Genomic DNA, 57671 nt, shown 5'->3' with positions numbered 1-57671 from the left:
ACTCTTTCTCGACATCCCCTCGCCCGAAATGATTGCGCGCTTCAAGGACTGCAAGGCGATCGGTCTTGCCGGGACGAGCCGCAGCCAGACGCCGGAATGGATGCAGTCGCACCTCACCACCGCCTTCGAATGGCTGAAGTCGCTTCGGGCGAATTTCTGCCACTACAAGGTCTGCTCGACGTTCGACTCCAGTCCCGAGACGGGGAGCATCGGAAAAGCCATCGACATTGGACGCGAAACGTTCGGGCAGACCGTCGTGCCGGTCGTTGTCGGTGCACCGCAACTGAAGCGGTACACGGCGTTCGGCAATCTTTTTGCCGCCTACCAGGGCAGCGTCTATCGGATAGATCGTCACCCGGTCATGAGCCGCCATCCGGTCACCCCGATGGGTGAGGCCGATCTGGCTGTTCATTTGTCCAAGCAGACCCGACTGCCCGTTGCCTTGGCGGACCTTGCAACGATCGCGTCGGCCGATGCCGACCTGCGCATTGACCGATTGGCCGCGGAGGCAGGCGGAATTCTTCTCATCGACGTGGATTCGGAGGCGACGCAAGCTGCCGCGGGTCGCCAGCTCGTTCGCCTGGCAGGTCAGTTCGGGAGCTTCCTCGCTGGGTCGTCCGGAATAGAGTACGCGCTTCTCAATGCCTGGCGACAAAGCGGCGCAATTGCCGGAACTTGGGATTTTCCCGACGTTGGCCCGGTCGACCGCCTCGCGGTTGTTTCCGGAAGTGTGTCGCCCACGACTGAACGTCAGATCAGACAGGCGAAGGAAGACGGCTTCGCAGACATTGCGCTCGATCCTCTGGCACTCGTATCGGAGTACGGCGAAAGCGCGATCGACGCGGCCGTCCAAAATGGCGTCGAGAGGCTCAAGGAGGGACGGAGCGTCATTCTCCATACAGCCCTCGGCCCTGCGGCTGATGTCGGCGGCGATATCGACAGGATATCCGGTGCCCGCCACACCCTTGGGCGGGCGCTAGGTACGATACTGCGCCAGATGGTCGAGCGCGAAGGACTTTCTCGCGCGGTCATCGCCGGCGGCGATACGTCAAGCCACGCCCTAAGGCAACTGAAGGTAGAGGCGCTGACCACCCTCCTGCCCCTTCCTCAGACACCCGGTTCACCACTTTGCCTGGCGCACGGAAGCTACCCGCCGACGGACGGGCTCCAGATCGCGCTCAAGGGCGGCCAGATCGGAACGGACGGCTACTTCGCGCAGATCCGCGACGGAAGGACGAGCTGAAATGGCTTTTTGGGTCGGTACAAGCTTCAAGATGAACAAGACCCTGGCGGAAGCACTCGCTTTTGCCAGCCGCCTGGCGGAGGCTGATCGCGACAGCGATCCCCTGATACAGCGGTTCGTCATCCCAGCCTTCACAGCGGTGCGCGAAGTCAAGCGAACTCTTTCGGGCACCTCCGTCAAAGTTGGCGCGCAGAACATGCACTGGGAGGATGCGGGTGCTTGGACTGGCGAGGTTTCCGCGCCAATGCTCAAGGACTGCGAACTTGACCTGGTGGAGCTTGGCCACTCGGAACGCCGGGAACACTTCGGAGAAACCGACGAAACCGTGGGCTTCAAGGTGGCTGCCGCCGTTCGCCATGGCCTGACGCCCCTGATTTGCATCGGCGAGACATTGCACCAGCGCCAATCCGGGCAGGCCGACGTCGTCTTGCGAAAGCAGGTTGAGGCGGCCCTGGGACCTGTCGCCGACATGGCTGACGCGCAAGTCCTGCTTGCCTACGAGCCCGTCTGGGCGATCGGCGTCAATGGCATTCCGGCTACGGCAGACTACGCATCTGAGCGCCACGGCAAAATCGCCGATGTTGCCATGGGGGTTCTGGGCCGCCAGGTGCCTGTCCTCTACGGCGGCAGCGTCAATCCGCAAAACTGCGAGGAACTGATCGCACAGGCGCATATCGATGGCCTGTTCATAGGCCGGTCGGCTTGGTCCGTTGACGGTTATCTCGACATTCTGCGCCGCGTCGCCGCGGCGATCGAACGCTGATCCATATGCCCCACGGCTAGTGAAAGGAAACTGCCATGAAGATCGCAATTGGCGCCGATAGCGCCGGCAAGCCGCTGCTCGACGTTATCGCCGCTCACCTTGCCAGCAAGGCCGACCTGGAAGTTCACGACCTGAGCCAGTCGGGCTTCTACGCTGACCTGTCGCAGAAGCTCGCACAGACGATCGTCGACGGTGAGCATCACCGCGGTATCCTGATCTGCGGCACCGGCATCGGGGTTTGCATCTCCGCAAACAAGGTCCCGGGGATCCGTGCCGCCCTTACTCATGACACCTACTCGGCTGAACGCGCGGCCAAGTCGAACAACGCCCAGATCATCACCATGGGTGCGCGCGTCATCGGACCCGAACTCGCCAAGTCGATCGTCGATGTCTGGCTTGCGGCCGAGTTCGACCCCAAGGGCGCTTCGGCGGGGAATGTCGAGGCCATCGATCGGCTCGATGCCCAGAAAGCGCCTCACAACTAATGTTACGCTGATATGGTGATTGACTCATCATACCAGATTATGCTCCTATCCAGATCACAGAAAAGGTGAGGAAACATGACCACAATTGCCCTCTTCGGCGCCGGTGGCAAAATGGGCTACCGTCTTGCAAAAAACCTGAAAGGTTCGCGCTTCGACGTCCGCCATATCGAGGTTAGCGACGCCGGCAAGGCGCGGTTGAAAGACGATCTCGGCGTCGATTGCGTCGCTCCCGATGCTGGTCTCGAAGGGGCAGAGGTCGTCATCCTGGCTGTCCCCGATACGGCGATTGGCAAGGTGGCTTCGGGCATCGTCGACAAGCTGAAGCCGGGGACCATGGTCGTAGCCCTCGACGCGGCGGCTCCCTTCGCGGGCCATCTGCCGAAGCGGGACGACCTTACTTACTTCGTCACCCATCCCTGCCATCCGCCGATCTTCAACGACGAAACGGAGATGCAGGCCAAGAAGGACCACTTTGGTGGCCTCTTTGCAAAGCAGCACATTGTTTCGGCCCTGATGCAGGGACCGGAAAGTGCCTATGGCCTTGGAGAAGAAATCGCCAAGGTCATCTGGGCTCCGGTCATGCGGTCGCACCGGGTCACCGTCGACCAGTTGGCGATGCTGGAGCCTGGCCTTTCCGAGACCGTCTGCGCCTCGCTCCTCGTCGTCATGAAGCAGGCCATGGACGAATGCGTTGCGCGCGGCGTGCCTGAAGAAGCTGCCCGCGACTTCCTGCTTGGACACATGAACGTTCTCGGCGCGGTGATCTTCGGTGAGGTCCAGGGCGTGTTTTCGGATGCCTGCAACAAGGCCATCGAATTCGGAATCCCTGCCCTGATGCGCGACGATTGGAAAAAAGTCTTCGAACCAAAGGAGATCGCCGAAAGCATCCGGCGCATCACCTGACGCAAATTGGGGAGGCAGCAGCCTCCCCTTCAACCGCCCCATGGGAGTTGGGGTCCATTCATACTCGGGAGGACAACCATGAGACTGACACGCAGACTGACACTTGCCGCCTTTGCTGGTGCGCTGGCGCTCGGAACGGCCATTCCGGCCTTCTCCGCGGACTTGATCGCCATCATCACGCCCGCCCATGACAACCCCTTCTTCAAGGCGGAAGCCGTGGGGGCTGAAGCCAAGGCCAAGGAGCTTGGCTACGAAGCTCTCGTCATGACCCATGACGATGATGCCAACAAGCAGTCCGAAATGATTGACACGGCGATCGGTCGTGGCGCCAAGGCGATCATCCTCGACAACGCGGGCGCGGATGCATCGGTCGCTGCCGTCAAGAAGGCCAAGGATGCAGGCATCCCCTCCTTCCTGATCGACCGCGAAATCAATGCCACTGGCGTGGCTGTCGCCCAGATCGTCTCCAACAACTACCAGGGTGCCCAGCTTGGCGCTCAGGAATTCGTCAAGCTGATGGGCGAGAAGGGCAACTATGTCGAGCTGGTCGGCAAGGAGTCCGATACGAACGCCGGTATCCGCTCCCAGGGCTATCACGACGTCATCGACGACTATCCGGATCTGAAGTCGGTTGCCAAGCAGTCGGCGAACTGGAGCCAGACAGAAGCCTATTCGAAGATGGAAACCATCCTTCAAGCCAACCCTGACATCAAGGGCGTGATCTCAGGCAACGACACAATGGCCATGGGCGCAATCGCAGCCCTGCAGGCAGCCGGCCGCAAGGACGTGATTGTCGTCGGGTTCGACGGCTCGAACGATGTCCGTGACTCGATCAGGGCTGGCGGCATCAAGGCCACCGTGCTGCAGCCTGCCTACGCTCAGGCACAGCTCGCGGTCGAGCAGGCCGACGCCTACATCAAGAACAAGACGATGCCAAAGGAAGAGAAGCAGTTGATGGACTGCGTTCTCATCAATTCCGACAACTCTGGCAAGCTCGAGACTTTTGCCCTCACAAACTGATCATTGCTTAGTCCAATGCAGAGGGCGTCGATGGCGCCCTCTGCGCGTTGTTGCTGTTATCGGGGCCTGTCGCATGTGGAGAATGAAGGGCGCTTTGCTCGCCGCGGTGATTGTTGCGGCGCTGCCTGGCTGCAAGATCGTCAAGACACCGACTGCGGAGGAAAAGGCCGCAGCCGCTGCCAAGGACGCCTTTGATCCGAAAGCAAGGGTCGACGCGATCTGGCAGCCGCAGGTCGTTCCCTACTTCGAAAAGAAGGCGGGAGAGCTGAAGGATGTCACGCAGCTTGCGACTTCCAGCCCGGATCAGGCCGGTGAGAAATATGGCAACCCGCACAAGCAAAGCAGTTCACCTTGGACCTATGCTGTCAAGTTCACCGGAAAGGTGATCACCGCTGATACCGCCTCACGCGCGGCAACACTTGATGTCGATACCAACGGCGACGGCAAGGCTGACGCGAAGGTCCAGATCGGCCCGGCACTTCGCGGCACCGCCTTGCGCGACACGCTGGACTTCGTCAATTTCAACGAATTCAAGAACCAGATCGAATGGGCCCAGTTCGGCAAGGCATTCAACGAGAAGGCCAACGCGGCCTTCCTTGCCGCTGTGCCGCGCGACGGGCTGGTCGGCAAGACCGTGACCGTCATTGGAGCATATCCCTTGCCTAGCGAAGGGCAGCCTCCGCTTGTCACACCTTCGGAACTGACGGTGGGATCATGAGCGTGAGCGGGGTATCCAAGGACGATATCATCCTGCGTCTCGAGGACGTGTCGAAGGTCTATTCGGGCATCGTTGCAGTCAAGCGCGCCAGTCTCGAGCTTCGTCGTGGCGCGGTGAACGTCCTGGTCGGCGAAAACGGCGCCGGCAAGTCGACGCTGATGAAGATCATCGCTGGTGTCGAGCGTCCGACGCTCGGCAATATTATCCTTGACGGCGAACAGGTCTCATTCGACAGCCCGGCCGACGCTCAGGCGCACGGCATCGGGATGATCTTCCAGGAGCTCAATCTCTTCGCCAACATGTCTGTCGCAGAAAACATCTTCGCGACCCGCGAGATCACCCGCGGCCTGCGCGGCATCGACCACAAGGCGCAGGTCGAGAAGGCGGGCGCACTTCTGAAACGATTGGACGCCGGAATCAACGCGGAAACGATGGTCGAGGACCTTCCCATCGGTCAGCAGCAACTCGTTGAAATCGCCAAAGCGATGTCGCTCAATGCGCGCATCCTCATCATGGACGAACCGACGTCGGCGCTTTCGGCCGCGGAAGTCGAAATCCTCTTCAAGGTGATCGCGGAACTCAAGGCTCAAGGCGTCGCCATCGTCTATATCTCGCATCGGCTGGAAGAACTGATGCGCATCGGCGACTACATCATGGTATTGCGTGACGGCCAGATCACCGGCCAGGCCGTGGTCCGTGACATCGACACGCGCTGGATCGTGCGCTCCATGATCGGCTCCGACGCCAAGGACTTCGCAAAATCCGTGGATCATGCGGTCGGCAAAGAGATGTTCCGTGCGGAGGACATCAGCCTCCCCCGACCGACGGGAGGCCTTGCTGTCGATCATGTCTCGCTTTCAGTCAAATCAGGAGAGATCCTTGGAATCTATGGCCTGATGGGCGCTGGGCGCAGCGAGTTCTTCGAGTGCGTGCTCGGACGCCACATGCACTCGACAGGGAAGATCTTCATTGATGGCGAAGAGATCCACGCGCGCGACGTCACCCGCCGAATCCGCAAGGGGCTGGCGCTGATCCCTGAAGACCGGCAGCGGGAAGGCCTGGTCCAGGTCCTGTCGATCGCCGGCAACCTGTCGCTTGCGAGCCTCAACCGCTTCGCGCGGTTTTTCCACATCAATGCGACGGCAGAGAAGGATGCCATTCGCGACGCCATACGGGAATTATCGATCAAGGCGCCCAATCCGGACTTCGAGGTGACGTCGATGTCAGGTGGCAACCAGCAGAAGGTGGTGATCGGCAAGGCCTTGATGACCAATCCGAAGGTCCTGCTCATGGACGAGCCGAGCCGGGGTATCGACGTCGGCGCCAAGGCTGACGTCTTCCGCACCATGCGCCGGCTGGCGGCCGAAGGACTAGCCATTCTGTTCTCGACCTCAGACCTCGAAGAGGTCATGGCGCTTTCTGATCGCATAGCAGTTCTGAGCAACGGCCAACTGGTCGACGTTTTTAACAGGGCCGAGGCGACGGAGGACGCGATCATCGCGGCTTCGGCCAAGGGACACGGACATCAAGGGAAACGCGCGTCATGACGGCGGCCACATCATCCACTTCCGCACAGGCCAGCGCGAACGGCTCTGTTCTTCTCACTCTGATGAAGCTCAGAACCTTCATCGCACTTTTCGCGGTTATCATCTTCTTTGCGATCTTCGCCCCGAACTTCACGTCAACGGCGAACATGATCCTGATGTCGAAGCACGTGGCGTTGAATGCCTTCCTCGCCATGGGGATGACCTTCGTGATCATCACCGGCGGCATCGACCTGTCCGTGGGATCGATCGTCGGGCTTTGCGGCATGGTGGCCGGCGGATTGATCCTCTACGGCATCGAGCTTCCTATCGGCTATACGATCTACTTCAACCTTTTCGAGATTGTGCTGATCACGCTATCGATCGGGTTACTGATTGGCCTCATCAACGGTCTGCTGATTACCAAGCTGAATGTCGCTCCCTTTATCGCGACGCTCGGCACGCTCTACATTGCCCGGGGCCTCGCTCTGCTCTCCTCGGACGGGCAGACCTTTCCGAACCTCGTTGGTCGCCCTGAATATTCAACGACCGGCTTCGACTTCTTCGGTGCAGGGCGCATCCTCGGACTGCCGGTATCGATCTGGATCCTGATTGCGTTGGCGTTGCTGGCTGCCTACGTCGCGCGTTCCACCCCGATCGGGCGCCACATCTTCGCCGTCGGGGGCAATGAACGCGCAGCCCGCATGTCGGGCATCCGCGTCGATATCGTGAAGATCTTCGTCTACATGTTTTCCGGGCTCTGCGCGGCAATCGTCGGCGTCATCATCTCTTCAGAGCTGATGGCTTCCCATCCGGCGACGGGCGAGAGCTTCGAGCTTAACGCGATCGCGGCAGCCGTCCTTGGTGGCACCTCGATGTCGGGTGGTCGCGGAACTATCGGCGGGACGATCATCGGCGCCTTCGTCATCGGAATCCTGTCAGACGGTTTGGTGATGATGGGCGTTTCGTCCTTCTGGCAGATGGTCATCAAGGGGCTGGTGATCATCATCGCTGTTGTCGTCGACCAGGCGCAGCGCCGCCTGCAACAGCGCGTTACTCTGATGCAAATGGCAAAGGCAGGTTGAAATGTCTGAATTGAACGGCGCATTGATCGGTTGCGGATTCTTCGCGATCAACCAGATGCACGCCTGGAACGATGTCGGCGGCGCCAGGATCGTTGCAATCTGCGATCGCGATCCTGAAAGGCTGAAGATCGTCGGCGATCAGTTTGGCATCGAGCGGCGCTACAGTGACGCGAACGCCTTGTTCTCGGACGGCGGCTTTGATTTCGTCGATATCGCCACGACGGTTCAGAGCCATCGGATCCTTGTTGAAATGGCGGCGCAGCACAAGGTGCCTGCGATCTGCCAGAAGCCGTTCGCCAAGACGCTCGCCGATGCCAAGGCAATGGTTGCAGCCTGCCGCGCCGCAGGTATTCCGCTGATGGTCCACGAGAACTTTCGCTGGCAGAGGCCGATCCAGGCTGTCCGCAAGGTTCTGGACGAGGGATCGATCGGAACGCCATTCTGGGGCCGCTTCTCCTTCCGTTCCGGCTACGATGTCTTTTCGGGCCAGCCCTATCTGGCTGAGGGAGAGCGGTTCATCATCGAGGACCTCGGGATCCATACGCTGGACATCGCTCGCTACATCCTTGGCGACGTCGCCACCGTCAGCGCAAGGACCAAACGCGTCAACCCGAACATCAAGGGCGAGGATGTAGCGACGATCCTCCTCGATCACGAAAGCGGCGCGACATCGATTGTCGACGTCAGCTACGCTACGAAACTTTCCAGGGAGCCCTTCCCCGAAACATTGATCGAAATCGATGGTTCCGAGGGAACAATCCGTCTGACGCAAGGCTACCAGCTCGAGGTCACAAACGCCAACGGGACTGCGACCGATGACGTATCTCCGATACTACTGTCGTGGGCCTCGCGCCCCTGGCACAACATCCAGGAAAGCGTCTACGCGATCCAGCAGCACTGGGTCGACAAACTGAAGCAGGGCGCGGAGCATTCGACGTCAGGGGCAGACAATCTGAAGACCTTTGCCCTTGTCGAAGGAGCGTATGAAAGCGCAGCCAGCGGTCAGACCGTAGATGTCGGAGCAATGCTGCGATGACCGGCGACCCCTTCCTTCTTTACGGCACCCGTGACGCCGAGACGACACCGGTCCGGCTCAGTGCCAAAAAGCTCGAAGTCGACCTCGTCGGCGGTAACCTTCGAACGATCCGTTACGATGGAACAGAGGTGCTGCGGGCAGTCTCCTACCTTGTTCGTGACCGCGACTGGGGTACCTACAGCCCGGAAATCGAAGATCTGGCGATCGGCCACGACGGAGGTGCGTTCGAAGTAACCTATCGCGCTCGATGCCGAGGGCCGGGGGACACCGGTCTCGTCGTTGACGTCCGCATCGTTGGACAGAGCGACCGCCTCGACTTCGAAGCCGAAGCTGCGTCGGAAACCGGCTTCGAGACCAACCGCTGCGGCTTCTGCATTCTTCATCCGATCGTAGGCTTGGGCGGCGCACCCGCCACGGTAGAACACGTCGACGGCGCGACGGAGGTGACGCGGTTTCCTGACTTCATCGAACCTTGGCAACCGTTCAAGGACATGCGCGCCATTACCTACGTGGCGATGCCCGGCGTCAGCGCCGAATGCCGGATGGAGGGCGACACCTTCGAGATGGAGGACCAGAGAAACTGGTCGGATGCGTCCTACAAGACCTACGTCAGACCGCTTGCCCTTCCCTGGCCCTATCAAATACCCGCTGGTCAGCCCGTCCGGCAGAAGATATCGCTGATCATCAAGGACAGCCGCCCAGTAGGGCGGCACCCAACGGCCGGCGCCTCGGCAGAAGTGGTCAAACTCCGCCTTGGCGGACGGACCGGCGCGATGCCGGCGATCGGCCTGATCATCACGCCCGAGGAGGCCGAGGCTTGTCTGTCTGCGCAACCTTTCCTCGCGGAGATAGCCCCACAGGAGCTGCTCTTCCATTTCGATCCAGGTGCTGGTCATGGGGTGGAAGCGCTGAAGCGGTTCGCTGACATCGCCGCGACGCATCCCGGTCGCTCGACGTTGGAGATAGCGCTTCCGTGCAGGCAAGCCCCGGCGGATGAAACGGCGACCATTGCACGAGACATGCGCTCGGCCGGCTTCAGGCCGGACGCGATCATGATCTCGCCCTCCGTCGATCGGCAGTCGACGCCGCCTGGAAGCAAATGGCCCGACTGTCCGCCGCTGGAAGACGTCTACGCTGCTGCCCATGCCGCATTTGCGGGCATCCGGATCGGCGGCGGCATGCTCAGCTACTTCACCGAACTCAACCGCAAGCGTGTGCCGGAGGGGCAGCTTGCGTTTATCAGCCATTGCACGAATCCGATCGTGCATGCGGCCGACGATCTCAGCGTGATGCAGACGTTGGAGGCCCTGCCCTTCATTACCCGCTCGGTGCGTGCGATCTACGGCGACAAGCCCTACCGGATCGGTCCTTCGACAATCCCGATGCGGCAGAATCCCTACGGCAGCCGTACAATGGATAATCCGTCGGGCGGGCGTATCCCGATGGCCAACCGTGATCCTCGGCACAATGGACAGTTTGCCGCTGCCTTTGCCCTAGCCTATGCGACAAGCGTTCTGGGTGCGGATCTGGAGTGCCTCACGCTCTCTGCGCTGACGGGACCGTTCGGATTGATCGCAGGTGCGGATGAACCAGGCAGAAAAGGCGATCCGCGTCCGTTGTACGGCGCCGTTCGCGCGCTCGCAGCGTTGGCGGGAACAGAATGGCAAGAATGCATCTCGAGCTCGCCTTCCAGGGTTCTTGCGTTCGCCAGCATTGGCCCGGCGGGCTCGCAGCTCCACGCCGTCAACGTGACAAGCAACGAACAGGCGGTGGAATGTGGCGGCCTGAAGCTCGGGCTGCCGCCGTTCGGCACCGCTATCCTTTCGCTGTCCGATTGACCTCGAGCGCGGCGGCTGCATCTATCGTACCGGAGCTCGATCGGGGAGGTTGGCGTGAAGACCAAGAAACTAATAAATTCCGGTGCGGATGCCGTCGACGAAATGCTGGAGGGCGTCCTGGCGGCGCATCCCGAGCACCTGTACGCGGTTGAAGACATGCCTCGCGCAATCGTCGCCAAGAACGGCCCGCGAAATGGAAAGGTCGGTCTTGTCATCGGGGGTGGTTCCGGACACGAGCCGACCTTTCTCGGATATGTGGGCAAGGGACTTGCCGACGCTGCGGCGATTGGGAACGTCTTCGCATCGCCACCGCCCGACCCGATCGTCGCATGTGCCAAGGCCGCAGATGGTGGCGCCGGCGTGCTTTTCATGTACGGGAACTACGCTGGCGACGTCATGAATTTCGACATGGCGGCCGAACTGCTCGGTCTCGATGACATCGAGGTGCGAACTGTGTTGACGACGGATGACGTCGCTTCCGCTCCTCCCGAACAGGGCGACAAGCGGCGTGGCGTGGCGGGTAACGTCTTCATATTCAAGGCGGCGGGTGCGGCGTGCGATCTCATGTATTCCCTTGAGGATGTCGAACGTGTCGCTCGTCACGCGAACTCCCGAACCTATACGATGGGGGTTGCTCTCTCGCCTTGCTCGCTTCCGCAGACGCTGAAGCCCAATTTCCTCATCGGCGAAGACGAGATGGAGATCGGCATGGGTATCCACGGAGAACCCGGTGTGGCTCGCGGTCCACTGAGATCGGCCGACGAGGTCACCGACCAGTTGCTGGACGGCATTCTTGGGGAGATGGGAGCCGCGGAGGCTGGTGATCGTGTGGCGGTGCTGGTCAACTCACTCGGTTCGACGCCGATGATGGAGCTCTACATCATGATGCGACGCGTGAAGGCCCGTCTTGAAGACGCCGGCCTGCTGATCCACACGTCACTTGTTGGAAACTACTGCACATCGCTCGAAATGGCCGGGGCATCGATCACGGTGATGCACCTCGACGACGAGCTGCAGGAATTGATCGATCATCCCTGCGACTGCGCAATGTTTCGAAAGTGAGCAGATGGCGATAGCGACCAGAGAACTGCAGCAAATGTTTTCGCTGACCGCGGAGGAAGTCGCGAAGAATCGCGACCGGCTGTGCGAACTGGACGGTGTGATCGGCGATGGAGATCATGGTCTCGCCATGGATGCCGGCTGGCAAGCGGCATCCAAGGCTGTTCTCCAACTCGACGAGGTCGAAGCCGCCCCGACCTTTCTTTTCAACACCGCGGCCAAAGCATTCTTGAATGCAGTCGGAGCATCCTCTGGTCCATTGTATGCGACCGCATTCATGCGTGCAGGAACTGCCGTTAAAGACAAGCATACGCTATCGGACGACGACTTCCTGGATGCTTTCAGGGCGATGGCACAGGGAATTCAGGACAGGGGCAAGGCCGAGACCGGTGAGAAGACCATGATCGACGCCTGGAGGCCGGCGGCGGACGCCGCGATGGAAGCGAGGCGGACGGGGGCGAACATCTCGGCATGCCTTGACGCGGCGGTTCGCGCGGCACGCGATGGCTGCGAAGCAACCCGTGACATGGTTGCCGCAAAAGGGCGTTCCTCCCGACTGGGCGACAGGGTGTTGGGGCATATCGATCCTGGAGCCGCCTCTGCGGTCATCGTGATCGAAGCAATTTCAGCCTTTCTAACCCGGCACGATGGTTAGCTCATCATACCAGTTGACATGTCGATCACTATCTGTAAGAAGGTCCTCAGCTTACAAGAGGAGGACGGTAATGCTGACCCTGACTGCAAAATTGAAATCTGCGAGCATCGTTGCAATGGCTGTTGCCGCGCTGTCGGCGACGCCCGCACTGGCCGAAGACATCACCCTCTGGACGCTTAACTTCGATAACAACGCCGCAAATGTTGCCCTCAAGAAAATCGCCAGCGATTTCGAGGCCGCCAACCCCGGAACTCATGTAGAAATCGTCCAACGCGCAGTCGACGAGCATAAGACCGCATTGCGTGTGGCTGCGGGATCCGACAAGGGCCCGGACATCTATTTCAGTTGGGCAGGGCTTGGCCTTGGCGGCGAATACGTGAAGGCCGGTCTCTCGTTGCCTCTCGACAAGTACTACACGGAATACAAGTGGAACGACGAACTGCTCCCCTCCGCCGCGGCTTTCGCCGATCTCTACCCCGGCGGCAAGCATGGCGTTCCGTTCACTTTCAAGGGCGAGGCCGTCTATTACAACAAGAAGCTCTTCGAGCAGGCCGGCATCAAGGAAGAGCCGAAGACCTATGAGGATCTCCTTGCCGCTGCAGAGAAGCTGAAGGCTGCGGGCATTCCTGCCTTCACGTTCGGCGGAACCGTCAACTGGCACGTCATGCGCCTGATGGACGTTATCCTCGAAACTAAGTGCGGCGCCGACAAGCACGATGCTCTGAAGGCGATGAAGGTCGATTGGACGAAGGAGCAGTGCGCAACCGACGCGTTCGCCGAATTCGCCAAGTGGACGAAGGACTACACACTGCAGCCGTTCATGGGCATCGACAACAAGCAGTCCTATAGCCTCTTCACGGCCGGGCGTGCGGCGATGATGCTCGAAGGTGACTGGCTTGTCGGCCAGCTCGACGGCAGCGGCGCAAACCTCGATGACTACGGCATCTTCCCCTTCCCGACGAACACCGATCGTCTCTATGGGTTTGCCGAGTACAACTATGTCAGCACGAAGAGCAAAAGCCCTGACATGGCGGCCAAGTTCCTCGACTACTTCCTGTCCGACAAGGTTCAGCAGGATCTGGTTGGCCAGATCAGCTCGATCTCGGTCAACAAGAACGTCAAGTACACGAACCAGAAGCCTCTTGAGGCCGAGTGGCTCGACATCTTCAAGAAGTACAGCAACGTCTACATGAACGGTGACCAGGCTTTCCCGCTTGATGTTACGACGGAGTATTTCCGCATCATCAACGAAGTCGCCTCCGGCAATGTTGAGCCGGCAGACGCTGCCAAGCAGCTCCAGAGCTTCATCGCCAGCCGGACCTAGTTCCTCCCAGAGCGCCAGCCGATCTGACTGACCGTCGATCGGCTGGTGCACCGTTCAATGAGCTGGCGGGGTCGCTTCGCTGCCAGGAGGAGAACATGTCACTACGTCAAACGACACACGATCCGCGAACCCAAGCGCTCATTCTGCTCGTTCCGGCCCTGGCGATCTACGCGGTATTCGCGCTCTATCCGATGCTGAACGTCGTGCTTCTGAGCTTTCAGAAATGGAACGGTTTAGATGCGAACCGCCAGTTCGTCGGACTTGCCAACTACACGGCAATCTTTACGCGCGATCCTGTCTTCTGGGTTGCCTTCCGCAACACGGTGATCTGGACCTTGATGAGTCTGGTCTTTCCACCAATGGTCGGGCTACTTCTTGCACTTAGCCTCAATCAGAAGATCTTCGGACGCAACAGCCTCAGAGCCATCTTCTATCTTCCCGTCATCATCGCCCCAATCGCTGTGGCGACCATGTGGAAGTGGATGTATGACCCGTTCTTCGGTCTGTTCAGCCAGGTGCTGACGTCCTGGGGCATGCAGGCTTGGATCAAGGACTGGCTGGGTAACAAGGACATCGCCCTCTACTCCGTCTTCGTCGCCTATATCTGGCAGACGGTCGGCTTTTCGATGGTCCTGTTCCTCGCCGGTCTGCAGAACGTTTCGCTGACGCTTGTCGAAGCCGCACGCATCGATGGCGCCGGGCGCTTTGCCGTGTTCAAGCACGTGACGCTGCCGGCCCTGCGTCCGACCATCACCATCGTGCTCGTGCTTTCCATTATCTCGTCGCTCAAGGCCTTTGATATTGTTTATGGTTTGACCGGCGGCGGCCCGGCCCAATCCACGCAGATGCTGGCGTTATGGGCGTTCACGCAGGCCATGCAGATTTTTGATTTTGGTCGCGGCGCAGCCATCTCGGTCGTTCTGTTGCTGATCACAATGACGGTCGTCATTCCCTACCTTCGATGGACACAGAAGCACGAGGAGGTTGAATCGTGACAGCAATTCCGACCGATCCCGCCGTTGTGCACCTCAAAGCGCATCCGTCGTCGATGAAGCGTGACCCCATTCTGATTGGCCTGTGGATCGCACTGGTGATCGTGGCGCTGATCTGGGTCGCTCCGTTCGTCTTCATCGTCTTCACATCGCTGAAGACGCCTGCCGCCGTGACAAGTACCGGCGCGTTCGTGCCGCCGACCGAGCTTGCCTTCGACAACTACAGTGGCGCCTGGAGCCGGGGAAACTTCGCCAACTCGTTCTTCAACAGCGTCATCATTACCGTCATCAAGGTACCGCTTGGCCTGATGCTGTCGGCGATGGCGGCCTATGCGCTGGCCAAGATCAAGCTTAGGTTCAGCAAGGCTCTATTGCTGCTTGTGGTCTTCGGCACAATGATCCCGTTCCAGGTCATGCTCGCCCCTCTCTTCACCCTGGTGAATTCGTTCGGGCTGATCGACACATATCCGGGCGTCATCCTTCCCTATATCGCCTTCGGCGTTCCCTATCAGGTCTTCATCCTGCACGGCTTCTTCAAGGGGATCCCGAAGGAGTTGTCGGAAGCCGCCCTCATCGACGGCGCCACGCACTTCACGATCTTCAGGCGGATATTCCTTCCGGTCTGTCTGCCGGTACTCGCGGCGCTGCTCATCCTTGATTTCGTCTCCACCTGGAACGAATTCGCCATGGCACTGGTCCTTCTGCAAGACCAGAAGATGTGGACGCTGCCACTCGGCCTCATGTCCTTCCAGGGGCAGTTCTCGAGCAATTACGGGCAACTCAACGCAGCCATCGTCATGACCGTCCTGCCGGCGACGATCGTATACCTGATGTTCCAGCGCTACTTCGTGTCCGGCCTCACATCAGGTGCGGTCAAGGGCTGAAAGCTTATTCTACGAGGAGAGAATTCAATGTCCAATGCAACAGTCGAAAAATGGGGCGTGTTCGAGGCCTCTTTCCAAGGTCCCTCCGACGGCAACCCCTATCTCGACGTGGCATTCGATGCCATCTTCACGCACAAGAGCCGGGAGGTCAGGGTTCCAGGCTTTTACGACGGCAATGGGACCTATCGCGTTCGCTTCATGCCTGATATCGAGGGCGAATGGTCGTTCCGCACCCGCTCGCAGACCGCGGTGCTTGATGGAAAGACTGGAGCCCTGGTCGCCACAGCACCTTCGTCGGGCAACCATGGCCCTGTCCGGGTGCGCAACAAGTTCCACTTCGCTTACGCGGACGGGACGCCCTTCTTCTCGTTTGGCACGACCTGCTATGCCTGGACGCACCAGCCGCTTGAGATGCAGCAGCAGACCCTCGATACGTTGAAGAAGACAAAGTTCAACAAGATCCGCATGGGCGTCTTCCCGAAGGACTATCCCTATAACGTCAACGAGCCCCTTTATGCCTCCTTCGAGAATGGCGCCGATGGCAAGGAAAACTTCGACCGTCCAAATCCTGTCCTCTTCCAGCATTTCGACAAGCAGGTCGCAGCCTTGTGCCAGCTTGGCATTGAAGCCGACATCATCATGTTCCATCCGTATGACCGCTGGGGCTATGCGGACATGTCCGCCGAACAGGACTACCGCTACGTCGCCTATCTTGCGGCGCGCCTGTCGGCCTACAGGAACGTCTGGTGGTCGCTTGCCAACGAGTACGACTTCCTGATCGACACCAAGCCGATGGCGCAGTGGGATCGCTACTTCCACATTCTGGAGGAAAACGATCCCTACCAGCACCTACGCTCGATCCACAATGGCGACGTCAACTCGAACTACGATCATCGCAAGCCATGGGTTACCCACACCTGCATCCAGAACCCGGACGTCAAGCGTACCCAGGAATGGCGTGACACTTATGGCAAGCCCGTGGTGAACGACGAGCCGGAATATGAAGGCGACATTCTGGAGTCCTGGGGCAACCTCACTGCTCGGGAACTCGTTCACCGCTACTGGATCACGGCGACACGCGGCGGCTACACGGGCCACGGCGAGACCTATTCCCATCCGGAGGACTTGATCTGGTGGGCGAAGGGCGGCGAGCTTCATGGCGAAGCATGGAAGCGCATCGGTTTCCTTCGCGACCTTCTCGACGCCGATGTCAAGAATGGTCTCGACCCGATCGGTCCTGTCACGCAGTGGCCGTGGTCGCGCGTGTCTGGCGCGCGTGATGGCGACGGCGATTTCCGTCTGATCTACTTTGGCGAACATCAGCCGGTGATCTGGTCGTCCGGGCTGCCCATGGACGGCGACAGCTACGAGGTCGACCTCATCGATACCTGGGAAATGACGATCACTCCCGCCGAAAAGGTCAAGGCTCCAGTGACGCATCCTGTGCGCCACGGTGCGGTGACACGCGGAGGAAAGCCGGACGCTGCCTTCGGTGTCGTCATCCCGCGCAAACCGCATCAGGCGCTGCGCGTTCGCGCAAAGCGCTAGTTTAGGGGTTCCGAAATGTCTGGATTGAACATCAAGAACGTCAAGAAGTCCTACGGGGCGGTTGATATCATCCACGGCGTCGACGTCGACATCGCCAACGGCGAGTTCGTCATTCTCGTCGGTCCTTCCGGCTGCGGCAAGTCGACGTTGTTGCGCATGATCGCCGGCCTCGAGGAGATTTCGTCTGGGCAGATCAGCATCGACGGCAGGGTCGTCAACGATCTGCAGCCGAAGGATCGCAACATCGCGATGGTCTTCCAGAACTATGCGCTCTATCCGCAGATGACGGTTGCCCAGAACATGGGCTTCGCCCTCGAGCTTGCAGGTGTGAAGCGGCCGGAGATCGACAAGAAGGTCAGCGAGGCGGCAGCCATCCTTGGGCTGCAGCCTCTGCTCGAGCGGAAGCCCGCGCAACTGTCTGGTGGCCAGCGACAGCGCGTTGCCATGGGGCGCGCCATCGTCCGCGATCCCAAGGTGTTTTTGTTCGACGAACCTCTCTCGAATCTTGACGCCAAGCTCCGTGTCAAGATGCGCGCGGAGATCAAGGCGCTTCACCAGCGCCTGAAAACGACGATCGTCTACGTCACGCACGATCAGATCGAAGCCATGACCATGGCCGACAAGATCGTTGTTCTACAAGGAGGGCGCGTCGAGCAGATCGGCAGCCCACTCGAGTTATATGATCGACCGCGAAACATATTCGTCGCTGGCTTCCTGGGTTCGCCTGCGATGAATTTCCTGGAGGGAACCCTGCATCATGGAGCCAGCCCAGCACTTACCCTGTCGGGCGGATCGCGTGCAGTCCTGTCGCGCGCTCCCAGTGCATCGGCCGGAAGGCCCGTGACACTCGGAATTCGTCCCGAAGACATTTCGTTGGGCGGCGAGGATGGTGTCGCAGCTACCGTAAAGGTTGTCGAACCGACTGGCTCGGAAACTCACATAGCCGTCGATGTGGAAGGAAAGGAGCTGACATGGGTGGTCCGAGATCGTGTCGAGCTTGTTCCTGACCAGCGCGTGAAGCTATCCTTCGCGACTTCAAAGGTCCATTTCTTTGACCAGCAGACCCAGCAACGCCTCGAGTCTTAGCAGATTTGAAAGGCGAACCCCTCACTGAGTAAGCCGGAATTATTGCTGCTATTTCCGTATCCTGAGTGGGAAATGGAGGCACTGAAGCGCTGTTCACGCTCCACCGAGGGTGGGAAGAGGCCGATCTGCTGAAATGGGCATAATTCGGACAGAATGTTCGGGCCATCGCCACCTCGGGTGGGCGTTGGCGTCCGACTTGCGCATCTTGCGACCTACTCATTCCAATGTTGTATAAATGTTCTAAATTGATGAAGCGAAGCCAATGGCGACAACAAGAGGTCAATCGGCGAGGAAAGACTTTTCGACAACCTCCAAGCTAAAGAAGGCTGGCGGCTCGTTAGACCTGACTGTGCCGGTCGCTGCTCGCAACATGCTGGGTCTAACAGAGGGCCAAGAGATGACCGTTTCGTTAAAGGAAATGCAGATTATCGCAGAACCCGCATCGAGTGCCCGCAAAACGATGAAGGTGCGTCAAGCCAAATATACGCTCGATGAATTGCTGGAGGGCTATGATGCCGACTCTTCTCGGTCTCCAGAAGAACAAGCGTGGATCAATGCACCTGCAGTAGAAAATGAGGTCTGGTAAGACCTAACATCCCGGTCCCTGGCGAGATCTGGCTCGACATGGCTAGGTGGCGGATCCCACCATGGAGATCCGCCTACGGTGGTTCAGAAGCCCTCAAGAACGATCTTGCCCCTGGTCTTACCGCTCTCGATCCCGGCGTGCGCCTTTTGCAGGTTTGCTGCGTTGATCGGCGATAGTGTCTCCGTCAAGGTCGTGCGAATCTTGCCATCGTCGACGAGACGGGAGACCTCGTTCAACAGCTTCCCCTGCTCCGCCATGTCTGCCGTCTGATAGATCGAACGCGTGAACATCAGCTCCCAGTGTATCGAGACCGCCTTTCGCTTGAAACCTGTCACGTCCAGGGTTTCAGGATCGTCAATCAAGCCGAAGCGCCCCTGCGGAGCGATCAGCTCGATGATTTCCTTCAGATGACGGTTGGTCTCCGTCGTCGAGAAGACATAAGCCGGGGCACCGATGCCGAGGGCGGCCACCTGTTCAGCGATCGGTTTTGAATGATCGATCACGTGATGAGCACCCAAAGACTTCACCCATTCCTGCGTTTCCGGCCGAGATGCGGTTGCGATGACAGTGACATCAGTCAGAGCGCGTGCGAGCTGGATTGCGATCGACCCTACGCCGCCCGCTCCGCCGATAATGACGATGGCGTTGGCGGCGCCTGGCACCAGCCTGCGAATGTCGAGGCGGTCGAAGAGCATTTCCCAGGCAGTGATAGCCGTGAGAGGCAGGGCTGCAGCCTCGGCATTGGACAGCGTCTTCGGCTTCCGTCCGACGATACGTTCGTCGACGACGTGGAACTGGCTGTTGGCGCCGGGTCGGATCAGGGAGCCTGCGTAGAACACTTCGTCACCGACTGAGAAGTCGCCCGCGTCCGGGCCAGTCTCGATGACCTTGCCGACGGCATCCCAACCCAGAATTTTCCATTCATCCCGCGCAGGATTTACGCTTCTGCGGATCTTGGTGTCGACCGGATTCACCGACACGGCCTTGACTTCGACGAGAATATCGCGGCCGGACGCCGTCGGACGGGGAAGTTCGACGTCGATCAGGGCATCCTTGCGCTCGATGGATCCTGCTGCCTTGTACGCCACAGCCTTCATGTTCAGCTCCTGCTTCTTGCTGTTTGATATGAGGCATAAGCTGGCGTATATTCGCTAAAGTGCAATACGCACAAAATGCGCACGTAGTATCAAAAAGGATACCGTAGATGGGCAAGGTTCGTCATTCCCGGTTCGACTGCTCGCCGGGTTGCTCGGTCGAGGCTGCGATCGGCCTCATCGATGGTAAATGGAAGTCTGTGGTGCTCTTCCACCTTCTTTCTGGCACGCTTCGGTTCAATGAGATCCGGCGGCAGCTGCAGAACGTCACTCCCCGCATGCTGACGAACCAGCTTCGCGAGCTCGAAGAGGATCGGTTGATCGAACGAAAGGTCTATGCGCAGGTGCCGCCGAAAGTGGAATACAGCCTGTCTCCGCTTGGCCGCAGCATGGAGCCGATCCTCCTCGCCCTGAAGCAGTGGGGCGATGCCAATATCGACTTGTATGGTAAGCCGAAAGGCACTCCTGCCCCTCATGAGAGTAAAGCCGCGTAAGGACGAAGGTTGCGCGGCACTTCCATCAGTGTCTTCTCGTCAAGACGCGGTAGAGCGCGATCGTCGTGAATACTGCCGCGGCGGGGACCCGCTTCCGGCTCATAGACGCGGATTTGGAGCCAGTACGAAATCGTGTTCCACCTGCCAGAACTTATCCCGGAACCCGAGTTCGTGTGCCCGAACAGGATCGTTCATCAGGCAGAATTTTGCGAGCAGGCTTTCCTTGACGCCGAAGACCGCATCCGAATGGATATAGGGATCATCCGGGTCGAAGATGTGGGTGGTGAGTGTTTCGAACCCGTCTGCCTTGACAATATAGTGCAAGTGCGCCGGCCGGTAGGGATGGCGACCGAGATGGCCAAGCAGTTGGCCGACCGGGCCGTCGTCCGGGATCGGATAGTATTTCGGCTTCACCGCGCGAAACCAGTAATGTCCATCAGCACCGGTGCGGAAAATGCCGCGCAGGTTGAAATCCGGCTGAATTCCCTTCTGCTGCACGTCGTAGAACCCCTCGTCATTCGCCTGCCAAACATCGATGACCGCATTTTCAATCGGCCGGCCCGCGGTATCGAGGATGCGGCCGCTGATCACCATGTCCTCGCCCTTCTCGTCGAGGCAGATATTGGCACCCATCGGTAGTTCCGGCGCATCCGCGACATGGAATGGTCCAAGGACGGTACTCTCGGAGGCGCCCGAGGGCTTTCTGTTGTTGATCGCATCGACCAGCATCGAGACGCCGAGCACATCTGACAGGAGGATGAACTCCTGCCGCCATTCGTTGCACATATGGCCGGTGCGGGTGAGGAAGAGGATCGCCTCCATCCACTCCTCCTGCGTCGGCTCCAGTTCCTTTACCGCCTCGTGCAGCTTGCGGGTGACGACCTCCATCACCTCCTTCAAGCGCGCGCTCTTCGCATCGGCGTTTCGGCTTGTGACCACCTCGACGGAATTTTCCTCGGTGAAATAGCCCTTTTCCTTGGCGTTCATGATCACCTCACCGATCCAGGATGGTCTTCAACACGCGGCGCAGGGCGCCTTCGGGATCGGCGACCGCCGCATCTGCGCGCCAGGCAACATGGTGATCCGGCCGCACGAACACAGCACCGGAATCGCGGACCTCGCGGATGCGGGCCCAGTCACCAGTCAGATCCTGCCATGCCTGCCGTGGGCCTATCTTGTGAACGGTGATCGGCAGGCCGAATTCCTTCGACAATGCCTTTGCCGCCGCCACCCAGCCATCGCCGCCGATGCCGGTCAGGATGGTGAAGACGCCGTGGCCGGTGAGATCAAGGCTCGACACCTTGCCACCATCGGCACCAAACAGCCAGGCATGTGGCAACCGGGCGCCGGGCCATGTCGTCTGCTGGAAATGCAACTCGGCGTCCCTCCCGAAGGCCGGTTCCGGTTGGCCATCCTTGACGACAGCAGTCGAGTCATAGCGGTGGTTCATCTCGACACCATGGGCATCGAATTCATAGACCTTGTAGGCGATTGCCTCGCGGATTGCGGCGCGCTGGCGCTCGGCATCGGCGGTATCGTCGCAGCGCGCATCCATGTTTTGCTGCATCTTCACCGGATCGACGGAATCGAGCAGGCCGAGCGCCTTGAAGATTGGACCGAATTCCTCAATCGACTTGTTGGCGCGGGTGACGATCTGCCTGGCGACCGGCGCACGCTCCGCCTGATAGCTGTCGAGCAGTCCCATTCCGGCCTGCCCCTTGATCACCATGGCGAGCTTCCAGGCGAGGTTGAAACCATCCTGGATCGAGGTGTTGGAACCGAGACCATTCGACGGCGGATGGCGATGGGCGGCATCGCCCATGCAGAAGACACGGCCATTCGAAAGCGTCGTCGCATACATGTTGTTGACCGTCCAGGTGGAGACCGACTTGATCTTAGGCTGGAGGTCGGCAACGCCCGTCAGCTCGCGCACAACTTTGGTCGCGAAGGCCTCGTCGACCTCAGGCGCCGGCTGGTTGATGTCATAACCCCAGACGATCAGCCATTCGTTCCACGGCCGCACCATGCGCACGAGCCCCATGCCGATGCCGCCGACATCCGCGCCCGGCTGCAGCACCCAGTAAAGTACCGAGGGACGATGGGCGACATGGCGGGAAAGATCGGCCTCGAACAGGATGTTCATCGAGCCGGCGACCCCCATCTTTCCTTCGAATGAAAGACCCGCATGTTCGGCGACCTTGGAGTTGCCGCCATCGGCACCGATCAGGAATTTTGAGCGGATGGTGATTTCCTTGCCGGTCAACCGGTCGAGACAGGTGGTGGTGACGCCCTCGGTATCCTGCACATGGTTCAGATACTGGGTTGACATGCGCGACTGCGCGCCACGCGAACAGGCCGTCTTGAAGAGCAGCGGCTCCATATAGGTCTGCGGCAGGTCGTTCATGCGCCCGGGCGAGGACAGGATATGCTCGGCACGCGAGAGCGGATGGTTGCCCCAGCTCTGCATGCGGCCAATCTCCTCCCCCGCAACGGCGGTGCAGAACACGTTCTGGCCCATCAGATCCTGCTCGGTCGCGAACATGTAGGCCTCGTCTTCCACGTCGCGGCCGAGATCACGGAGAACCTCCATGGTGCGCTGGTTGGTGATGTGCGCGCGCGGCGTGTTTGCCAGCCAGCGGTAGCGGTTGATCACCAGCGGCTCGAGCCCATAGCTAGCAAGCAGCGCGGCTGTCGCCGAGCCCGCGGGTCCCGTTCCAATGATCAAAACGTCGGTGGTGATGTCAGCCATTCGGCCCTCCCTTGTCATCCTGTCTGAGTGGTCCGCCCTTCAGCAGGCGGCGGACCGGAAAGAGTTCCCAACCGGTGCGGTCGCAGATCAGCCCCCAGAGCCCCCTGGGCGCAAAAAGCATGGTGACGATGGCCAGCCCACCAAGCGCCATCAGATACCAGGAGCCGTAGTTCGAAAAGGCATTCTGCAGCAGAAAGAAGATGATGACGCCGAGGATCGGACCTTCGATCGTGCCGATGCCGCCGATAACAACGATGAAGACGACATAGGCCGTCCAATCGGTGAGCGAGAAGGCGGCATCGGGCGAAATCCGCGCCTTCTGCAGGTAGATGAGCGCGCCGACGATGCCGGTGAGAAACGCCGTCAGCAGGTAGATCGCAGTCTTGAGCTTCCGCGCATCGACGCCGAGCGCTCGGGCCGCCGTTTCGTTGTCGCGCACGGCCGCGAGCCCGAGGCCCTGCTTGGAGCGCAGCAACTTGTAAACGAAGGCGATCGTCAGCGCCGCGAGCGCCAACGCCAACCAGTATGCTAGCGCGTCGGCAGCCGCGGAAGCGCGCATGCCGAACCAGTCCTGAAGCAGCGAGATGCCGAGCATCTCCCGTGTCGCTTCGCGTGGCAGCGAGGTGCCAGTGCCGCCGCCGAGCATCTTCCACTGCGCAAAAAGCAGCCGCCCGACTTCTGCGATGACCCAGGTGCCTATCGCAAAATAGGGACCATAAAGCCGAAAGGCGAAGAAGGCCGTGGGTACGGCGATGATCATGGCGAAGAGACCGGCAAGCGGGATGGCGAGGATGGGATCGAGACCCGCAAGGATCACCAGGCCGAACAGAGCATAGGCACCACACCCGACAAAGAGCTGCTGACCGACGGAGATCAGACCCGCATAGCCGGCAAGCAGGTTCCAATTCTGCGCCAGCGCCAGCATGGTGAGAATGAAGAACAGATCCTGAATCACCCCGCGCGAGACAAGGAAGGGAGCCGCCGTCAGCGCCAGGACCGCGACGAGGGAAATGGCGGCGAATATGGTGGAAAGCCGCGTGCGCGTTTCCACCCGCCAGCCCGCGGGCGCTTCGATCTCGGTCGTCATCGTTTCAAGACCTGGGGTCATGGCGTCTCAGTCCGCTGCTCGGGGAAACAGGCCGCGCGGCCGGAAGAGAAGCACGAGAAGGAAGGCGATATGCCCGACAAGGATCTGCCATTCCGGATTGATAGCCGCGCCGACGGTCTGAGCGACACCGAGGATGATGCCACCGGCAAGCGTGCCCCAGAGTGACCCAAGCCCGCCGATGATGACAGCCTCGAAGGCGTAGATTAGCCGCGCCGGCCCCGCCGTCGGGTCAAAATTCGCGCGCGTGCCGAGATAGAGCGCCGCGATCGTAACGATCACCATCGCAAGCCCGGTGGCGATGGCGAAGATCGAGTTCGGCCGGATACCCATGAGACTTGCGGTCACTACGTCATCGGAGGTGGCGCGGAAAGCGCGGCCAAGCGCTGTGCGATAGATCAGCTGGTTGAGCGCGACAATAACCAATATCGCGGACGCGAAGGTGATCAGCGGCATCACACCGGCACTGATGTTGCCGAGACTGACAGACGCCGTTTCCAGCGCACCGGCCGAGATGCGGCGGCTATCGGCGGTGAACCCTTCCAGGAGGCCGTTCTGGATGACGATCGACAGGCCGAAGGTGACGAGCAGCGGCGGCAGGATATCCTTGCCCAGCGTGCGGTTCAGCAGGTGATATTGCAGCACCCAGCCAAGGGCGAACATCAGCGGGGCTGCAACAACGGCGGCGACGAAGGGATCGAGCCCGAGCGTGGAGACGATCACAAGGATGAGGAAGGCCGCGAGCACGATAAGGTCGCCGTGGGCCAGATTGACAAGGCGCATAATGCCGAAGACAAGGCTCAGGCCCGCGGCAAAAAGGGCATAGAGGCCACCGAGCAGCACACCCTGCAGAAGCGTATCAATGAAGCTCATTGGGCTCTGCTCCGAAATAGGCCGCATGGATATCGGCGCGATCGAACTCCGCAGGTTGACCGCACAGCGTAACGCGGCCCTCCATCATGCAATAGACGCGGTCGGCAACCTTCAACGCCTGGGCGATATCCTGCTCGACGATGATGATGGCAGCGCCCGCGGCACTAATCTTGGAGAAGGCGGCGTAGATATCCTTGATGACGACGGGCGCAAGACCGAGGCTCAGCTCGTCGCAAAGCAGGATATCCGGGTTCGACATCAGCGCCCGGCCGATTGCCACCATCTGCTGCTGGCCGCCAGACAACGCGGTCGCGGGATTGCGGCGGCGCTCTTTCAGGATTGGAAAAAGCCGGTAGATGCTGTCGAGGGTCCAGGGACCGTCCACCGAGCGGCCGTAAGCGCCGACCTGCAGGTTTTCCTCGACGGTGAGAGAGGAAAACAGCTTTCGCCCTTCCGGCACCAGCGCGATGCCGCGGCGCACGATATCGGGGGCGGCAAGCGCGCCGATCGGTTCGCCGCGATGCAGGATCATCTCGGCGCGATTTGTGATGATGCCCGCGATCGAGCGCATCAGGGTCGATTTACCGGCGCCGTTTGCGCCGATCACGGCGACGGTCTCACCGGCGTCGAGCCTGATATCGACGCCGAAGATTGCCTGGAAATCGCCATAGAAGGCAGTGAGGGCTCGGGTTTCGACGAGGCTTGGCATCAGACCTCCATTCCCAGATAGATTTCGCGTACTTCGCTGGAGGCCATGATCGTCTCCGGATCGCCGACCCCGATCACCCGGCCAAAATTCAACACGAGGATGCGCTCGGCGACTGCGGTCAAGGCGTGCAGCACATGCTCGATCCAGATGACGGCGATGCCGCGCTGATGCACGCGCTTGATGGTGGCAACCAGCTGGCGGCATTCGCCCTCGGTCAGCCCGCCGGCGATTTCATCGAGCAGCAAAAGCTTCGGCTTTGTGGCGAGCGCGCGGGCAAGCTCAAGCCGCTTGCGTTCAAGGAGGGTAAGCGAGCCCGCGGGCATGTTGGCCTTGGCAATCAGACCCGTTTCCACGAGAATATCAGCGCAAAGACCGGCGACCTCGCTTTCCCTCGCCTGCGCACCAAAAGCGCCAGCGACAAGAAGGTTTTCATAAACAGTCAACTGATCGAAAGGCTGCGGGATCTGGAAAGTACGGCCCATGCCGGCCAGGCAGCGCTGCATCGGGGGCTGACGGGTGACGTCACGGCCATCGAAGTGGATGGAGCCGGTCGCGACGGAAAGATTGCCGCTGATCAGATTGAAGAGGGTCGATTTGCCGGCGCCATTCGGCCCAATGACGCCGAGCGCCTCGCCCGGCTCCACGCAAAAGCCGATGTTTTCGGCAACGACGAGCGCGCCGAAGGATTTTGATACAGCGTTGAGTTCGAGTATGGGCATCACGTTCTCGGTTCTTTATGTGGCTTTCCGGGAAAACCCCTTATCCGGCCTGACGGGCCACCTCTCCCCGCGCGGGGAGAGGCAAGAGCAAATCCAAAAATTCCGGTTCCCCTCCTCCCCGAGAAGAGCCTAGGCCAATGCCTCCAGCTTGCCGCCCAGCGGCACATTCGGCGCCAGGCTGTTTTCGACAACCACGAGATCATACCCGCCGCCCGATTTCAGTCGCCACTGGCCGCCGACCAGCGGCGTCTTGGCAATATTCTTCTGGACAAAAGGCGGCAGCTTGTCGCTGCCCCAGGCAACTGGACCAACGAGTGTATCGAGCTTGGTCTCGCCGATGGCCTTGGCCACCGCACCGCCATCGCCCACGTCCTCGGCGCGCTTCATCACATCGACCGCTAGCTCGAACAGGGCGTGGGCAAAGCCGATCGGCTGCGTCCAGGGACGTCCCGTCGCCTTGGTGAAGGCCTCTGCAACGGTCGCAGCCGTTTCGCCCGTCAGCGACGACTTGAACGGATGGCTCGGCGTCCACCAGACTTCGGTCGACAGGTTGTGACCGGCATCGCCCAGCGCCTCCACCGTTTGCGGGAAGAGAAGCGCCTTGCCGATCGAAGCGATCTTCGGCTTCAGGCCCTGCTGCTTGGCCTGGTTCCAGAAAGTGGTGAGATCAGGCGGGATCATCACGCCGGTCAGGATATCGGTTCCGGCCTGCTTGAAGGCATTGATCTGTGCGGAAAAATCGTCCGTTAGGTTCTGGTAGCGGCCGGTATCGGTCAGCCCATAGCCGAGCTTTTCCAAGACGGGCGGGAAGCCTACCACCTTGTCGCCCCAGGCATTGCCGTCGCCATCGTTCGGGAAGAGGCCGCCGACCTTCTTGTTGGTCTCTATCTGGCCCCACATGCCGGTGAAGACGGCGATGATATCCTCGAGCCCCCAGAAGAAGTGGTAGGCATAGTTGAACGGCTTCCATGAGGCCGGGTCGCCGGGATTGCCCTGCTGGCCGATGAACCAGGGCTGCCAGGGCGCGACGGTCGAGATGCAGGGCATCTCCTCGGCCTCGCAAGTGGTCGAGACCGGGTTTGTCGTTTCCGGGGTCGAGGAGACCAGCATGAGGTTGATCTCGGTGTCGACGATCAGTTCCTTTGCCACTTCCGCCGCACGGTTGGGGTTGGACTGGCTGTCCTTTACCACCACCTCGTAATTGAGGCCCATACCCTTGGTCGTTGCCAGGAAGGCATCTATGACGAACTTGTCGGCTTCGCCGAAGGCGGCGAGCGGGCCGGTCTGCGGGCTGACATAGCCGAGCTTGATCGCAACGTTCTGGGCGATCGCCGGGGCGGCAAGGCCCGATGTGGCGAGAACGGCCCCGCCGGCGGCCGTCGTCTTCAGAAAATCGCGTCTGGTAAACATGCTTCCTCCCATTGTCCTCTCCTCCCAAAGAGCGCGCAAAGCGGCATGCAAATATCACTCTGTCGGCCGCCTCCCCTCGAAGGCGTCCTGCAACAAGGCCCGGATCGACGTCTTGTCGATCGGCCGTGGATTCCAGTAGGGATTTTCGACCGCAATTGACGCGGCGCGATCAAGATCGGCCGCGCTCAACCCGAGTTCCTTCAAGGACAACGGCGCACCGATCGCCTTTGCGAAATCCCAGAGCCCGCCACCGATCGATCCGCCGAAAATCTCCGCAGCTGGGGCAAGTTCCAAAGCGGCTGCAGTGGCGTTGAAGGCGACTGTATGTGGCAGCATGACCGCGTGGGTTTCTGCATGCGGCGTATCGAACGAGCCGCCGAGCGTGTGGCAGATCTTGTGGTGCAGCGCCATGCCGACCGTGCCAAGCACCGTGCCGCAGAGCCAGGCACCATAGAGCGCGTCGCTGCGGGCTTTTACATCGCGAGGTGCGTTGACGATCTCCGGCAAGCTGCGGGCAAGGGCGCGCAGGCCCTCCAGCGCCATCAGCGTCGAGATCGGATTGCGGTCCTGCGCATAAAGTCCTTCCATTGCATGGGCCATGGCATTGAGCCCGCTGGTGATGCTCATGGCGACCGGCAGGCCGAGGGTCAGTGCCGGATCGTAAATGACGACCTCCGGCAGGATTTTCGCATCGCGTATCGTCGTCTTGCGGCCGGCTTCCGTCTGGCCGAGGATCGGCGTGACCTCCGAACCGGCGTAGGTGGTCGGTACGACGATCTGCGGAAGGTCGGTTCGATAGGCGATCGCCTTGCCGAGGCCGGTGGTGGATCCGCCACCGAGAGAGACGACACAATCCGCCAGCGTCTCAGCCGCCACCTTCACCGCTGCTTCCGTCACATCGACCGGAGTGTGCATGGTGGCACCCGAAAACACGCCGCAGGCAAGGTTGCCGATCTCACGGGCCAGAGCCTCGGCATCCGCCCTCTGTTGCGGGGTCGAGAGAATGAGTGCCCGCCTGCAGCCGGTTTTCTCGATCCACTGGCCCACCTGGCTTCTCGCGCCTTCACCAAAGATGATGCGGGCCGGGCTGCCGGCATAGGAAAAGGGTTGGGTCATGACACCCTCCCCGGCTTGGCGCGAACCATGACAAAGGTGAGGTCTGCGGCCTTGCCGTGCCTACCATCGACGTCGGCGGGCTCGAAACGGGAAACAAGTTCCGGCCGCACGCCGAACAGCGCATCCTCGGAAAGATGCGGGTCGCTGGCATCATAAATATGGGTGGTGATCGTCTCGAATCCCTTGGCGCGGATGACAAAATGCAGGTGCGCCGGGCGGCGCAGCGGATAGCCGGTATCGGCAAAAAGTCTCCCGACCGGACCATCATCCGGTACACCGTAGCCCGAGGGCACGACAGAACGGTAGTCAAAGTGGCCCTGCGCATCCGTGTGGAACAGGCCGCGTAGATTGTGTTCGGGCTGAAGGTCGGGCTGCTGGTTCTCGTAAAATCCCTCGGAATTGGCCTGCCAGGTCACGACCTCGGCGCCGCCGATCGGCAGCCCATCGAGATCATTCACCCGTACCGAGACGGCGAGCGGCTCCCCGATGCCATCGAGCGAGATGGAGGATCCGCAGGCGCGCTCCGGTGTGTCGTTGCGAAAGAATGGGCCGCGAATGGTGTTCGGCGTTGCGCCTTTCGGCCGGCGGGTGTTGATCTCTTCCACCAGCGCGGAGGCGCCGATGAGGTCGGAGAGCAGCACCCATTCCTGGCGGCGCTCATCCGACGCGTGCCCGACCTCCGTCAGGAAGGTGATGACCTTGCGCCACTCGTCCTGGGTCGGGCGGAACTGTTTGATGAGATCGTGCACATGGGTTACGGCGGCAGCGATCAGCCGCGGCAGATTGCTGTCTGGACCAGTAGAAAAACGCTCGGCGAAGGCTTCCGACGATGTCGCTTCGCTGAATGTGAGCGCTTTGGCACCCAACGACATGCTCCACCTCCCCATTCCGCCGTCTGATAAATCCATCATAACAACCGGAAGCGGATGGATTGATGATTTTGCTTCAGCTCAATATAACAGATCGTTATGAAGATCGATGAACGTCACCTGATCCAGCTTGCTGCCGTCGTCAAGACTGGCGGCGTGACGGAGGGCGCGGCCCTGCTCGGGCTCGCCCAGCCAGCCGTATCGCGCACACTTTCCATGCTGGAAAAACGCGTCGGCGAACCGCTGTTCATCAAAGGCCGGCGACCGCTGCAGCCGACGCCCTTCGGCCTGGCACTGGCAGAGCATGGCTTCGTCATGCTGGCCGCCTCCCGCAAGGCTTCCGATCTCCTTGAAAGCTTCCGAGTTGGCAAGAGCGGCGTCGTGCGCGTCGGCGGTACGCCGTTCTTCATGGATGCCCTGATCGCCGGGCTCTGCGCAGAATTCCAGGCACACCATCCCGATGTGCGCATAGATCAAAGCTACGGCTATTTCCCAGATCTGCGCGCCGCATTGAAAGCCGACCAGATCGACCTTGCCATCTGCCCGATCGACATTCTCGACGAGGGCTCCGGGCTGGAATTCCAGCAAATCCTGCCCGGCCGCAACGTCATTGCCTGCCGCGTGACGCATCCGCTGCTCTTGAAACGCCGGCCGCAGCCGAGCCATCTGCTTGATTATCCCTGGGTCGCCCCGCCGCCCGGAAGTCCACTGATGACGGACCTTCGCGCGCTGCTGCTCTCCTTCGGCGCGACCGAGATCAAGATCCGCTATTCAGGCGGGTCGCTTATGGCAGTGATCAACTATCTGAAATCGGCAGATGCGCTGACCGTGATGCCGCACAGCGTCGTTTTCGCGCAACGCAAGGAAAAGACGATCACTGCCCTGCCCGTGAACATTCCCCACCCGGAGCGGGCGCTGGCGATCCTGAAGAGGACGGACGCCCCAAGGACGCCCGCCGTCGAACAATTCGCCTCCTTCATCCGAACCGGCTTTCAGGATCTCCGCCACCTCATCAAGCGCCATGAAGAGGCTGTCATCTGGGGGCTTTGAACAGCTTTGCATTACCCGCCGAAACAAGGCTCCTAAACTTTGGTGTGGCAGTCAGTGACAGAAAGGGCGATCGAAATCAGACGGCGCAAGTCCGGATGGGCAACCTCATTCGCCGCAATCGATGCGGGTAGCCAACGTAGGATGCGTTGACCCTTCTCGGGAAAATCGTCGAAGGTCGTGGTAACGCGAATGCGATACAAGCGAACACGAAAGATCGAAGAGGTTCCGGATTTTTGGTAACTGAAGGATCCAACCGGATCTCTCGTCACGATGCCACGAACGCCTGCCTCCTCAAAAGCTTCGCGCACGGCACCCTCGGATGCAGTCTCCCCAGATTCCATGTGCCCTTTGGGAATACCCCAGTCTCCGGTACGACGGCTGGAAATAAGCAAGACCTCAGGCTCGCCACCAGACTCAACCTGGCGAAAGCACAGTGCGCCTGCCTGTTCGACCGTATCTTCAGGGGAGCTGCCAAGCGCCGGTCGGAGTGGAGTTGTCATCAATATGTTGCGTCCTGACAAAAAGAGCGCCGGTGATCTCGGTCATGTCGAATCAGCTCGCGCCATTTATGACAGTTCCATTACGAACTGTCTGCCGGCCACGATCTCAAAAGCCATTGAGGCGCGTCTTCGAAGACATAATTTTTCTACCGACAATCACGCGAAGAACTGTTTTCTTCTCGGATCACAGGCGCGCTATTAAAGGATAGAGCGAGCATGAGCCCCCAAGGTTCTGGCAGGAGCCAATAATTTGGATATCGAAGAAGAAGCAAGCCTGCTCGAGGTGGAAGCATCGGCGTGGAGCGAACTTGAGAAAGGTGCCCTCAGTCCAGAGTCAAGTTTCAGGCAGGTGAGCCTGTGTTCGGTCGACACATCGTTGCGGCCGCAAGCACGCATGGTCGTGCTGCGAAAGGCAGACAGACGTGGCCGCCTCTTGGAGTTCCATACCGACATTCGAAGCCGAAAGTGGAGCGAGATAAAATCAAATGCCTGTGTCACGGTTCTTGGATTCTGCAGCCGAACCAGATTGCAGCTTCGTCTAAAGGGGACGGCGACGCTTCATGGACCTTTCAGTGAGCAGGCAGAGGAGGCTTGGACAAAGCTGTCGGAGTGGACCCGTAGAACCTATACAGGTGGACCGCCCGGAGACGCATTGGGCAATGACACACAAGTGCCCATGGCTGCATCAGGCGACACCACCGGGAAAGCGGTTTTCGGAATACTGACCTTCCAGGTCGAAACATTGGATTGGTTCATGTTGGAGCGGGACAATAACCGAAGGGCCGAGTTTATCTACAATAACACGGGCGTACTGGTGTCCGCTCGCTCGATCAATCCTTGAGTAGCCGGTCGAGAATTTGCTTGAAGAAACGGACATATGCGACTGTAAACATGCCGACTGAGCCGAACCCGCCACGACCGTGGGTCGAGATGGTCGCATTCAAATACCGCTTGGCCAGACTGTCGCGGCGAAACTCACTTGATCGCACCGCCCCACCAGATACGTGCCAGCAAAAGCGAAAGGACAGCATGCAGGACCACAGCTGGCCAAAGCAGAATACCGGTCATTCCGTGAGCTAAACCGAGATAGGCGAGATAGAAGGTCACAAGGATACTGTAAGAGAGCATGCCCTCAAGGGGTTTGCTCCGCCAACAGGCGATCCCCAGTCCGATCAGCGCGATGCCGGCGACACGCGCGGCGGCCGCCGCCACGCCGACCAGGGCCTCCCCAAGCAGAAGTTCACCGACGAGCGCGGGAATGGCGACCAGCGCCAGGCCAGTCACAATTTCACCGATGGCCGCGACAGCCAGTGCCCTGTTCATCACGCCGATCCTCCTCTCGGACAGCTGGGTCACGAGGACGTGGCAACACTAGCACGGTGGCAGCGGATAGTATCCGCAGGCTGGCGGCGGGTAGTAGGGCCGGTAATAGGGACGGTCGTAGGCGGCCGCGGCCGCACCAGCGGCAGCCGCTCCGTACCATGCTCCCCGATAAGCAGTTCGTCGTGCCACACCCGCAAACGATCGCGGGGTCCTCGGCATGCCAATAATGTCGATGAAAATCGATGCCGGGCCATCTGCCTTGGCGAGGCTGCCCTCCAGTATATCCACTTTGAACGTCAGGTTCGCGCCCTCGAGCTTCGGTTCCTTCAAGACGACGACGGCGTCCTCAACGCTCGACGCGTCCTTGTTCAGCACCGAGACGGTGGCGTTTGGCGGATCCTTCTCGAAGCTTCCGCCCTGAGCCCACTCTTCCAGCAAGTGCGTGGTCAGCGCATGTCCGGCGGAGCGCACCGGTCGGTCGGCGAACAGGATCGAGTTGTTGGAAATGCTCGTCAGCGTCAGCGTGTCGCCCTTTAAGGTCGCACCATCGGAGTTCATTACGATAAGCGACGGAACCAGTTCCGTCTTCTGCGTGCTCGAGGTGCCAATGGACTTCGTCGCTGGCGCGGTGATGGCATCCTCGGCGATCGACGTCGACGACGTCAGAATGCCGAGGTTCGCGGCTACACCAAGGGTGATGCCAAGGGTGATGATCGTGTGCTTGAGGCTCATTGGTTGCTTCTCCCGAGCTCAAAGGTCAGCTTGTCGATCTTGCCGGTGAACTTGAATGGTGTGTCGTAGCGATATTCCAAGAGCGCCACGCCTGTGCGCGTATCAAGGCCGACGTCGAAGGTCTCGTCCTCGGGAAAAGTCACCGGAATGCCATGTTCCAGGGAGTTGCGGGCCACCTCCTTTCCGTCGACGGAGAGGACGCCCATGCCGCCTGTACCGAGATTGGTGCCGTCCGCCTTGTAGTCAAAGGTGACCCGGTGTTTGCCTACTTCCAGTTCGGGGCCTTCCCACATGGTCCGCTTGAGGTCGAGCAAGTTGTAGAGGAAGACCACCCTGCCCCGGCCAACGCCGAAATCGCCCTTGCTCAGGAACAGGCCGTAGCCGCCGAAGCGGCCGCCTTCCGTGACGATCATGCCCTCCGCACCGCCCTCGGGAATATCGACATCGGCGGTGATTGTGTAGGATTTGTTCATGATGTCGGGGGCCGCACTCGCTGGCACGCCGCTCAGTTCTCCGGAATAGCTGAATTCCGTTCGACCGGCCGTGAGGTTCGGGCGTGGCGTATTCCAGCGGGTAAGCGTCGAGTTGTCGAGCGGCAGCACGTTGTACTTCTTTGCCTCGGAGTAGAAGAGGTCCTGCATCTGTTTCAGCTTGTCGGGCGAGGCTGACGCCAGATCGTTGGCCTCTGTCGGATCATCGACGACATTGTAGAGTTCCCAGTTGTAGCCGGTAATCACATCAGGCGGCGTCTTGGTGCTGAGTTCCCATGGCAGCGTGGCCGGCGTCGTCGCCGCCACCCAGCCGTCGTGATAGATGGCGCGGTTGCCGAGCATCTCGAAATATTGGGTCTCGTGCCGTGTCGGAGTATTCGCGTTGGCCTTGTCCCAGGTGTAGACCATGCTGACACCCTCGATCGGACTCTGTGGAATGCCATTGATCATGTCCGGCGCCGAAATGCCTGATGCCTCGAGTATGGTCGGCACGATATCGATCACGTGGTGGAACTGACGGCGCACGCCGCCGGCGTCGGTGATATGGCCGGGCCACGACATGACGACGCCCTGCGAGGTTCCCCCGAAATGCGAGGGCACCTGCTTGACCCACTTGAACGGTGTATCCATCGCCCAGGCCCACCCGGCCGCATAGTGCGGGAAGGTTCGCTCCGAGCCCCAGAAGGGATACCAGAGGAACTGGTCCTTGACCGGCACCGAGACACCGTTGAAGGTCGTGAACTCGTTCGGAGTGCCGTTGACCATGCCCTCCGCGCTCGCCCCATTGTCGCCGCCGATATAGATGATCAACGTGTTGTCGAGTTCGCCGAGGTCATCGACCGCCTGGACGACGCGCCCAATCTCGTGGTCGGCATAGGCAAGATAGGCGCCGTAGATATCCGCTTGACGGATGAACAGCTTCTTCTCATCGAAACTCAAGGAATCCCATTGCGGCAGGCCGTCCGGCCAAGGGGTCAGCCTGGCATCCTGAGGCATGATGCCGAGCCGCTTCTGGTTGGCGAAGATCGTCTCCCGCACCTTGTTCCAGCCGTCGTCGAACAAATGCATGTCACTGATCTTCTTGATCCATTCTGGCGTCGGATGATGAGGCGCGTGGGTTGCGCCCGGCACGTAGTAGACGAGCCATGGCTTACCGGGGGCAATCTCCTTCAATTGCTTGATGTATCCGATCGCTTCATCGGCCATTGCCGTCTCGAGGTTCCAGCCCGGATTGCCTTCGAAAGGGTAGATGGCTGTGGTGTTGCGATACAGGTTCGGTTGCCACTGGCTAGCATCGCCACCGACGAAGCCGTAGAAGTAGTCGAAGCCCATGCCGTTCGGCCACTGGTTGAAGGGTCCCGCCTGGCTCGACTGATAGGACGGCGTATTGTGGTTCTTGCCGAACCACGACGTGGCATAACCGTTTTCCTTCAGGATGGTGCCGATGGTGCCCTTCTCGATCGGGATAATGGAATCGTAGCCGGGATACCCCGTCGCGATTTCACCCACGACCCCGAAGCCGACCGAATGATGGTTGCGTCCGGTGATCAGCGCAGCCCTCGTCGGCGAACAGAGCGACGTGGAGTGGAAATTCGTGAAGCGCAGCCCTTCCTTCGCGATGCGATCCATCGCGGGCGTAGGGATCACCCCACCAAAGGTGCTCGGTGCACCGAACCCCTGATCGTCCGTCATGATGAGCAGCACGTTGGGCGCCCCTTTTGGTGGCACGATGCGCGGGGCCCACCATGGTGTCGATTCCGACGCCTTCTGCTTTATTGCGCCGCCAAAATTCGGATCGGGCGAGGGAAGTTGTTTTCCGGTAATGGTGGTGGTGGCTCCGGGAGACCCTGGCGTACCCGTTACCTGTTGAGCCCAAGCCCATCCTGGGACACAACCAAGGGCTAGGAAGCCCGCACCCGCAAGCATGCTCCGGCCAATTTTCATGACGCCCCCCCTGCCGCAAACATCGCAAGGCACGATTATAAATTAGAGGTTGCTAATTTGCATCAATTAATTCGTGCGCCAAGGGCCGCGAACCCATTGGGATCCATAGCTCCGAGGACTTGATACCGGTTATCTTGGGCTAATAAGTTGACAGAATAGGGAACCCTTGATTTCGCTGAAACGGTCAACGAATTTTTCTTGAACTGACGGCGAATTGTTTGGGGACGCCGCCGAAAGAAGCGCTAATCCGCCGACGAACAAGAACGACAAATGTTGACACTTTGGCCAAGGGGAGAATGGCCCAGCGCCGCGATACAAATGGCGTGAGACATGGCCGGGAGTAGGCCATGAGGACTACATCGCCTTTGACGGCACCCGCGAGTTCGGCCACGATCCTTGAGTACCCGATCGAGGTCCATCAGCGCGGCCAAACGGCGACTATACTAGATTTGCGGAAACAGTATAGACCGCCAGCTGGGCGATGCAGGTTGCCCAAACGAGTTGGCTATACTAGATTTGTGGAACTGGTATAGGAGCCGATCTCATGAAGCAAATTGACCTCATGTTTCGCACGATGGTAGCGGAACTCCAACAGCGGACGTTCGATGCTCAATGGTCGGCCGACTTTCCTCCGACGGGTCGCTTCGTCCCGGTAACAGTCGATAATCGCAAATACTGGTATTTCGATGAACCAGACGGCGCGGGCGGTCAAAAGCGGCGTTATGTCGGACCTGCTGACGATACCGAAATCTCCGCTCGGGTCGCAACGTTCAGGGCTGAAAAGGACGATTACCAGAACCGGCGAAAAATGGTATCAGCCCTGACGCGCGAAGCCGGTATGATCGCGCCGGATCGTTTCACGGGCGCGGTCGTCGAGGCGCTGGCTGCAGCCGGTCTTTTCCGGCTTCGTGGCGTCTTGGTGGGAACGGTCGCCTTTCAATGCTATGCGGCATACCTTGGCGTGCGCCTACCAATGGCCGCGATCCTGACGGGTGATGCCGACATTGCCCAAGATTACGCGATCTCGGGAGAAGTGGCAGATTCCATGCCGCCAGTTGTGGAACTGCTGCAAGGGATCGATCCGTCATTCCGGGCGCTCCCGCACATATCCGGATCGCCCCGCTCTAATGCTTTCCGGAATGATAGCGGCTACCGCGTCGAGTTCCTGACGACAAACCGGGGATCGGAGGAATACGCTGATCAACCGGCGAACATGCCCGCGCTCGGCGGAGCTGCGGCGGAACCGCTCCGATACATGGATTTCCTGATCCGTGATCCGGTCCGAACGATCCTGCTGCATGGTGCCGGTGTCTCAGTCGTTGTGCCCGATCCGTCGCGGTTCGCGGTCCATAAGCTGATTGTCGCTGGTCGTCGCCTCAATGATGCCGGTGGGCGGGCAAAGAAGGACAAAGACTTGCGCCAGGCCGGAATGCTTTTCGAGGCACTGCAAGAAACTGCCTATGGTCGGGAACTGGCTGCCGCTTTGCGTGAGGCGTGGGGTCGAGGGCCGTCATGGAGGAGTGCGATCACGGCGGGCGTTGATGCAGTTCACAACCAATATGAACCGGCCGTCCATCACACGTTTGGCATTCTGCCGCTAGAGGAAGTGGAAAAGGCCCGTCTATCCAATGAGCATAACGTCTGACGGGTTGCTCATCGCGCATTGATTTGCAACGGAAAATTCAACTTGAAGTCAATACACTTTATACTTTTATTAACAATCAGCAATACACTCAACTGCATCGCGAGTTGCCAAGAAACGATGTTTTGATTTCGGCACCGCCGAGATGGTCGAAGCACCCATCGATGCCTTGTGCTCAAATCGTGCGATGCTAGCTCATCAAACTCAAGCAGCTAGGCAAACCCCGCGACAGCCAGGGCCCAACCGCTTCGACTCGGCTATAGGTAGTCCGGCACTGGACGCGACACGCAAGAATGCTGCCCATCCCTACCAGCAAACCGAAAAACACTGCTGGTGAGCTAACGTGCCCCAACTATGGTCGTGAGTGACGTGCACGCCTTCGAGCAGGGCGAGCCATCTGCCGATCGAAGAGAAAGGGCTCCGACAGCGGACTCGGGATTGCGACCATTTCCATCACGCCCTACCTACTGGCGATGATCGTATTCCTCGACTTCGAAGCCTCCTCCCTCAGCAAGCACAGCTACCCCGTCGAGATCGCCTGGGTCTTCGAGGATGGGCGCTCGCGGTCATTCCTGATCAAACCGAAGTCCGGATGGACGGACTGGTCCGCAGATGCAGAAAAGATTCACGGTATTTCGCGCGACCGCCTGCAGGAAGATGGAAGCGACATCGAACTCGTCGTGGGGGAATTGATGGCAGAGCTTTCGGGGCACGAGCTTTATGCGAGTTCGCCCTCCTGGGACGGGAAGTGGCTCAGCGCACTGCTTCGGGGTGGAGGAAAGCCACGCCATGCATTGCGGCTTCGGAAATCAGACGATCTCTTCATCGAGGTGGCGTCTGCCATCCTTGGCGCCGATAGCGCAAACGTCGATATTCCGGGTTTCGTCGCCGATGTCATCGCCCAGTCGGAACCTGTCAATCCGGCTCATCGCGCCCTTCCCGACGCACGCCTCGAGCTGAAACGGCTCGGGCTTGTCCAGGCTGCCGCCAGGAAAATTGCGGCCTCCTGCCACGATTGACGCGTCCGTTGCTGCAAGCTTTGCCGTTGCTCCAAAGCAGACATCGTCGGCGAACAGGTTGTAGGTCGCAGATGCACCAGAGAACCTGATCTCAGAAGAGATCGCTCCGAGCGGACGTTCTCCTGTCTCTGTCTTCCTGCTATCGTGGAGATGGGGGATGACCCTATGAGCGAGAATCGCAAGCTGGCTGCAATTCTGGCCGCTGATGTAGTCGGATATAGCCGGCTCGCCAGCGAGGACGAAGATCGCACCCTTGCAAGGTTGCGGGCACTGCGCAGCGACCTGATCGATCCAACCATCGCCGTGCACAATGGCCGCGTTATCAAGCGCACCGGAGATGGAGCGCTGGTCGAATTCCGCAGCGTTGTCGATGCCGTGCGCTGCGCCATCGAGGTACAGAATGGCATGGCCGAGCGCAATGCCGGCGTTCAGCAGGATCGGCGCATCGAGTTCCGGATCGGCATCCATCTGGGGGACGTAGTAGAGGAAAGCGATGGCGACCTGATGGGTGATGGCGTCAACATTGCCTCCCGTCTCGAGGGTATCGCGACCCCCAGCGCCATTTGCCTGTCCGAGGATGCCTATCGCCAGGTCAAGGCGAGGCTCGATCTCTCCGTCAGCGATCTTGGAGTGATGCAGCTCAAGAACATCGCCGAGCCCATCCGGGTCTATTCGCTTCAGGTCAGTGCCGCTGCGGAGGCAAAGCCAGCAGTAAGCGCAGGCGCCGTGGCTCATGCTCCGGCCGAATCGCCGCCTGAGCTTTCGATTGCCGTGCTGCCCTTCGTCAACATGAGCGGCGATGCCGAGCAGGAGTACTTCGCCGACGGCATCTCCGAAGATATCATTACTGCGCTATCGAAGCTGTCGCAGCTGTTTGTCATTGCTCGCAACTCATCATTTACTTTCAAGGGCCGGAGCGTGAACGTGCAGGAGGTGGGGCGCAATCTCAACGTGCGTTACGTGCTGGAGGGAAGCGTTCGCAAATCAGGCAATAAGGTAAGGATCACCGCGCAGCTCATCGATGCGACCACTGGCGGGCATCAGTGGGCTGAGCGTTTCGATCGCGACCTGAGCGATATCTTCGCGGTGCAGGATGACGTCACGCAGCAGATCGTCGGTGCTTTGGAACTCAAGCTGACGGCGGGAGACCAGCAGCGCCTCGCGGCCGAGCAGACACAAAATCTGGAGGCCTATGACTGCTTCCTGCGGGGTCGTGAACACATGTGGCGGCTCACGAGAGAGCAGAATGTTGAGGGCCAGCAATTGTTGCAGCGCGCCATCGATCTGGACCCCAACTTTGCCCCGGCCCACGCGTTCCTCGCCGTGGCGCAGGCACTGGCCTACGTCAACCCGTGGAGCCAATCGCCCTCGAAGTCACTGCAACAGGCGATCGTTTCTGCGACGCAGGCGGTCGCGCTCGACGATCGATATCCCTACGCGCATTGGGCGCTGGGCGTCACCAACTTGTACCTGCGACGACTTGACGTGGCCATCCGCGAGGCTGAACGCGTGATCGCGCTTGCCCCCAATCTTGCCGAGGGCCATGAAAGCCTCGGCAACGCTCTGCATTATGCGGGCCGGTCCGACGAGGCCCTCGTCTGTTTCGAGCGCGCAGTTGCGCTGAATCCATATTATCCCGACATCTTCCTGCACTTCCACGCGCAGGCGATGTTTCAGTTGGGCAGGTACGAGGAAGCCGTTGCCTTCCTGAAGCGTCGGCTTGTGCGCAATCCCGGCACCGACATCTCACGCGTGTTGCTAGCGGCGAGCTATGGTCACTTGGGCCGCTTCGCGGAGGCGCGCGAGGAGTGGGACGGAGTGTTCCGCATCAATCCTGATTATTCACTGGAGCACAGGCGCAAAGTGCTGCCCTACAAGAACCCTGCCGATTTCGAGCGCGTTGTGGACGGCCTGCGCAAAGCCGGTCTCACCGAGTGATTGACGCGGCAGTCTACAGCCTGCTCCGCGGCGGCGCTCATGCTTCCAGCGCTGTGGCGCAAATTGCGCCGACACCCGGAATTGTCATCAGTCGAGAAGCGAGGGCATCTTGCGTGGCGGGTATGCGAAGTTCCTTCTGAAGCACGGCGAGCTGTCCGGATCCGGCTGCTATGGGCTCAGACCGCAGATCCGCTCACCAAGGAGAAATTCAATGCCACTCCGATGAGCAACTGACAGCAAGGCCTTACCCATTGGGGTTAAGCGCCTGGTAGAACAGACTTCGGTGCATGGCCTTATCGACTGGAACCGAGGTGTCTTGGCGAGTCCACTGCACCGGGGCTGCCAATGAGAGAAGACGCCAGCAGCTCCAAACGCGCCGATGAGCGCTGAGACAGCAGCAGAGGTTCGCGCTAAGCCGCGCCGATCCACGTAGGTAAAGCTACGAACATACAAGTGGGAAAGCGGGATGTAAGAATGCTGTGCCACATCCACCGGCAAGGAGATTTCAAATGCGAATTTAGAGAACATTTCCAAGCGGTTTTTGATGGGCTACTTCAGACGCGGGCCGCCTTTGCAGACTACAGCCGAATGGCGGGTGTGGTGCGGATTCCGGCCAAGTAACTAGGTGCATTTCCGTATGACGCTGTTCGTTAAGCACCCTTGCACTGCTACGCTCTGCGCCGATCTAAAAAAGATATGCGACGAGGAGCATTTCAGATCGTATGCCGTCCTCAAATTTCCCGACGCTGGCACTGCCAATTTTTCTGACATGCTTATTGGCACAGATTGGTCAAAGGACGCCATTCTTCAAATATGCAAGGAAAGCGTTTTCCAAACGAAACTCCTGGATCTTGTCAAGTTTTCGACGTTGCCGATGGAAATGGAGCTAGAAACCAGAATAGAAAATTGCAACGATTCAGTATTCATCATGTCCAATTTGGGAAACAAACTTTACGCTTTCTGCATATACGACCCGGAAGACAGTAAATATCTATTAATATTTACGTCAAACCCGCATCAATACCATAATAGCAATTCTGTACTGATGAAGTGCCTTGCTGCAATTAACAGTTACTTCAGGCAATCCGTTGCCTCAAGACAAAGATCGCCGTTATCTCAACGCGAGATCGAGTGCCTGCGCTGGGCGGCGGCGGGTAAGACCAGTGAAGAAACTGCGATCATCCTGTCCCTGTCCGGATCAACAATTAACGCGTACCTAAAATCGGCTATGCGCAAGTTGAATGCATACAACAGGGTTCAGGCGGTCGTGCAAGCTTACAAACAGAAAGTCTTGTGACGCTGCTGTCCCCTTGCAACGCTACCACCCAACTTCAGCAATGCGCGAAGACTAAAGGCAAGCGCCGCAACGCTGGGCGCGCCGAGATCGGTCCCCTCAAATAGACGGCTTTAGCAGCTCAGCAACATGCGCATCGGTATGTTTACCTACCCGGCGCCTCTACCAATTGCAGATGGAAACGCGGTATCTTCCTGAGATTTCATTTTTAATGCAGTTGTGATGGTATTCGTAAATGGTTCAGCGAAATCCGGTCTATCTCATCGATGATGATGAATCGATCAGGGATGCGATACTGCTGAATTTGCACGTCGACGGGTTGATCGCCATGGGTTTTCCCGACTGCAACGCTTTTCTTTCCAGTCTGCCGAATTTGAAGCCGGGCTGTATCTTGCTTGATCTACATATGCCGACGAAGGGTGGGTTGGAACTGCAAACGGAGTTGACCAAGGCGTGCATTTACTGGCCCATCATTGTCGTCACCGGAACCAGAGATCTTGAGAGTTGCCGAGCGGCATTTCGCGCCGGCGCGGTCGATTTCCTATGCAAGCCCATTGGTGGCGACGAGCTACGGGAAGCGCTCAAGCCAGCATTTGCACAACTGGAAACACTCCTGGAACGCGACGAAGCGAGCCTTCTGGTGCATCAGCTCACGCTGAGAGAGCGGGAGGTATTCGACTTGTTGTGTCGCGGATTCGGCACCAAAGAGATTGCGAAGGTGCTTGCTATTTCCACCCGAACCGTCGATGCACATCGCGCCAACATTTCCACCAAACTGGGCACACGGTCCGTTGCTGAGTTCGTCCATATTCAGATGTTAGCATCCGTATAGGTAGCTGACTTGGGTGAGGAAGAAAGACACCGAGACGCCGCCGAAATCCGCTGCATCTCAATGAGGACGATGAATCGGTGAGGGATGCGATACTACCGAGTATGCAGGTCGACGGACTGACCTTTGAAGCCGGGCTATATCCTGCTCGACCTTCTTAAACCAATGAAGGACAGTCTCCTTCCCCGACCCTTCACGATCGAGGATTTCGCTGAGCCATTTCATTCCATCATCATCTGCCGCATCGAGAATAAATTCTTAAGTCAGCAATTGTTAGAGGTTGTATCTAGGTAAATATACCGATGCGTGCATTCGTCGTCAGCGCCACCTTCGCTCCCGACGACCTGTAACTTTATTCTAACTTCAGAGATTGCAAGCTTGTTTGCTTCCCAGCGATTGAGAACCGCAGTTAATTTGGCATTGCCCGCCATCCTGATTTGGGTCGCTCTGCAGTTTCTAGTTACAGTAGTATTGATATTTTTCCATATAGACAAAGTTGAGAACAACATTGCTTCCTACGCCCAAAGCCTTGAGCGTCTGGCAGTTAGTCGGAACAGCCAGAACTTTGGCTTCATGCAATCACTTACGATGGTAGCGGACGCTCCACGTAGCCGTTCTATCGCGTCTTTTACGAATCTCGCGGAGAACCTCCACGCCCGGTACCCGCAAATATCTGGCATAGCGTGGTATGAAATGGAGCCGGACGAGAAGGTGCGACTGAAACCTATCGTGCAAGTGCCCACCGAAAGGGAGAGCCCGATACTGAAATCTGCAAAGCTGCTTGAGGCTTTAGGAGGCCACCATGGTCAAGTGCAAGTTGTTGTTGATAGTAAATTACAGAACAAATACTACATTATTGAGCACGTCCGTAACTACAAAAATCATTTCTCTGTCATAATAACGATCGATTCTCGAGAAATGCTCAAGCCATCTTTAGTAGATAATTGCCCAAAGGTTACCTGGACGTCAGGAGAATTGACTTTGTTCTCCAATGTATCCACAAAAAGGAACAATTCGCTTATACTATCAACAATAGAACGCCGTATTGAGGTTTATATCGGCGATATATATCAAAAACCAAACGACAATTTCTTGAAAACGAGCATCAATGTCGAAAAACCAATCGCCTTGGACGCGATTTTCGACAACAGCATGCTGTACGTCTTCTCCACATTCTCCATACTTATAGCGGGTCTGTCTTCCTATGCTCTCCACCAAGGCCAGGTCACGCGGCGCCTGCGAGAGGCCGAGCGACTCGCAAAAGCGAATATAAACCGCCTTGAACTGGAAAAGCGGCACGAACATGCGTCGCGAGTCTACGCGATTGGGGAAATGGCGGCGGCAATTGCTCACGAGCTGATTCAGCCACTGACAGCCATTCTCATTAACAGCCAAACTGGTGTGAAGTTGATGGATGCCATGTCGACACCCCAGACGAACGTGACGAGTATTCTTTCCTCGAACGTGAAAGACGCGCAGAGAGCGAGCGAAATCATCAGAAATGTTCGAAGCTTCGTAAGCCCGAAGCCAACAGACACCGCCTGCACCGACATAATTGCGGCGATACGTGAGGTTGCCACCCTCATGGAAGCTTTATTCGCAGAGTGTGGTTTCGAACTCGCACTCGATTTCGACGAGGAACCGCTGCTTTGCAAAATCGGCAGAGTTGAATTCGAACAGGTCGTTTACAATCTCGTTCGCAATGCGTTGGAGGTGGGCGAGCATCTTGACGCCGAAGACCGGATTGTCGCGATCAGCGCTCGGCGTACTGACAATCGTATTTCTATCCGAGTACGGGATCGGGGACCTGGTATCGAGGAGATTATGCTGCAGAACCTCTTTGTCCCATTCTCGACGACTAAAGTTTCGGGTATGGGTTTGGGCCTTTCTCTTTCTCGCCGTATCGTAGAGCGTGCTGGAGGGGAGCTTTCTGGCAAGAACCATCAAGGTCGGGGAGCGATCTTCGAGATAGTGTTGCCAAAGGCGACGAGCGGGATAGCGTCGTCAAACCGTCGGCAGCCGGCTACAGCCGACGAGGCTCATGTCACCGCGAGACAAAGCAGTCTTAAAGTCGTTGATGTTGCCGTCGCTAGAAGGCAACCAAAGCGCCCACGGTCGTCCTGCTGAAATCGATATCGACTGGCGCGGCAAGCTCATGGAATGGGTGGAGAAACGGGGGATTGCATTGAGCCGCATCCAAACCGGGCAAGCCGAAGCAGAATGCCTATGTCGAACGCTATAACCGAACCGTCCGACATGAATGGCTCGACCAACACATCATCGAAGGCATTGAGGGGGCACCGAAATTTGCCACGCAGTGGCTATCAACCTACAACAACGAACGGCCCAGTATGGGCATCGGCGGCATCAAGCCCGCACCGAACTGAAATGGCCGCGTGAATTCTACCGCGGAGCTCCGTTGAAAACGAGTGGATTACCACTCGACGTGGCCGAGAAAACAGCCAATCTCGTAGGGATTTGGTCTGCGTCGGTGTCGCGGGCCGCGTTCGTCGAAGTCGATCGGATGCTGGAACTTGGCCCATCTATCGCCGATACCCTTTCGAAAGCGAGTCCGATGCGGCTGAGAAGAAACGCCATGCGTTTTCCCCGATCCGTTGACCGATCGAGATTGATCAGAAAGGTGTGGGGCCTGGGCCGGCACGTGCCGGGCGTGTGATGTTTTCTGGGCGGGAACGAAAACTCATCGAGGCCTCGGGGGTCGTGGCAATCGCAAATAACACCGGCCCTTAAAATCTCCGCACTCTGTCCACGATTATACGCTTTCGTAAGATTGTGCCTTTCTACGAAGGCCCTATCGCGCTAGCCGAACCACTGAAAGCTAGTTGAAAGCTTCGAGCGGCTACCAACGAGCTGCATCGTGGAGGAAGCACTTGTATCGTGATGACAGGCGATGCGTAACTCATACTGGAGGAGACCTTAATGCGTTCGTCACGCAGTCTTTTTAATAGCATCGCTGTTTCCGCAATGATCGCCGCCGCGTCGTTTGGTGCATCCACGGCCCGCGCCGCTGACAAGATCACCATCATGGTTGGCGGTTACGAGAAGCAGATCTACCTGCCCGCAAAGCTCGCCGAGTCCCTCGGATACTTCAAGGATGAAGGCCTGGACGTCGAGCTTCTGAATGAAGCCGCAGGCGTCGACGCCGAGAACCAATTGCTAGCCGGTGCCGTCCAGGGCGTTGTTGGTTTCTACGACCACTGCGTCGACCTTCAGGCCAAGGGCAAGTTCGTCGAGTCCATCGTCCAGTTCAGCCAGGCACCAGGCGAAGTTGAGCTCGTCTCCACGAAGCAACCGGACATCAAGTCGCCGGCAGACTTCAAAGGTAAGAGCCTTGGCGTAACGGGCCTTGGCTCGTCCACCAATTTCTTGACCCTCTACATGGCCTCGAAGGCTGGGTTGCAGCCCGGCGACGTCGTCACCATCCCGGTAGGCGCAGGCGCGACATTCATCGCCGCCATGCAGCAGGATCAGATCCAGGGTGGGATGACGACCGAGCCGACGATCTCGCGCATGTTGAAGACAGGAGAAGCAACTGTCCTCGTCGACATGCGAACCGTCGAGGCTACGCGACAGGCGCTTGGCGGCACCTATCCGGCGGCATCGTTCTACGTCGAAACCTCTTGGGCGGATGCTCACAAGGACGAGGCCCAGAAGCTGGCCAATGCGTTCGTGAAGACACTCCGCTACATCAACACGCACTCGGCGGCCGAGATCGCTGAAAAGATGCCTAAGGACTTCTACGTCGGCGACAAGGACGGGTACGTCAAGGCACTCGACCAGGGCAAGGGAATGTTCACGCCAGACGGCGTGATGCCGGAAGACGGCCCCAAGACAGTCCTGGCGGTCCTTTCGGAATTCTCGAAGAACGTCAAAGGCAAGCAGATCGACTTGTCAAAGACTTACACGACTGAGTTCGTAAAGAACGTAAAGTAAGTCACGTTGCGCCACTTCCGTCCAGTCGGAAGTGGCTCCCACCCTGGGCATCGCGTGTGCGCCCCCAAAACCACGCACAGGTATCACCATGAATCAGGACAACAAGCAGATCCCCGCGATCGAGCTGATCAATGTCAGCCGTCGCTTTGTTTCCCCGACCGGAAAGTCATTGACGGCACTGCGCGATTTCAACATGACGGTTGGCCGCGGAGAGTTCGTTGCGGTCGTCGGCCCAACGGGTTGCGGCAAGTCGACCACTCTCAATCTGGTCACAGGTCTTGCGAAGCCTAGTGCAGGTGAAGTTCGCTTGATGGGCGGCCCAATCAACGGCATAGACCCGCGTGTTGGCTTCGTGTTCCAGACCGACGCTCTCTTTCCCTGGAAGAATGTCCTCGACAACGTCATGTCCGGCCCGCTCTTCCGTGGCAAGTCGCGGACTGAAGCCGAGAAGGGTGCAAAGGATTGGCTCGCACGCGTCGGGCTATCCAAGTTCATCCATCACTATCCCCATCAGTTGTCCGGTGGAATGCGCAAGCGCGTTTCGCTCGCGCAGACGTTCATCAACGAACCTGAAATCCTGCTGATGGACGAGCCGTTCTCGGCCTTGGACGTCCAGACCCGCACTGTAATGCACGAAGAACTCCTGAAGCTTTGGGCGGACCGCAAGGCGTCGGTCATTTTCGTCACCCACGACCTCGAAGAGGCCGTCGCGCTCGCCGACAAGGTCTACGTGCTGACCGCAGGTCCGGCGACCGTGAAGTCGGTTTACACGATCGACCTGCCCCGCCCGCGCGTTGTGTCTGAGATCCGTTATGACCAGACCTTCATCGACTACTGCAAGACGATCTGGGACGACCTGCGGCAAGAGGTCGAGACCAGCTATAGGCGCGCAAGCGAAGCAGCCTAAGGGAGGAAATCAGACATGGCATACACGACTTTCGAGGCCCGAACCGCGCCAATCTTCTCCGCCGGCACCTCTGATGCCGAAATTGAAGCTACTGCGCTGAAAGCCATAAAGCGCCGGAAGAACCTCGTTCTCTTCTGGCAGGTATTTATCCTGGTAGCCGTCGTCGGCATGTGGGAGCTCTCCTCCAACATGCACTGGATAGATCCGTTCTTCTATTCGAGCCCCAGCGAGGTGATGCAGCGGCTCTACGAATGGGCGACCCAGGGGACCACCGAAGGCTCGCTCTGGTACAATCTCTGGGTCACAATGGAAGAAGCCCTGATCGGGTTCTTCGCGGGATCGATCACCGGCGTATTCGTCGGCATCGGCCTTGGCCGCAACAAGTTCCTGTCGGACATTTTCTCGGTCTATATCAAGGCGATCAACTCGATCCCGCGTGTTGTTCTCGCGCCAATCTTCATCATGATCATGGGCCTTGGGCTACCGTCCAAGGTTGCCCTCGCCTTCATCATGGTGTTCTTCGTGGTGTTCGCCAACGCCTTCCAGGGCGTCCGCGAGGCAGATCGCAACATGATTGCCAATGCTCGCATCCTGGGAGCATCTGACTGGCAAGTAACGCGCACAGTCGTGATTCCTTCCGCCATGAGCTGGATCTTCGCCAGCCTGCACGTATCCTTCGGCTTCGCGATTATCGGTGCGATTGTTGGCGAGTTCGTCGGAGCTCGGTTCGGCATCGGCCAGCTGATTTCAATCGCAAAAGGAACATTCGATGCTGCTGGAATGTATGCCGCGATCCTGCTTGTGATGGTCGTTACGCTTTTCGCCGAATTCATCATGACGTTGATCGAAAACAGGCTCGCGAAATGGCGGCCGCAACAGCACATCGACACGCAATAAGCAGCTAGTCCTCCCAAGGACCATGGGGCTGGGTTCGTACGGGCCCGGCCTCATCTATTTCTTACGTCAACCGCAATAACCTGTTGATTTAGAGCAATAGATGGCGATCATCAGACACCTGTAAACGCTTAGAGATTCCTCCTTCGCAGAGAGTCGTCGTTCAAATTCGGTGCCAGGCGACGGCATGTCTGAAGAATCAAAGCTACGAGGTCTCCGACCCGCCCACTGATCCAGCGCTGCAACTGGGGCAGCATCTTTCCTCGTGGGCAGCCAGCCCCTTGTAGGACCCTTTCTGATAAACCCTCCGCAAGGGCCACCTGCTGACGTAGACAAGCGCAGTGTGTCGTCGCTTATCGTCAATGCAGCGCCAGCATCGATAACCAGGACGGATCGATGCTTACCTATGCGTGTTATTCAGCTGCGCAGAGTTCCCCAGGGATGGATCCGGTCCATTGCTTTATCGACAGAATGCCCGTATATGTTGTGTAGTCGGTGGTTAACGTGGGTAATACCTCCCATCCCATGCGCCGACCGTTCCCCTCTGGAGGTTTCAAACCTCCACACCTTGGGCCTCGACTGTCGATGGCCCTATTTTTTTGGTCCTAGCCAACCATCTGTTGGACAGTCCAGCCTCCGGGTGGCTGAAGGGCCTTCAACTTGACGACCTTGCCCTGTCAGCCTGGTCTCCTGCGAGGCTGAGCATGTTGGGGCCTGCTAACACGCTCAGTGTTTGGCTCTTGCAGGCAGCCTAACCGTTACCACCAGTCCGCCACCCTTGGCACCATCCAGCCAAACGGTTCCACCAGCACCCGTCGCAACCTCAAGAACGATGGCTAGCCCCAAGCCGCTTCCCTCCCCTTCGGTGCCGATAATGCGATAGAAGCGCTCGAGGACGTGCTCGCGCTCCATTGGGTGAATTCCCGGCCCGTTGTCCTCGACACGAAGCACGGCTGTCCCATTTTGTCGCGTTACACCCACAGTGACCCGGCCAGGCGCAGGCGTGTAGCGGATGGCGTTGTCAACGAGGTTTACCAGCATCTCCCGCAACATGGTGCCGTCGCCCTCAACATCGACTGAACCATTTTCCTCCAGCCCGATGTCGATGCCACGGCGAAGCGCTTCCTCGGCTTGCGTGCCGAGTACCTCCCTTGCAACGGCGACGAGATCGACAACGTCTGTCCGTGGCCGTCTGCTTCCAGGCTCTGCCCGCGACAGGGTCAGGAGCTGACTGGCAAGCCGCGATATCTGGTGCGTGCTGTTGCGAAGCGCCTGCAGGGCCTCATCGCGGCGCTCTGTATTTTTCTCCCTTGCCGCAACGCTGGCCTGCGTTGAAATGAGCGCAAGGGGCGTGCGGAGTTGATGTGCTGCGTTCGAGACAAATCGCCTTTGAGCGGCCATTTGGTTCTGGACCCGCTCCATATGGTCGTTGAGCGCGAGAACCAGTGGGCGCAGCTCGGATTGTACCATCGACGGTGACAAGGGGTCGAGCCGATCTCGACCCCTCTCACGAACCGCATCGCGCAACCTAAGCACGGGAGCGAGCCCACGCTGGAGACCAATAATCGTGACAACGCCCGCGAGGAGTACGAGGACAACCTGCTTCGTGAAATCCGAGAACCACAGACGGCGCCGCAACGCATACTGAGCGTTGTGGGTGACCGCAACCGTCACGGCGATTTCGCCGTCTTTGGGGAGGCCAACGACCGGGTGATTCAACGTCAGCGCTCGTATCCCGGCGTTACGAAAGGCACGATCCTGCCCTACCCGCTCGACGGTCGGCAACGGTAGTTCGGGGAAGCCCGCGACGAGATTTCCCCAGGCCGTAATGACTTGGTAGAAGACTTGATCCCCGTATCCGGTATCGAACATTTCGATTGCCGCAGGCGGGATATCAACCTCAACTGTACCTCCTGCGTCAACGCGCACTGCTTCCGCGATGACGCGGGCCGAGGCAAGCAACGTATGGTCTGTAACAAGCTTCGATGCGGCGTCTGCGGTTCGGAAGCTGTCGTAAAGATTGAAACAGATCGCGCCGAAGAGCGTCAGGATCACCCACGCAAGCAGTTGCGCTCGCAGGCTTTCGCGAAGCCGCCTGAAAACCGACCGCGGATAGTTGTACCACGCCAGCTGCATATCACTGTGCATCTCGGAGCAGATAGCCTAGACCACGCAACGTCGCGATCTGCGCTGAGCTTCTCTCAAGCTTCTTGCGCAGACGGTGAACATAAATCTCGATTGCAGTCGGGTCGGCCTCGTCATCGAAACCGAATACGCTTTCGGACAGCGTGGCCTTTGACACCGTGGTTCCCACCTTCATAACCAAGTATTCCAGCACCGCGTGTTCGCGCGGAGTAAGGGCTAGCGGTTCACCGCCGATGAAGAACTGACGCGTTGAGCCAGCAAATCTCAGATCGCCCACCATGATTTCAGGCGCGGCCCTGTCTTGCCCGCGTCGTACGACCGCTCTGATCCTGGCTTCCAGTTCCGCGATTTCGAAGGGCTTTGCGAGGTAGTCGTCCGCGCCGCCATCAAGCCCGGCCACCCGACCGTCAAGGCTGGCATTGGCCGTCAGAATAATCACGGGCACCTTCTCGCCATTTTGACGAATGCGTTTCAACAGCGTCATGCCATCGATCTTGGGAAGGGAGAGGTCAAGAATGACGACCGAATAGCTCGCGACCTTGAGCATCAACTCGGCATCTTCGCCGTCGAAGGCGATGTCCACTGCATACTGGGCTTGCCGAAGCGCCTTGCCGAGCCAGTCGGCAAGTTCCTTATTGTCTTCAACGATCAGGATTTTCATAGTCTGTCCCTAGCACATGCGAGCCGTTTGTTGAATGCGAGAGTGCTTCAATACAAACCCCATGTGTGCACAAACCCCATGTGTGCGAGATAGCTCGATATGACCATCGATTGTCGGCAGCGGCTACGACAGGCTTTCGAGCGAACCCGCCAGAACTCCCGGATTAACACGCCGCGCCGTATAGGCTGGGCGTTCACCGCGGCCAGCCGACTTTCAGCTTGTCGGCAATCCGGGCTTCGACAATCAGCAATGCCATGAAGAGAATGATCGCCAAGAGCCAGCCAAGCAAGGCATCAGACGCGTAGTGTGCACCCACTGCGACACGCAAACCTGCCATTATCAACGAGCCTGCGACCAATGGCGGTCCAACCCACAGGCGAATACGGGACGGCAGCAGGAAGAGAAGACAGAGCAGCCACCCTGCCCCGGAGGCTTCGCCAGAGACAAAGGAACAGTTCTTCGCACACTCGCCAACGAACGTCCCGGCTGCTGCAAAATCGAAGGGGCCGCCGAAGAGGCTCGTCTGTACAGGCCGAGGTCTGCCCGAATAGGATTTCAGAAACCCGTTTACAATTAGCCCCGGCCCCAAGCAAAGGCTTACGATCGCAACCACCAGCCTGCCCATCGGAATGCGATTGCGAATTTCCCTTGAAAGAATGCCACTCGCACCGACCACGACAATCAGCGCTGCTGCTGCGTATGGAAGCACGTACAGGATCTGCCTTACGTGTTCGACGACCTGCAGTCGACGAAGTGGGAAGTACCCGCAGACAAAATCTGGAAGAGCTGCCTCACAAAGTGGGCCGGTGAAGAAGAACGAGGACACCTCGACGTCAAGGGAAGGATGGAGATAAAACGTGGCCAGCAACGCGAACCATGCGCCGATTAGTGCGAGTACTGCCGTAGCCGGAGGGGCTGGCGTATAAGAGGACTGGCCCATGTGCGCCATATTCAAATCTCAACGAATGAAGCCTGAGATTGTCGCGTATCCATCATCAGCCTGACAAACACCTGAACCGGCAAATCATACCGACGATTACCTTTTGCGACAGTTAACGGGTTGCTTCTGTCGGCTCGCTCGAGCTTTGGGACAGCGTCATATAGATCACGATACCGACGATCAGCCCGAGGAAGAGCAGGCTCGTGTAGGTCGTTCCGAAGCCCAACCCGCCGTATTCAAGTGGTTGTGACAGCAGATCACCCAAAGAGGCACCCAACGGGCGGGTAAATATGTAGGCAAGCCAGAACGCCACGATTGAATTAAGGCCCGCGAGGGCATAGCCCGCAGTAATAACGCAAATGACCACCACAAAGAGGAGGGCTGTGGTCAGGTAGCCGAAGTCAAACGTTTCCGCGATCAGGTCCCCCGCCGCCGTGCCCAATGCAAATGTGAAGAGGATAGCCAGCCAATAGAACGCCTCGCGTCGCATCGTATAGATCGTGTGGATCGACAGTGTGCGTTCGACCGCAAGCCAGACCGAAAACGTCACAGCGAGTGCGATTGAAAATCCAATGGTGGTTGCCTCGAGCGGAACCCCGAAATTATCAACCAGATTGTCCGTGATAAGCGTACCGACAATACTGATCAGCACAACCGCCGCCCAATAACTCGCAGGCACATAGCGCTTCTGTGCGAATTGCATTGCCACGACCGCGACGAGGACCACTGTCATGATGACCGACGTCACCGTCAGGCCCAGGCCGAGGTTGACTGCGAGATAGTCCGCTGCCGTCTCGCCCATTGTTACGGCCATGAGTTTGATCAACCAGAAATCAATGGTGACCTCGGGGACCCGGTTTACGGGGGCGGTCTGTGCCAGCGCTTTCATCTGCCCGCTCCTTTACTTGCCCATGATCTTCATTGCGTCGGCAAGGAACTTGTCCGAACGGATGTCATCGTCTGCATTGCAGCGTTCAACCGCTTTCGTTTCGAGGTCGTTGACCTTTTGCACGTCTGCGTCACTGAGCTTCGCCCCGGCCTTGGCAGCGCGCATGTCCTTCAGCATTTCTTCACAGGGAACGGCCGAATGCGCAGGAATGGAGAGAGCGAGGAAGCCAAGCGCAGCGACCCCGTTGAGAACAGCGGCGGCAACAATCGTTTTCATGATGAGTGTCCTTTGAGGATTTCTCCGCTGCCCAGAGCGGCAGTAGCGGGACACTATGCGTCGTCGTATACAGGCGCCTTGCCACAACCATACGGTTTCGTAAGGTCGCGAGATCCGTCACGTTTCGGATCCGTGTGCTTTCCGAAAGATTGGCGAAAAGCCAATGGTTCAGACAGCGGTCAGGTAACTATGGCACGCGAATCTGATGCGGATTTTAGTTATCGAAGACGATCGCAAGACAGCTGACTTCCTTGCCAAGGGCTTCGGAGAGGCGGGACATGTTTGCGATGTCATGAAGGATGGGCGAGACGGCCTCTTCCAGGCACAACGGGAAGAGTACGATGTCGTCATCGTCGACCGCATGCTTCCGGGATTGGACGGTTTGTCGATCGTCCGGTCGCTGCGCGCTGCCAGGGTCAGCACCCCTGCCCTGTTTCTCACGTCGGTCGGCGGCGTGGATGATCGGGTCGAGGGGCTCGACGCGGGCGGCGACGACTATCTGGTGAAGCCGTTCGCCTTCTCGGAGTTGCTCGCAAGGGTCAATGCGCTCTTGCGACGCCCTCCCGTGCAAGAGCAGAAGACGGTCCTAAAGGTGGCCGACCTTGAACTCGACCTGATCCGACGGCAGGCAAGGCGCGCTGGACAGGCAATCGAGCTTCAACCAAGGGAATTCACACTGCTCGAAGTCCTGATGCGAGGAGAAGGTCGCGTGCTTACGAAGACCATGCTGCTCGAAAAGGTCTGGGATTTCCACTTCGATCCCAAAACCAGCGTCGTTGAAACGCACATCAGCCGCCTTCGCGCCAAAATTGATAAGCCGTTTCAAGCGCAGTTGCTGCACACGGTCCGTCATACCGGATATAGCCTGCATGCGCCTAACTAACCTCAGACGAAGCACGCCGTTTCGCCTGGCGCTATCGTTCGCGCTGCTGTTCATCCTGACAGTGGTAGCAACTGGTGGCATCATGTATCACCTGCTCCGCAACGGCCTCAACGCCCAGCTCGACACCGCGCTAAACGACACGTTCCAGGTCGTTTCCTCGACCTATGCGCCTGACGACATTGAGGACTTGGTCACCACCCTCGACAGCTATGCTAATCTCAAACCGGCTGACGACGGTGTCTACTCCTTGATTGATGGGTCCGGGAAGAAACTGGCTGGCAATTTCAAGGCGCCGATACTTCCGGAGGGCGTCTTTACCGTGACATCGGCCGATCTCGGCTTGAAGGGTAGCACCGTCTACCGGCTGCAGGGAGCCAAACTGGGCCAGAATACGCTCGTTGTCGGCAGGAGCTTCGCGCAGATGGACTCCATGCTGAGGACGGTGCTCGTCAGCCTGATCTGGGCTGCGGTCCTCGCTGTCCTTGCGGCGGTCGGCGGAGGCATATTCCTTGCAAGCCGGGCGCAAAAGCGCCTGGATGGCGTTGCCCGGACGATGCTGGAAGTGTCAAATGGGCAGCTGGAAAGCCGGATACCGCTGCGAAACGCAGATGATGATCTCGACCACGTCTTCAAGCAGATCAATGACGCACTCGTTCGGCTTGCAGGACTGGTCGAAGGCATGCGCCAGGTTAGCGCGGACATCGCACACGAACTGAAGACACCACTCAACCGCCTGCGGCTGACCCTGGAGGAGGCACGCCAAGCACACGGCGAACAAGATGACGTCGCGAGGTTTCTCGACGAGGCGCATGACGAGTGCGATCAGATAAACGCGACGTTTGAAGCGCTGTTGCGCATTTCACAGATTGAAGCAGGCGCGCGCCGCCTGAGCTTCAGCTTGGTAGGACTCGGCGAACTCCTTGATCTCGTGGAGGACGTCTACACCGATGTCGCGCAGGACAATCACCAACGGCTGATCGTCGAGCCGTGCCGAGAGACATACATCAATGGAGACCGCGAACTGCTGGTTCAAATGGTCGTAAATCTGGTTGAGAACGCCATTGCGCATTGCCCTCCGGACACCGTTATCAACGTTTCCCTGCGGCGCGATGGTCCGATCGCGGTCATCACGGTAGCCGACACTGGTCCCGGTATACCCGCCCCCGAGCGCGACAAGGTATTCCGACGGCTCTACCGCCTCGACAAAAGCCGGACGAGGCCGGGAAGCGGTCTCGGACTAAGCCTTGTGAAGGCGATAGCCGATCTGCACGGGGCGCGGATCGAGATTGAGGATAATAGTCCTGGCGTCAAGATTTCGGTGCAGCTTCCAGCACTCTAGTCCCGGTCCTTCAGGCCTCCGTCAGCTTCGGCTGGCATTTGGCCGTGAGTTGTCAAAACCTGCGGAACATTGATGTCAAAACGTACTTCGGTGATTTTCGCTTGCCTGATTGCTGTGGGAACGGCGGTCGGTTGCTATCCGCTTTATCTTCAACTTTCCGGCAATTTCCACACAGTGATTGAAGGGCAATTGTATCGCTCGGCTCAACCAACTCCCCGGCAACTTGAGAGATATGTCTCCAGCCACGATATCAAATCGATCATCAACTTGCGTGCGAGTGGCGACAAGGGAACATGGTATTCCGCGGAACTCGCGACCGCGGGCAAACTTGGCGTCGAGCATGTTGACTACCCGATGTCGGCCTCCCAGGTTCTCACACCTGAGCAGGCCGACCGTCTTGTAGCGCTCATGGCAAGCCTTCCGAAGCCTATCCTGATTCACTGCCAGGCAGGTGCAGATCGTACGGGACTTGCTTCAGCACTGTACGTCAGTCGGATAGCTGGGCGCGACGAAGAAGCCGCCGAGCGGCAGCTATCTTACTATTTTGGCCATGTGGGTATCCCTCGTCTTTCGGCAGCATATGCCATGGATAAGAGCTGGGAAAATCTGGAAGTTCATTTCGGGCTAAGGGGTTAGGCTGGATTTTTCGGCCGACTCGCCAATCCATCCGTCTTGCACAGTACGACGGGGTGCCGTCCTCGAAGATCGGCGAACTCTGCCCCGGCGGTGGCGATCTCTTAGAACTAGAAGCCGAAAGGCCTTTGGCCGGTCGAAACACGGTCGCCTGTCGTGGCACCCGCCATCGCTTCCGAGGGACTCCGTTCGCATCGAGATGACGCCCACCAACCGCCTGACCCATATAACCGTTTCAGGAACGTCACTTTCCGGGAAATGGCCGACATTTCGAACTGCACGCAGAAGACACGCCGACCGCACAGAACGGCATCACACCAGAAGCGACGCGCCATGATCGTTAATTCTACTTGGCGGCCGCCAAGGGGCAGGCCAGGTCGCCGCATATAGTGACTTTGGACTCTCCGCCTGGGCCGTCCATTCCGGACAAGGGGCCGAGCGAAATCGCGATCGTAGCCGAATCGGAAGAATGTCCCCAACAACCTTCACCTCGTCAGGGCCCTCAGGGCGAGGTTCGCGCACTGGAGTCGATGCTGCATATGCTGATCCGCCAGTGAATGAGCCGAAGCCTCGCCCGCAACAGCAGCAATTCTGAATCAGCGCGAGCAAATCAACATCCTACGACGCCCCCTTCAGGTTCGGGTCAGCAATTTACGCAATTTTTGAAATACTGGTTTGGGGAAAGAGGCAGCGGAGGGGCATTTTATGAAGGGGACTTTTATTGACTACGAACTGCTGCGGCAGTTCGACCTTGACGCGTTCAGGAAAAGGGCACCCTTTCCTTGGGAGAACATTGGAGGCTTTTTGACCCAGGAGGGATTTCAGTCCCTCTATACCAACTTCCCATCGCTTGAGCTGTTCGAACACCACAACAATATACGTCGATCTCATGGTCAGCGCCCACACAACCGCCACTATCTGGCCTACGAGGACTCGATCTATCATAGAGACAGGCCAGCGGAAGCGGGTGGCGTTGTCGGTCGCGAACAACTGCCCACGGCCTGGCAGGGTTTCTTGGACGAACTAGAGACGAGCAAAGAATACCAACGTTTCATTCGCCGTGCGCTCGGAGTTTCCACATTCATCCCGCGCTATGCCTGGCACGTTGGCTCGCGGGGATCCGAGGTCTCGCCGCATCTCGACACCCCACCAAAGATCGGGACGCATATTCTCTATTTCAATACGAGCGATGATTGGAATCCCGAGTGGGGGGGCGCCACGCTGGTACTCGGCGGCAAGAAGATCGAAGCTATGAATCCCGATTTCGCGGACTTCGAGACGAGCACTGCGGCTCGTATCACCGACAACCACAGCTTTCTCTTCAAGAACACGTCGTCGGCCTGGCACGGCGCTACAGCACTTACCTCTCCCGACGACAGCTACCGCCGCCTCTTCAACATCATTTTTGAAATGCCGAGACGCTCCGTCGGGCGCAAGCTGGTCGATCGTGCACGCGCGCTGTTCAAAGTACCAGGTTAGTAGCACCACACCGGGCACTTTAA

53 protein-coding genes and 1 pseudogene (1 of these 54 cut by a window edge) are annotated in these 57671 nt (G+C 58.8%); 35 read left to right on the top strand and 19 right to left on the bottom strand.

All coding sequences use genetic code 11. The features are described from left to right. From AF71_RS18580 to AF71_RS18495, 18 genes are all read left to right on the top strand, one after another. A protein-coding gene (locus tag AF71_RS18580; RefSeq protein WP_169682533.1) for a four-carbon acid sugar kinase family protein crosses the window boundary here: on the top strand, window positions 1-1243 show its 3' portion. Its footprint begins 92 nt before the window's first position; the window shows 1243 of its 1335 coding nt (coding positions 93-1335); the start codon falls outside the window, past its left edge; the stop codon is at window positions 1241-1243. A 1-nt stretch (window position 1244) separates the two neighbouring features. Then, complete coding sequence (locus tag AF71_RS18575; RefSeq protein WP_169682531.1) at window positions 1245-2006, top strand: triose-phosphate isomerase; 762 nt, start codon at window positions 1245-1247, stop codon at window positions 2004-2006. Window positions 2007-2041: 35 nt separating this feature from the next. After that, window positions 2042-2491: an RpiB/LacA/LacB family sugar-phosphate isomerase gene (locus AF71_RS18570; RefSeq protein ID WP_169682529.1), complete on the top strand. Its 450-nt coding sequence runs from the start codon at window positions 2042-2044 to the stop codon at window positions 2489-2491. Between the two features lie 75 nt (window positions 2492-2566). After that, entirely contained in the window at window positions 2567-3394 is an 828-nt protein-coding gene (locus tag AF71_RS18565) for a phosphogluconate dehydrogenase C-terminal domain-containing protein (RefSeq protein ID WP_112665658.1), read from the top strand. Between the two features lie 78 nt (window positions 3395-3472). Next, window positions 3473-4414 carry a D-ribose ABC transporter substrate-binding protein gene (locus tag AF71_RS18560; RefSeq protein ID WP_062370017.1) on the top strand — a complete coding sequence of 314 codons (942 nt, stop codon included), beginning with the start codon at window positions 3473-3475 and terminating at the stop codon, window positions 4412-4414. Between the two features lie 73 nt (window positions 4415-4487). Next, entirely contained in the window at window positions 4488-5132 is a 645-nt protein-coding gene (locus tag AF71_RS18555; RefSeq protein ID WP_169682527.1) for a DUF2291 domain-containing protein, read from the top strand. Then, window positions 5129-6679 carry a sugar ABC transporter ATP-binding protein gene (locus tag AF71_RS18550; protein WP_169682525.1) on the top strand — a complete coding sequence of 517 codons (1551 nt, stop codon included), beginning with the start codon at window positions 5129-5131 and terminating at the stop codon, window positions 6677-6679. The genes AF71_RS18555 and AF71_RS18550 overlap by 4 nt, the downstream gene beginning before the upstream one ends. Then, a complete protein-coding gene (locus AF71_RS18545; RefSeq protein WP_062370025.1) occupies window positions 6676-7740 on the top strand; it encodes an ABC transporter permease in 1065 nt (354 codons plus the stop codon). The genes AF71_RS18550 and AF71_RS18545 overlap by 4 nt, the downstream gene beginning before the upstream one ends. Window position 7741: 1 nt before the next feature. After that, on the top strand, window positions 7742-8776 hold the full coding sequence (locus AF71_RS18540; protein WP_169682523.1) for a Gfo/Idh/MocA family oxidoreductase: 1035 nt from the start codon (window positions 7742-7744) through the stop codon (window positions 8774-8776). Beyond that, window positions 8773-10614 (top strand): hypothetical protein, encoded by a 1842-nt coding sequence (locus AF71_RS18535; protein ID WP_169682521.1) that lies wholly within the window; start codon window positions 8773-8775, stop codon window positions 10612-10614. Before AF71_RS18540 ends, AF71_RS18535 begins: the two co-directional genes overlap by 4 nt. Window positions 10615-10668: 54 nt before the next feature. After that, window positions 10669-11676, top strand: coding sequence for a dihydroxyacetone kinase subunit DhaK (locus tag AF71_RS18530; RefSeq protein WP_169682518.1), 1008 nt, complete (start codon window positions 10669-10671; stop codon window positions 11674-11676). Window positions 11677-11680: 4 nt separating this feature from the next. Further along, window positions 11681-12328, top strand: coding sequence for a dihydroxyacetone kinase subunit DhaL (gene dhaL, locus AF71_RS18525; protein WP_169682516.1), 648 nt, complete (start codon window positions 11681-11683; stop codon window positions 12326-12328). A 70-nt stretch (window positions 12329-12398) separates the two neighbouring features. Continuing rightward, window positions 12399-13652, top strand: coding sequence for an extracellular solute-binding protein (locus tag AF71_RS18520; protein ID WP_169682514.1), 1254 nt, complete (start codon window positions 12399-12401; stop codon window positions 13650-13652). A gap of 95 nt (window positions 13653-13747) precedes the next feature. Continuing rightward, window positions 13748-14647, top strand: a complete 900-nt coding sequence (locus tag AF71_RS18515; protein ID WP_169682511.1) for a sugar ABC transporter permease — start codon at window positions 13748-13750, stop codon at window positions 14645-14647. After that, window positions 14644-15528, top strand: coding sequence for a carbohydrate ABC transporter permease (locus tag AF71_RS18510; protein WP_169682509.1), 885 nt, complete (start codon window positions 14644-14646; stop codon window positions 15526-15528). Before AF71_RS18515 ends, AF71_RS18510 begins: the two co-directional genes overlap by 4 nt. A 27-nt stretch (window positions 15529-15555) precedes the next feature. Continuing rightward, the gene (locus tag AF71_RS18505; RefSeq protein ID WP_169682507.1) at window positions 15556-17076 is read left to right on the top strand and encodes a DUF5060 domain-containing protein; all 1521 of its coding nucleotides are present in this window, start codon (window positions 15556-15558) and stop codon (window positions 17074-17076) included. Between the two features lie 15 nt (window positions 17077-17091). Continuing rightward, the gene (ugpC, locus tag AF71_RS18500; protein ID WP_169682504.1) at window positions 17092-18162 is read left to right on the top strand and encodes a sn-glycerol-3-phosphate ABC transporter ATP-binding protein UgpC; all 1071 of its coding nucleotides are present in this window, start codon (window positions 17092-17094) and stop codon (window positions 18160-18162) included. A gap of 262 nt (window positions 18163-18424) precedes the next feature. Next, window positions 18425-18748: a hypothetical protein gene (locus tag AF71_RS18495; protein WP_169682503.1), complete on the top strand. Its 324-nt coding sequence runs from the start codon at window positions 18425-18427 to the stop codon at window positions 18746-18748. 83 nt (window positions 18749-18831) lie between these two features. On the opposite strand, the gene AF71_RS18490 is transcribed toward AF71_RS18495, so the two are convergent. Continuing rightward, a complete protein-coding gene (locus tag AF71_RS18490; RefSeq protein WP_169682501.1) occupies window positions 18832-19845 on the bottom strand; it encodes a zinc-binding alcohol dehydrogenase family protein in 1014 nt (337 codons plus the stop codon). 107 nt (window positions 19846-19952) lie between these two features. Between AF71_RS18490 and AF71_RS18485 the strand changes: the two genes are divergently transcribed. Continuing rightward, a complete protein-coding gene (locus tag AF71_RS18485; protein WP_169682499.1) occupies window positions 19953-20336 on the top strand; it encodes a helix-turn-helix domain-containing protein in 384 nt (127 codons plus the stop codon). 99 nt (window positions 20337-20435) lie between these two features. On the opposite strand, the gene AF71_RS18480 is transcribed toward AF71_RS18485, so the two are convergent. The 9 genes from AF71_RS18480 to AF71_RS18440 all read right to left on the bottom strand — a co-directional run bounded on the left by AF71_RS18480 (window position 20436) and on the right by AF71_RS18440 (window position 29889). Next, a complete protein-coding gene (locus AF71_RS18480) occupies window positions 20436-21323 on the bottom strand; it encodes an intradiol ring-cleavage dioxygenase (RefSeq protein ID WP_169682497.1) in 888 nt (295 codons plus the stop codon). Between the two features lie 7 nt (window positions 21324-21330). Then, window positions 21331-23085 carry an FAD-dependent monooxygenase gene (locus AF71_RS18475; RefSeq protein ID WP_169682495.1) on the bottom strand — a complete coding sequence of 585 codons (1755 nt, stop codon included), beginning with the start codon at window positions 23083-23085 and terminating at the stop codon, window positions 21331-21333. Next, window positions 23078-24193, bottom strand: coding sequence for a branched-chain amino acid ABC transporter permease (locus AF71_RS18470; RefSeq protein WP_169682493.1), 1116 nt, complete (start codon window positions 24191-24193; stop codon window positions 23078-23080). The genes AF71_RS18475 and AF71_RS18470 overlap by 8 nt, the downstream gene beginning before the upstream one ends. A 6-nt stretch (window positions 24194-24199) precedes the next feature. After that, on the bottom strand, window positions 24200-25063 hold the full coding sequence (locus tag AF71_RS18465) for a branched-chain amino acid ABC transporter permease (protein WP_169682491.1): 864 nt from the start codon (window positions 25061-25063) through the stop codon (window positions 24200-24202). After that, complete coding sequence (locus AF71_RS18460) at window positions 25050-25772, bottom strand: ABC transporter ATP-binding protein (RefSeq protein WP_169682489.1); 723 nt, start codon at window positions 25770-25772, stop codon at window positions 25050-25052. The genes AF71_RS18465 and AF71_RS18460 overlap by 14 nt, the downstream gene beginning before the upstream one ends. Then, window positions 25772-26491: an ABC transporter ATP-binding protein gene (locus tag AF71_RS18455; protein ID WP_169682487.1), complete on the bottom strand. Its 720-nt coding sequence runs from the start codon at window positions 26489-26491 to the stop codon at window positions 25772-25774. Before AF71_RS18455 ends, AF71_RS18460 begins: the two co-directional genes overlap by 1 nt. Before the next feature lie 129 nt (window positions 26492-26620). After that, entirely contained in the window at window positions 26621-27901 is a 1281-nt protein-coding gene (locus AF71_RS18450; RefSeq protein WP_169682485.1) for an ABC transporter substrate-binding protein, read from the bottom strand. 54 nt (window positions 27902-27955) lie between these two features. Next, a complete protein-coding gene (locus AF71_RS18445; RefSeq protein ID WP_169682483.1) occupies window positions 27956-29017 on the bottom strand; it encodes a maleylacetate reductase in 1062 nt (353 codons plus the stop codon). Beyond that, window positions 29014-29889 carry a dioxygenase gene (locus tag AF71_RS18440; protein ID WP_169682481.1) on the bottom strand — a complete coding sequence of 292 codons (876 nt, stop codon included), beginning with the start codon at window positions 29887-29889 and terminating at the stop codon, window positions 29014-29016. Before AF71_RS18440 ends, AF71_RS18445 begins: the two co-directional genes overlap by 4 nt. Window positions 29890-29985: 96 nt before the next feature. Here AF71_RS18440 and AF71_RS18435 point away from each other — a divergent pair, with 96 nt between their 5' ends. Continuing rightward, complete coding sequence (locus AF71_RS18435) at window positions 29986-30936, top strand: LysR family transcriptional regulator (RefSeq protein WP_169682479.1); 951 nt, start codon at window positions 29986-29988, stop codon at window positions 30934-30936. Window positions 30937-30968: 32 nt separating this feature from the next. Here AF71_RS18435 and AF71_RS18430 read toward each other — a convergent pair whose 3' ends face one another. Further along, complete coding sequence (locus AF71_RS18430; RefSeq protein WP_169682477.1) at window positions 30969-31436, bottom strand: NUDIX hydrolase; 468 nt, start codon at window positions 31434-31436, stop codon at window positions 30969-30971. Between the two features lie 250 nt (window positions 31437-31686). Here AF71_RS18430 and AF71_RS18425 point away from each other — a divergent pair, with 250 nt between their 5' ends. After that, window positions 31687-32277 (top strand): pyridoxamine 5'-phosphate oxidase family protein, encoded by a 591-nt coding sequence (locus AF71_RS18425; protein WP_169682474.1) that lies wholly within the window; start codon window positions 31687-31689, stop codon window positions 32275-32277. A 134-nt stretch (window positions 32278-32411) separates the two neighbouring features. On the opposite strand, the gene AF71_RS18420 is transcribed toward AF71_RS18425, so the two are convergent. Genes AF71_RS18420 through AF71_RS18410 form a run of 3 tightly spaced genes read right to left on the bottom strand, consistent with a single transcriptional unit; the run spans window position 32412 to window position 35926 of the window. Beyond that, a complete protein-coding gene (locus tag AF71_RS18420) occupies window positions 32412-32759 on the bottom strand; it encodes a hypothetical protein (protein ID WP_169682472.1) in 348 nt (115 codons plus the stop codon). Between the two features lie 48 nt (window positions 32760-32807). Next, window positions 32808-33491 (bottom strand): hypothetical protein, encoded by a 684-nt coding sequence (locus AF71_RS18415; RefSeq protein WP_169682470.1) that lies wholly within the window; start codon window positions 33489-33491, stop codon window positions 32808-32810. After that, the gene (locus AF71_RS18410; protein ID WP_169682468.1) at window positions 33488-35926 is read right to left on the bottom strand and encodes an arylsulfatase; all 2439 of its coding nucleotides are present in this window, start codon (window positions 35924-35926) and stop codon (window positions 33488-33490) included. Before AF71_RS18410 ends, AF71_RS18415 begins: the two co-directional genes overlap by 4 nt. Window positions 35927-36470: 544 nt before the next feature. Between AF71_RS18410 and AF71_RS18405 the strand changes: the two genes are divergently transcribed. From AF71_RS18405 to AF71_RS18360, 10 genes and pseudogenes are all read left to right on the top strand, one after another. Further along, complete coding sequence (locus AF71_RS18405) at window positions 36471-37571, top strand: GSU2403 family nucleotidyltransferase fold protein (protein WP_169682466.1); 1101 nt, start codon at window positions 36471-36473, stop codon at window positions 37569-37571. Between the two features lie 470 nt (window positions 37572-38041). Beyond that, the gene (locus AF71_RS18400) at window positions 38042-38587 is read left to right on the top strand and encodes a transcriptional regulator (protein ID WP_169682464.1); all 546 of its coding nucleotides are present in this window, start codon (window positions 38042-38044) and stop codon (window positions 38585-38587) included. Window positions 38588-38752: 165 nt separating this feature from the next. Then, the gene (locus AF71_RS18395; RefSeq protein ID WP_169682462.1) at window positions 38753-40525 is read left to right on the top strand and encodes an adenylate/guanylate cyclase domain-containing protein; all 1773 of its coding nucleotides are present in this window, start codon (window positions 38753-38755) and stop codon (window positions 40523-40525) included. A 637-nt stretch (window positions 40526-41162) separates the two neighbouring features. Then, window positions 41163-41822 carry a helix-turn-helix transcriptional regulator gene (locus tag AF71_RS18390; protein WP_049809254.1) on the top strand — a complete coding sequence of 220 codons (660 nt, stop codon included), beginning with the start codon at window positions 41163-41165 and terminating at the stop codon, window positions 41820-41822. 232 nt (window positions 41823-42054) lie between these two features. Next, window positions 42055-42651 carry a response regulator gene (locus tag AF71_RS18385; RefSeq protein ID WP_025659561.1) on the top strand — a complete coding sequence of 199 codons (597 nt, stop codon included), beginning with the start codon at window positions 42055-42057 and terminating at the stop codon, window positions 42649-42651. Window positions 42652-43026: 375 nt separating this feature from the next. Further along, complete coding sequence (locus AF71_RS18380; protein ID WP_169682460.1) at window positions 43027-44775, top strand: ATP-binding protein; 1749 nt, start codon at window positions 43027-43029, stop codon at window positions 44773-44775. Window positions 44776-44794: 19 nt separating this feature from the next. Next, window positions 44795-45035: pseudogene (locus AF71_RS18375) on the top strand (transposase); the annotation flags it as partial. A gap of 553 nt (window positions 45036-45588) precedes the next feature. Next, window positions 45589-46602: an ABC transporter substrate-binding protein gene (locus AF71_RS18370; protein WP_029792636.1), complete on the top strand. Its 1014-nt coding sequence runs from the start codon at window positions 45589-45591 to the stop codon at window positions 46600-46602. 88 nt (window positions 46603-46690) lie between these two features. Beyond that, on the top strand, window positions 46691-47509 hold the full coding sequence (locus tag AF71_RS18365; protein ID WP_169682458.1) for an ABC transporter ATP-binding protein: 819 nt from the start codon (window positions 46691-46693) through the stop codon (window positions 47507-47509). Window positions 47510-47524: 15 nt separating this feature from the next. Further along, window positions 47525-48406: an ABC transporter permease gene (locus tag AF71_RS18360; protein WP_018859091.1), complete on the top strand. Its 882-nt coding sequence runs from the start codon at window positions 47525-47527 to the stop codon at window positions 48404-48406. Window positions 48407-49129: 723 nt separating this feature from the next. Here AF71_RS18360 and AF71_RS18355 read toward each other — a convergent pair. The 5 genes from AF71_RS18355 to AF71_RS18335 all read right to left on the bottom strand — a co-directional run bounded on the left by AF71_RS18355 (window position 49130) and on the right by AF71_RS18335 (window position 53314). Beyond that, the gene (locus AF71_RS18355) at window positions 49130-50539 is read right to left on the bottom strand and encodes a sensor histidine kinase (protein ID WP_169682456.1); all 1410 of its coding nucleotides are present in this window, start codon (window positions 50537-50539) and stop codon (window positions 49130-49132) included. Window position 50540: 1 nt separating this feature from the next. Further along, window positions 50541-51209 (bottom strand): response regulator, encoded by a 669-nt coding sequence (locus AF71_RS18350; protein WP_018859089.1) that lies wholly within the window; start codon window positions 51207-51209, stop codon window positions 50541-50543. Window positions 51210-51402: 193 nt separating this feature from the next. Beyond that, window positions 51403-52149: a phosphatase PAP2 family protein gene (locus AF71_RS18345; RefSeq protein ID WP_246733730.1), complete on the bottom strand. Its 747-nt coding sequence runs from the start codon at window positions 52147-52149 to the stop codon at window positions 51403-51405. Window positions 52150-52261: 112 nt separating this feature from the next. After that, window positions 52262-53038, bottom strand: a complete 777-nt coding sequence (locus AF71_RS18340; RefSeq protein ID WP_169682452.1) for a hypothetical protein — start codon at window positions 53036-53038, stop codon at window positions 52262-52264. 12 nt (window positions 53039-53050) lie between these two features. Next, window positions 53051-53314 (bottom strand): hypothetical protein, encoded by a 264-nt coding sequence (locus AF71_RS18335; RefSeq protein WP_169682450.1) that lies wholly within the window; start codon window positions 53312-53314, stop codon window positions 53051-53053. Between the two features lie 205 nt (window positions 53315-53519). Here AF71_RS18335 and AF71_RS18330 point away from each other — a divergent pair, with 205 nt between their 5' ends. From AF71_RS18330 to AF71_RS18315, 4 genes are all read left to right on the top strand, one after another. Next, the gene (locus AF71_RS18330) at window positions 53520-54197 is read left to right on the top strand and encodes a winged helix-turn-helix domain-containing protein (RefSeq protein ID WP_018859085.1); all 678 of its coding nucleotides are present in this window, start codon (window positions 53520-53522) and stop codon (window positions 54195-54197) included. Further along, a complete protein-coding gene (locus AF71_RS18325; protein ID WP_029792627.1) occupies window positions 54184-55536 on the top strand; it encodes a HAMP domain-containing sensor histidine kinase in 1353 nt (450 codons plus the stop codon). Before AF71_RS18330 ends, AF71_RS18325 begins: the two co-directional genes overlap by 14 nt. A gap of 72 nt (window positions 55537-55608) precedes the next feature. Continuing rightward, window positions 55609-56172, top strand: a complete 564-nt coding sequence (locus AF71_RS18320) for a dual specificity protein phosphatase family protein (RefSeq protein WP_192303017.1) — start codon at window positions 55609-55611, stop codon at window positions 56170-56172. A 702-nt stretch (window positions 56173-56874) separates the two neighbouring features. Beyond that, complete coding sequence (locus AF71_RS18315; protein ID WP_169682448.1) at window positions 56875-57648, top strand: 2OG-Fe(II) oxygenase; 774 nt, start codon at window positions 56875-56877, stop codon at window positions 57646-57648. Window positions 57649-57671: the final 23 nt, after the last annotated feature.

It is taken from the genome of Rhizobium sp. 57MFTsu3.2 (assembly GCF_012932765.1).
In the GTDB taxonomy this organism is placed as follows: domain Bacteria; phylum Pseudomonadota; class Alphaproteobacteria; order Rhizobiales; family Rhizobiaceae; genus Rhizobium; species Rhizobium altiplani.
This window is presented reverse-complemented; position numbering and strand designations above follow the sequence as displayed.

Bases quoted from the DNA above. Each gene is read 5' to 3' on its own strand.
- AF71_RS18550 (WP_169682525.1), top strand. From the start codon at position 5,129: ATGAGCGTGAGCGGGGTATCCAAGGACGATATCATCCTGCGTCTCGAG.
- AF71_RS18520 (WP_169682514.1), top strand. From the start codon at position 12,399: ATGCTGACCCTGACTGCAAAATTGAAATCTGCGAGCATCGTTGCAATG.
- AF71_RS18480 (WP_169682497.1), bottom strand. From the start codon at position 21,323: ATGAACGCCAAGGAAAAGGGCTATTTCACCGAGGAAAATTCCGTCGAG.
- AF71_RS18335 (WP_169682450.1), bottom strand. From the start codon at position 53,314: ATGAAAACGATTGTTGCCGCCGCTGTTCTCAACGGGGTCGCTGCGCTT.
- AF71_RS18320 (WP_192303017.1), top strand. From the start codon at position 55,609: ATGTCAAAACGTACTTCGGTGATTTTCGCTTGCCTGATTGCTGTGGGA.
- AF71_RS18345 (WP_246733730.1), bottom strand. From the start codon at position 52,149: ATGGGCCAGTCCTCTTATACGCCAGCCCCTCCGGCTACGGCAGTACTC.
- AF71_RS18465 (WP_169682491.1), bottom strand. From the start codon at position 25,063: ATGAGCTTCATTGATACGCTTCTGCAGGGTGTGCTGCTCGGTGGCCTC.
- AF71_RS18460 (WP_169682489.1), bottom strand. From the start codon at position 25,772: ATGCCAAGCCTCGTCGAAACCCGAGCCCTCACTGCCTTCTATGGCGAT.
- AF71_RS18575 (WP_169682531.1), top strand. From the start codon at position 1,245: ATGGCTTTTTGGGTCGGTACAAGCTTCAAGATGAACAAGACCCTGGCG.
- AF71_RS18315 (WP_169682448.1), top strand. From the start codon at position 56,875: ATGAAGGGGACTTTTATTGACTACGAACTGCTGCGGCAGTTCGACCTT.
- AF71_RS18400 (WP_169682464.1), top strand. From the start codon at position 38,042: ATGATCGTATTCCTCGACTTCGAAGCCTCCTCCCTCAGCAAGCACAGC.
- AF71_RS18420 (WP_169682472.1), bottom strand. From the start codon at position 32,759: ATGAACAGGGCACTGGCTGTCGCGGCCATCGGTGAAATTGTGACTGGC.
- AF71_RS18390 (WP_049809254.1), top strand. From the start codon at position 41,163: ATGACGCTGTTCGTTAAGCACCCTTGCACTGCTACGCTCTGCGCCGAT.
- AF71_RS18415 (WP_169682470.1), bottom strand. From the start codon at position 33,491: ATGAGCCTCAAGCACACGATCATCACCCTTGGCATCACCCTTGGTGTA.
- AF71_RS18370 (WP_029792636.1), top strand. From the start codon at position 45,589: ATGCGTTCGTCACGCAGTCTTTTTAATAGCATCGCTGTTTCCGCAATG.
- AF71_RS18410 (WP_169682468.1), bottom strand. From the start codon at position 35,926: ATGAAAATTGGCCGGAGCATGCTTGCGGGTGCGGGCTTCCTAGCCCTT.
- AF71_RS18540 (WP_169682523.1), top strand. From the start codon at position 7,742: ATGTCTGAATTGAACGGCGCATTGATCGGTTGCGGATTCTTCGCGATC.
- AF71_RS18440 (WP_169682481.1), bottom strand. From the start codon at position 29,889: ATGTCGTTGGGTGCCAAAGCGCTCACATTCAGCGAAGCGACATCGTCG.
- AF71_RS18490 (WP_169682501.1), bottom strand. From the start codon at position 19,845: ATGAAGGCTGTGGCGTACAAGGCAGCAGGATCCATCGAGCGCAAGGAT.
- dhaL (WP_169682516.1), top strand. From the start codon at position 11,681: ATGGCGATAGCGACCAGAGAACTGCAGCAAATGTTTTCGCTGACCGCG.
- AF71_RS18555 (WP_169682527.1), top strand. From the start codon at position 4,488: ATGTGGAGAATGAAGGGCGCTTTGCTCGCCGCGGTGATTGTTGCGGCG.
- AF71_RS18350 (WP_018859089.1), bottom strand. From the start codon at position 51,209: ATGAAAATCCTGATCGTTGAAGACAATAAGGAACTTGCCGACTGGCTC.
- AF71_RS18385 (WP_025659561.1), top strand. From the start codon at position 42,055: ATGGTTCAGCGAAATCCGGTCTATCTCATCGATGATGATGAATCGATC.
- AF71_RS18570 (WP_169682529.1), top strand. From the start codon at position 2,042: ATGAAGATCGCAATTGGCGCCGATAGCGCCGGCAAGCCGCTGCTCGAC.
- AF71_RS18360 (WP_018859091.1), top strand. From the start codon at position 47,525: ATGGCATACACGACTTTCGAGGCCCGAACCGCGCCAATCTTCTCCGCC.
- AF71_RS18445 (WP_169682483.1), bottom strand. From the start codon at position 29,017: ATGACCCAACCCTTTTCCTATGCCGGCAGCCCGGCCCGCATCATCTTT.
- AF71_RS18365 (WP_169682458.1), top strand. From the start codon at position 46,691: ATGAATCAGGACAACAAGCAGATCCCCGCGATCGAGCTGATCAATGTC.
- AF71_RS18475 (WP_169682495.1), bottom strand. From the start codon at position 23,085: ATGGCTGACATCACCACCGACGTTTTGATCATTGGAACGGGACCCGCG.
- AF71_RS18355 (WP_169682456.1), bottom strand. From the start codon at position 50,539: ATGCAGCTGGCGTGGTACAACTATCCGCGGTCGGTTTTCAGGCGGCTT.
- ugpC (WP_169682504.1), top strand. From the start codon at position 17,092: ATGTCTGGATTGAACATCAAGAACGTCAAGAAGTCCTACGGGGCGGTT.
- AF71_RS18565 (WP_112665658.1), top strand. From the start codon at position 2,567: ATGACCACAATTGCCCTCTTCGGCGCCGGTGGCAAAATGGGCTACCGT.
- AF71_RS18340 (WP_169682452.1), bottom strand. From the start codon at position 53,038: ATGAAAGCGCTGGCACAGACCGCCCCCGTAAACCGGGTCCCCGAGGTC.
- AF71_RS18450 (WP_169682485.1), bottom strand. From the start codon at position 27,901: ATGTTTACCAGACGCGATTTTCTGAAGACGACGGCCGCCGGCGGGGCC.
- AF71_RS18515 (WP_169682511.1), top strand. From the start codon at position 13,748: ATGTCACTACGTCAAACGACACACGATCCGCGAACCCAAGCGCTCATT.
- AF71_RS18395 (WP_169682462.1), top strand. From the start codon at position 38,753: ATGAGCGAGAATCGCAAGCTGGCTGCAATTCTGGCCGCTGATGTAGTC.
- AF71_RS18535 (WP_169682521.1), top strand. From the start codon at position 8,773: ATGACCGGCGACCCCTTCCTTCTTTACGGCACCCGTGACGCCGAGACG.
- AF71_RS18505 (WP_169682507.1), top strand. From the start codon at position 15,556: ATGTCCAATGCAACAGTCGAAAAATGGGGCGTGTTCGAGGCCTCTTTC.
- AF71_RS18495 (WP_169682503.1), top strand. From the start codon at position 18,425: ATGGCGACAACAAGAGGTCAATCGGCGAGGAAAGACTTTTCGACAACC.
- AF71_RS18435 (WP_169682479.1), top strand. From the start codon at position 29,986: ATGAAGATCGATGAACGTCACCTGATCCAGCTTGCTGCCGTCGTCAAG.
- AF71_RS18325 (WP_029792627.1), top strand. From the start codon at position 54,184: ATGCGCCTAACTAACCTCAGACGAAGCACGCCGTTTCGCCTGGCGCTA.
- AF71_RS18455 (WP_169682487.1), bottom strand. From the start codon at position 26,491: ATGCCCATACTCGAACTCAACGCTGTATCAAAATCCTTCGGCGCGCTC.
- AF71_RS18430 (WP_169682477.1), bottom strand. From the start codon at position 31,436: ATGACAACTCCACTCCGACCGGCGCTTGGCAGCTCCCCTGAAGATACG.
- AF71_RS18470 (WP_169682493.1), bottom strand. From the start codon at position 24,193: ATGACCCCAGGTCTTGAAACGATGACGACCGAGATCGAAGCGCCCGCG.
- AF71_RS18405 (WP_169682466.1), top strand. From the start codon at position 36,471: ATGAAGCAAATTGACCTCATGTTTCGCACGATGGTAGCGGAACTCCAA.
- AF71_RS18485 (WP_169682499.1), top strand. From the start codon at position 19,953: ATGGGCAAGGTTCGTCATTCCCGGTTCGACTGCTCGCCGGGTTGCTCG.
- AF71_RS18545 (WP_062370025.1), top strand. From the start codon at position 6,676: ATGACGGCGGCCACATCATCCACTTCCGCACAGGCCAGCGCGAACGGC.
- AF71_RS18330 (WP_018859085.1), top strand. From the start codon at position 53,520: ATGCGGATTTTAGTTATCGAAGACGATCGCAAGACAGCTGACTTCCTT.
- AF71_RS18560 (WP_062370017.1), top strand. From the start codon at position 3,473: ATGAGACTGACACGCAGACTGACACTTGCCGCCTTTGCTGGTGCGCTG.